This window comes from Pararhizobium sp. A13 (assembly GCF_040126305.1).
In the GTDB taxonomy this organism is placed as follows: domain Bacteria; phylum Pseudomonadota; class Alphaproteobacteria; order Rhizobiales; family Rhizobiaceae; genus Pararhizobium.
Map to the genome: position 1 here is coordinate 1,318,565 of NZ_CP149511.1, position 57,671 is coordinate 1,376,235.

General features: G+C 60.4%; 51 protein-coding genes and 2 pseudogenes (1 of these 53 cut by a window edge). 34 read left to right on the plus strand and 19 right to left on the minus strand.

Annotated features, from left to right (window positions below; all coding sequences use genetic code 11):
• Positions 1–25: 25 nt before the first annotated feature.
• From WI754_RS27895 to WI754_RS27910, 4 genes are all read left to right on the plus strand, one after another.
• A complete protein-coding gene (locus WI754_RS27895) occupies positions 26–316 on the plus strand; it encodes a hypothetical protein (RefSeq protein WP_341487210.1) in 291 nt (96 codons plus the stop codon).
• Between the two features lie 137 nt (positions 317–453).
• A complete protein-coding gene (locus WI754_RS27900) occupies positions 454–2,394 on the plus strand; it encodes a DUF3604 domain-containing protein (RefSeq protein ID WP_341487211.1) in 1,941 nt (646 codons plus the stop codon).
• A 59-nt stretch (positions 2,395–2,453) separates the two neighbouring features.
• Entirely contained in the window at positions 2,454–3,320 is an 867-nt protein-coding gene (locus WI754_RS27905) for a peptidylprolyl isomerase (protein WP_341487212.1), read from the plus strand.
• Entirely contained in the window at positions 3,317–4,312 is a 996-nt protein-coding gene (locus WI754_RS27910) for a HupE/UreJ family protein (protein WP_341487213.1), read from the plus strand. The genes WI754_RS27905 and WI754_RS27910 overlap by 4 nt, the downstream gene beginning before the upstream one ends.
• 407 nt (positions 4,313–4,719) lie before the next feature.
• Here the strand turns inward: WI754_RS27910 and WI754_RS27915 are convergent, their stop codons facing one another.
• On the minus strand, positions 4,720–4,911 hold the full coding sequence (locus tag WI754_RS27915) for a DUF6494 family protein (RefSeq protein WP_341487214.1): 192 nt from the start codon (positions 4,909–4,911) through the stop codon (positions 4,720–4,722).
• A 430-nt stretch (positions 4,912–5,341) separates the two neighbouring features.
• Here WI754_RS27915 and WI754_RS27920 point away from each other — a divergent pair, with 430 nt between their 5' ends.
• Complete coding sequence (locus tag WI754_RS27920) at positions 5,342–6,139, plus strand: creatininase family protein (protein ID WP_341487215.1); 798 nt, start codon at positions 5,342–5,344, stop codon at positions 6,137–6,139.
• 13 nt (positions 6,140–6,152) lie between these two features.
• On the opposite strand, the gene WI754_RS27925 is transcribed toward WI754_RS27920, so the two are convergent.
• Positions 6,153–7,091, minus strand: a complete 939-nt coding sequence (locus WI754_RS27925; protein WP_341487216.1) for a LysR family transcriptional regulator — start codon at positions 7,089–7,091, stop codon at positions 6,153–6,155.
• A gap of 183 nt (positions 7,092–7,274) precedes the next feature.
• Here WI754_RS27925 and WI754_RS27930 point away from each other — a divergent pair, with 183 nt between their 5' ends.
• The 7 genes from WI754_RS27930 (at position 7,275) to WI754_RS27960 (ending at position 13,738) form a co-directional block, all read left to right on the plus strand.
• Positions 7,275–8,291, plus strand: a complete 1,017-nt coding sequence (locus WI754_RS27930; protein WP_341487217.1) for an ABC transporter substrate-binding protein — start codon at positions 7,275–7,277, stop codon at positions 8,289–8,291.
• Between the two features lie 72 nt (positions 8,292–8,363).
• Positions 8,364–9,188 (plus strand): ABC transporter ATP-binding protein, encoded by an 825-nt coding sequence (locus WI754_RS27935; protein WP_341487218.1) that lies wholly within the window; start codon positions 8,364–8,366, stop codon positions 9,186–9,188.
• Complete coding sequence (locus tag WI754_RS27940) at positions 9,188–10,036, plus strand: ABC transporter permease (RefSeq protein WP_341487219.1); 849 nt, start codon at positions 9,188–9,190, stop codon at positions 10,034–10,036. The genes WI754_RS27935 and WI754_RS27940 overlap by 1 nt, the downstream gene beginning before the upstream one ends.
• A complete protein-coding gene (locus tag WI754_RS27945; protein WP_341487220.1) occupies positions 10,036–11,349 on the plus strand; it encodes a cytosine deaminase in 1,314 nt (437 codons plus the stop codon). The genes WI754_RS27940 and WI754_RS27945 overlap by 1 nt, the downstream gene beginning before the upstream one ends.
• A gap of 1 nt (position 11,350) precedes the next feature.
• Entirely contained in the window at positions 11,351–12,757 is a 1,407-nt protein-coding gene (locus WI754_RS27950; protein ID WP_341487221.1) for an FAD-binding oxidoreductase, read from the plus strand.
• Complete coding sequence (locus tag WI754_RS27955; RefSeq protein WP_341487222.1) at positions 12,757–13,338, plus strand: NAD(P)H-dependent oxidoreductase; 582 nt, start codon at positions 12,757–12,759, stop codon at positions 13,336–13,338. Before WI754_RS27950 ends, WI754_RS27955 begins: the two co-directional genes overlap by 1 nt.
• Before the next feature lie 4 nt (positions 13,339–13,342).
• Positions 13,343–13,738, plus strand: coding sequence for a Rid family hydrolase (locus tag WI754_RS27960; protein WP_341487223.1), 396 nt, complete (start codon positions 13,343–13,345; stop codon positions 13,736–13,738).
• A gap of 117 nt (positions 13,739–13,855) precedes the next feature.
• Here the strand turns inward: WI754_RS27960 and WI754_RS27965 are convergent, their stop codons facing one another.
• From WI754_RS27965 to WI754_RS27975, 3 genes are all read right to left on the minus strand, one after another.
• Positions 13,856–14,572, minus strand: coding sequence for a sulfite exporter TauE/SafE family protein (locus tag WI754_RS27965; RefSeq protein ID WP_341487224.1), 717 nt, complete (start codon positions 14,570–14,572; stop codon positions 13,856–13,858).
• A gap of 46 nt (positions 14,573–14,618) precedes the next feature.
• Positions 14,619–16,550, minus strand: coding sequence for a primary-amine oxidase (locus WI754_RS27970; protein ID WP_341487225.1), 1,932 nt, complete (start codon positions 16,548–16,550; stop codon positions 14,619–14,621).
• 110 nt (positions 16,551–16,660) lie between these two features.
• Positions 16,661–18,103 (minus strand): APC family permease, encoded by a 1,443-nt coding sequence (locus WI754_RS27975; RefSeq protein WP_341487226.1) that lies wholly within the window; start codon positions 18,101–18,103, stop codon positions 16,661–16,663.
• Between the two features lie 278 nt (positions 18,104–18,381).
• Between WI754_RS27975 and WI754_RS27980 the strand changes: the two genes are divergently transcribed.
• From WI754_RS27980 to WI754_RS28015, 8 genes and pseudogenes are all read left to right on the plus strand, one after another.
• Positions 18,382–19,431 (plus strand): AraC family transcriptional regulator, encoded by a 1,050-nt coding sequence (locus WI754_RS27980; RefSeq protein WP_341487227.1) that lies wholly within the window; start codon positions 18,382–18,384, stop codon positions 19,429–19,431.
• A 124-nt stretch (positions 19,432–19,555) separates the two neighbouring features.
• Positions 19,556–19,891: pseudogene (locus tag WI754_RS27985) on the plus strand (UTRA domain-containing protein); the annotation flags it as partial.
• Positions 19,892–20,014: 123 nt separating this feature from the next.
• On the plus strand, positions 20,015–21,001 hold the full coding sequence (locus WI754_RS27990) for a BMP family protein (RefSeq protein ID WP_341487228.1): 987 nt from the start codon (positions 20,015–20,017) through the stop codon (positions 20,999–21,001).
• Positions 21,002–21,009: 8 nt separating this feature from the next.
• The gene (locus tag WI754_RS27995; protein WP_341487229.1) at positions 21,010–22,422 is read left to right on the plus strand and encodes an amidase; all 1,413 of its coding nucleotides are present in this window, start codon (positions 21,010–21,012) and stop codon (positions 22,420–22,422) included.
• Positions 22,419–23,951, plus strand: coding sequence for an ABC transporter ATP-binding protein (locus WI754_RS28000; RefSeq protein ID WP_341487230.1), 1,533 nt, complete (start codon positions 22,419–22,421; stop codon positions 23,949–23,951). Before WI754_RS27995 ends, WI754_RS28000 begins: the two co-directional genes overlap by 4 nt.
• Positions 23,941–24,990 (plus strand): ABC transporter permease, encoded by a 1,050-nt coding sequence (locus tag WI754_RS28005; protein WP_341487231.1) that lies wholly within the window; start codon positions 23,941–23,943, stop codon positions 24,988–24,990. The genes WI754_RS28000 and WI754_RS28005 overlap by 11 nt, the downstream gene beginning before the upstream one ends.
• A complete protein-coding gene (locus WI754_RS28010; protein ID WP_341487232.1) occupies positions 24,987–25,928 on the plus strand; it encodes an ABC transporter permease in 942 nt (313 codons plus the stop codon). The genes WI754_RS28005 and WI754_RS28010 overlap by 4 nt, the downstream gene beginning before the upstream one ends.
• 24 nt (positions 25,929–25,952) lie before the next feature.
• Positions 25,953–27,242, plus strand: coding sequence for an amidohydrolase family protein (locus tag WI754_RS28015; RefSeq protein WP_341487233.1), 1,290 nt, complete (start codon positions 25,953–25,955; stop codon positions 27,240–27,242).
• An 18-nt stretch (positions 27,243–27,260) separates the two neighbouring features.
• On the opposite strand, the pseudogene WI754_RS28020 reads toward WI754_RS28015, so the two are convergent.
• Positions 27,261–27,514 (minus strand): annotated as a pseudogene (locus tag WI754_RS28020) (7-carboxy-7-deazaguanine synthase QueE); the annotation flags it as partial.
• A 367-nt stretch (positions 27,515–27,881) separates the two neighbouring features.
• Positions 27,882–28,337: a hypothetical protein gene (locus WI754_RS28025; protein ID WP_349438026.1), complete on the minus strand. Its 456-nt coding sequence runs from the start codon at positions 28,335–28,337 to the stop codon at positions 27,882–27,884.
• Between the two features lie 309 nt (positions 28,338–28,646).
• Between WI754_RS28025 and WI754_RS28030 the strand changes: the two genes are divergently transcribed.
• The 10 genes from WI754_RS28030 (at position 28,647) to WI754_RS28075 (ending at position 41,616) form a co-directional block, all read left to right on the plus strand.
• On the plus strand, positions 28,647–28,991 hold the full coding sequence (locus tag WI754_RS28030; RefSeq protein ID WP_341487235.1) for a hypothetical protein: 345 nt from the start codon (positions 28,647–28,649) through the stop codon (positions 28,989–28,991).
• 402 nt (positions 28,992–29,393) lie between these two features.
• Positions 29,394–30,254 carry a MipA/OmpV family protein gene (locus WI754_RS28035; RefSeq protein WP_341487236.1) on the plus strand — a complete coding sequence of 287 codons (861 nt, stop codon included), beginning with the start codon at positions 29,394–29,396 and terminating at the stop codon, positions 30,252–30,254.
• Positions 30,255–30,627: 373 nt separating this feature from the next.
• Positions 30,628–30,930 carry a hypothetical protein gene (locus WI754_RS28040; protein ID WP_341488065.1) on the plus strand — a complete coding sequence of 101 codons (303 nt, stop codon included), beginning with the start codon at positions 30,628–30,630 and terminating at the stop codon, positions 30,928–30,930.
• Complete coding sequence (locus tag WI754_RS28045) at positions 30,930–32,030, plus strand: efflux RND transporter periplasmic adaptor subunit (RefSeq protein WP_341487237.1); 1,101 nt, start codon at positions 30,930–30,932, stop codon at positions 32,028–32,030. Before WI754_RS28040 ends, WI754_RS28045 begins: the two co-directional genes overlap by 1 nt.
• On the plus strand, positions 32,027–35,104 hold the full coding sequence (locus tag WI754_RS28050; RefSeq protein ID WP_341487238.1) for an efflux RND transporter permease subunit: 3,078 nt from the start codon (positions 32,027–32,029) through the stop codon (positions 35,102–35,104). The genes WI754_RS28045 and WI754_RS28050 overlap by 4 nt, the downstream gene beginning before the upstream one ends.
• A gap of 158 nt (positions 35,105–35,262) precedes the next feature.
• Positions 35,263–36,018, plus strand: a complete 756-nt coding sequence (locus WI754_RS28055; RefSeq protein ID WP_341487239.1) for a response regulator — start codon at positions 35,263–35,265, stop codon at positions 36,016–36,018.
• Entirely contained in the window at positions 36,015–37,430 is a 1,416-nt protein-coding gene (locus WI754_RS28060; RefSeq protein ID WP_341487240.1) for a HAMP domain-containing sensor histidine kinase, read from the plus strand. Before WI754_RS28055 ends, WI754_RS28060 begins: the two co-directional genes overlap by 4 nt.
• A gap of 690 nt (positions 37,431–38,120) precedes the next feature.
• Positions 38,121–38,741 carry an isoprenylcysteine carboxylmethyltransferase family protein gene (locus WI754_RS28065; protein ID WP_349438027.1) on the plus strand — a complete coding sequence of 207 codons (621 nt, stop codon included), beginning with the start codon at positions 38,121–38,123 and terminating at the stop codon, positions 38,739–38,741.
• A gap of 795 nt (positions 38,742–39,536) precedes the next feature.
• Positions 39,537–40,706, plus strand: coding sequence for a patatin-like phospholipase family protein (locus tag WI754_RS28070; protein WP_341487241.1), 1,170 nt, complete (start codon positions 39,537–39,539; stop codon positions 40,704–40,706).
• 145 nt (positions 40,707–40,851) lie between these two features.
• Positions 40,852–41,616 carry a DUF3313 domain-containing protein gene (locus WI754_RS28075; protein ID WP_341487242.1) on the plus strand — a complete coding sequence of 255 codons (765 nt, stop codon included), beginning with the start codon at positions 40,852–40,854 and terminating at the stop codon, positions 41,614–41,616.
• Between the two features lie 174 nt (positions 41,617–41,790).
• Here WI754_RS28075 and WI754_RS28080 read toward each other — a convergent pair whose 3' ends face one another.
• The 12 genes from WI754_RS28080 to WI754_RS28135 form a co-directional block, all read right to left on the minus strand.
• Positions 41,791–43,362, minus strand: coding sequence for a BCCT family transporter (locus WI754_RS28080; RefSeq protein WP_341487243.1), 1,572 nt, complete (start codon positions 43,360–43,362; stop codon positions 41,791–41,793).
• A gap of 83 nt (positions 43,363–43,445) precedes the next feature.
• On the minus strand, positions 43,446–44,417 hold the full coding sequence (locus WI754_RS28085; protein WP_341487244.1) for a D-glycerate dehydrogenase: 972 nt from the start codon (positions 44,415–44,417) through the stop codon (positions 43,446–43,448).
• A complete protein-coding gene (gene sucD, locus WI754_RS28090) occupies positions 44,418–45,317 on the minus strand; it encodes a succinate--CoA ligase subunit alpha (protein WP_341487245.1) in 900 nt (299 codons plus the stop codon). It abuts the gene before it with no gap.
• A gap of 13 nt (positions 45,318–45,330) precedes the next feature.
• On the minus strand, positions 45,331–46,515 hold the full coding sequence (locus WI754_RS28095) for a malate--CoA ligase subunit beta (RefSeq protein WP_341487246.1): 1,185 nt from the start codon (positions 46,513–46,515) through the stop codon (positions 45,331–45,333).
• 12 nt (positions 46,516–46,527) lie between these two features.
• Positions 46,528–47,469 (minus strand): CoA ester lyase, encoded by a 942-nt coding sequence (locus tag WI754_RS28100; protein ID WP_341487247.1) that lies wholly within the window; start codon positions 47,467–47,469, stop codon positions 46,528–46,530.
• A gap of 23 nt (positions 47,470–47,492) precedes the next feature.
• Positions 47,493–48,683, minus strand: coding sequence for an aminotransferase class V-fold PLP-dependent enzyme (locus tag WI754_RS28105; protein ID WP_341487248.1), 1,191 nt, complete (start codon positions 48,681–48,683; stop codon positions 47,493–47,495).
• Positions 48,684–48,862: 179 nt separating this feature from the next.
• Positions 48,863–49,492 carry a response regulator transcription factor gene (locus WI754_RS28110; protein WP_341487249.1) on the minus strand — a complete coding sequence of 210 codons (630 nt, stop codon included), beginning with the start codon at positions 49,490–49,492 and terminating at the stop codon, positions 48,863–48,865.
• A gap of 167 nt (positions 49,493–49,659) precedes the next feature.
• The gene (locus tag WI754_RS28115) at positions 49,660–50,397 is read right to left on the minus strand and encodes an ABC transporter ATP-binding protein (RefSeq protein ID WP_341487250.1); all 738 of its coding nucleotides are present in this window, start codon (positions 50,395–50,397) and stop codon (positions 49,660–49,662) included.
• A complete protein-coding gene (locus WI754_RS28120) occupies positions 50,394–51,242 on the minus strand; it encodes an ABC transporter ATP-binding protein (RefSeq protein WP_341487251.1) in 849 nt (282 codons plus the stop codon). Before WI754_RS28120 ends, WI754_RS28115 begins: the two co-directional genes overlap by 4 nt.
• Positions 51,229–52,020 carry an ABC transporter permease gene (locus WI754_RS28125; RefSeq protein WP_341488031.1) on the minus strand — a complete coding sequence of 264 codons (792 nt, stop codon included), beginning with the start codon at positions 52,018–52,020 and terminating at the stop codon, positions 51,229–51,231. Before WI754_RS28125 ends, WI754_RS28120 begins: the two co-directional genes overlap by 14 nt.
• A gap of 107 nt (positions 52,021–52,127) precedes the next feature.
• The gene (locus tag WI754_RS28130; protein WP_341487252.1) at positions 52,128–53,156 is read right to left on the minus strand and encodes an ABC transporter permease; all 1,029 of its coding nucleotides are present in this window, start codon (positions 53,154–53,156) and stop codon (positions 52,128–52,130) included.
• Positions 53,157–53,171: 15 nt separating this feature from the next.
• Positions 53,172–54,773: an ABC transporter substrate-binding protein gene (locus WI754_RS28135; RefSeq protein ID WP_341487253.1), complete on the minus strand. Its 1,602-nt coding sequence runs from the start codon at positions 54,771–54,773 to the stop codon at positions 53,172–53,174.
• Positions 54,774–54,901: 128 nt separating this feature from the next.
• Between WI754_RS28135 and WI754_RS28140 the strand changes: the two genes are divergently transcribed.
• The 4 genes in view from WI754_RS28140 to WI754_RS28155 are tightly spaced (at most 60 nt apart) and all read left to right on the plus strand, a layout consistent with a single transcriptional unit that may run on beyond the window.
• The gene (locus WI754_RS28140) at positions 54,902–55,621 is read left to right on the plus strand and encodes a FadR/GntR family transcriptional regulator (protein ID WP_341487254.1); all 720 of its coding nucleotides are present in this window, start codon (positions 54,902–54,904) and stop codon (positions 55,619–55,621) included.
• 60 nt (positions 55,622–55,681) lie between these two features.
• Positions 55,682–56,656: a mannonate dehydratase gene (locus WI754_RS28145; protein WP_341487255.1), complete on the plus strand. Its 975-nt coding sequence runs from the start codon at positions 55,682–55,684 to the stop codon at positions 56,654–56,656.
• Positions 56,657–56,707: 51 nt separating this feature from the next.
• Positions 56,708–57,610 (plus strand): 5-dehydro-4-deoxyglucarate dehydratase, encoded by a 903-nt coding sequence (gene kdgD / locus WI754_RS28150; RefSeq protein ID WP_341487256.1) that lies wholly within the window; start codon positions 56,708–56,710, stop codon positions 57,608–57,610.
• A 51-nt stretch (positions 57,611–57,661) separates the two neighbouring features.
• Positions 57,662–57,671: the start of a GH1 family beta-glucosidase gene (locus WI754_RS28155; protein ID WP_349438028.1), read on the plus strand. The gene runs 1,292 nt beyond the window's last position; 10 of the gene's 1,302 nt are visible here — the first part of the coding sequence; it begins with the start codon at positions 57,662–57,664; its stop codon lies beyond the right edge, outside the window.

Sequence of the window (57,671 nt, forward strand, 5' to 3'; positions counted from 1 at the left end):
CCGCTGCGTCGGGAGGATCCGCATCATGGAACAAGCTGAGCGCGCGCATTGGGAATTTGACAGCAGCGATCAGTTGAGAATCCAAATGCTCGTCGAATGGGGTGTTACGTCCCTACCCTCGCCCGGCACGGTCGTCCTCCGTCTTGGCTATGCGCTGTCTCAGCAGGAGTGGGATGTCTATCAATCCACAGACAGCCCACCCCACCAAATTCAGGCTGCCATGTCTGCAGCCGATGCGCGGGAATTGGGCCGTCACCTGCTGCTGTGCGCGGACCTGTGGGACGTTCCTGCAGGCTCGCCCAACGGGTCCACATAACGGCGAACGCGGAGGACGATTGCAAGACGCTTAAAGAATGAGGAAGGACCGGAGACAGGGATTCCTGTCATTGATGCAAATCAACAAATAGCCCGCTCGGACTGTTTAAGTATAACTATTGCAAAGGGGGGAAAGCGATGAAAAGGACATCCGCGAAGTTGATTATTGCGGGGTTCGTAAGCCTGGGCTCTGCCTTGCCGGCTGCGGCTCAGGAGACCACCGATATCGGCACTCTGGACAGTGCGAAGGCCGGAAAGGCATTTTCCAGCAAACCTGTCTACTCGCCCTATGCGGGGCGCAATTTTCCGACCCGGCCGCTGTTTGGCGACACGCATCTCCACACCGGAGCCTCGTTCGACGCCGGCGCTTTCGGAGCACGGCTGACGCCTCGCGACGCCTACCGCTTCGCCCGCGGCGAGGAGATCACGGCGTCGAGCGGCCAGCCTGCCAAGCTGTCACGGCCGCTCGACTTCCTGGTGGTGACCGATCACTCCGACAACATGGGCATGTTCCCGGACCTCTTTGCCGGCAAACCGGACGTCATTGCCGACCCTCAGGCCAAGACCTGGTACGACATGATCAAGTCGGGTCAGGGCGCCACGGCAGCGCTCGAAATCATCTTTGGCTTCGGCAAGGGAACGCTGCCCAAGAGTATGATCTACGGGCCGGACACGCGTCCCTACAAAAACGCGTGGCAGGACACGATAAAGGCCGCCGAGGAATATAACGATCCGGGGCGGTTCACGGCCTTCATCGGCTACGAGTGGACCTCGAACACCGCAGGCAACAATCTGCATCGCAACGTCGTCTTCCGCGACAGTGCCCAAAAGGCCGACCAGGTCGTGCCCTATACGACGCTTAAGCCCTTGGGCAGCGACAACCCGCGCGACCTATGGAAGTGGATGCAGGCCTATGAGGACAAGACCGGCGGCAACGTGCTGGCAATTGCGCACAACGGCAACCTGTCCAACGGCCGCATGTTCCCGCTGATCGAATCCTTCACCGGCAAGCCGGTAGACAAGGAATATGTCGAGCAGCGCTCCCGGTGGGAGCGCCTCTACGAGACAACCCAGACGAAGGGCGACGGCGAGGCACACCCGGTCCTGTCGCCCAATGACGAGTTCGCGGATTTCGAGACCTGGGATTTCGGTAATCTCGATGCCAGCGTGCCGAAGACGCCTGACATGCTCGAGTTCGAGTATACACGGTCCGCGCTGAAGAACGGCCTCAAGCTCGAAGCTGAACTCGGCACGAACCCCTACAAGTTCGGGCTGGTCGGCAGCTCCGACGCCCATACTGGCCTTGCGGCCATGGAAGAGGAAAACTTCTTTGGAAAGACCACGCCGCAGGAGCCAAGCCCGGAACGCCTGACGGCAACTTTTGTCAAGGACGCCAAGACCGGCATCACCGTGATGGACTGGGAGGTCGGCGCGTCGGGCTACGCCGCCGTGTGGGCCACGGAGAACACCCGCGAGTCGATCTGGGACGCGATGCAGCGCAAGGAGACCTATGCAACCACCGGGCCGCGCATGGCCGTGCGCTTCTTCGGCGGCTGGGATTTCGAGCTGGCCGATGCCGAGACCCGCAATCCCGGCGCGATCGGCTACGGCAAGGGCGTTCCCATGGGCGGTGACCTGACGGCAGCGCCGGAAGGCAAGGCGCCGTCGTTCCTCGTCGCCGCGCTGCGAGACCCGATCGGGGCCAATCTCGACCGCTACCAGATCGTCAAGGGCTGGCTCGACGACAAGGGCGAGACGCATGAGCAGGTGTACGACGTCGCCTGGGGCGGGGACCGCAAACCGGGCGCCGACGGCAAGGTGCCATCGGTCGGCAGCACCGTCGACATCGAGAACGCGACCTGGACCAACACCATCGGTGCGCCGGAACTGATCGCGGTGTGGAAAGACCCCCTGTTCGATCCGAAGCAGAAGGCCTTCTACTACGGACGCGTCATCGAGATACCGACGCCGCGGTGGACCGCCTATGATGCCAAACGGTACGGAACAAAGCCGCTCGAGGGTACGCGGATGACCGTCACCGAACGCGCCTATACCTCGCCGATCTGGTACACGCCGTGATCGCGATGGCGGCGGTTGAACCGGCCGCCGGACCGTCCGGTCCGACATCCGGCGAACGAGTGAGCACGATCTTGTTGAAACGTGTGCTGAGGGAACCGCTGGTCCACTTCCTGCTGCTCGCGCTGCTGATCTTCGCGGGTTACGAGCTCTTGGGCGCCGATGCGGACGACAGGCCGGACACCATCGTCGTCACCGCGCCGAAGATCGAGCAGATGGCGACCGTGTTCGCAAAGACCTGGCAGCGTCCGCCGACTGCCGAGGAACTGAAGGGCCTGATCGACGACCATGTGAAGGAAGAAATACTCGTACGCCAGGCGCTGGAGCTCGGGCTCGACAGGGACGACACGGTCGTTCGTCGCCGCTTGCGCCAGAAAATGGAATTCATGAACGCGGCCGACGCCGAAGCTCTGACAGTGACCGATGCGGAGCTCGACGCCTATCTGAAATCCAATGCAGCCACGTTCGAGATCGATCCAATGCTGGCCTTCCAGCAGGTGTTCCTCAATCCTCAGCGGCGCGGCGACACGATCGGACAGGACGCGGCTTCCGTCCTCGAAGCGCTGCTGACCAACCCGGCCACGGATAGCGCCCTTTTTGGCGACCCCACGCTGCTTCCGCCCGACCTGCCGCTTTCGAGCAAGACATCGATCGGCCAAACCTTCGGCGCCGATTTCGCGGAAGAAGTCGACAAGGCTCCTTTGGGCCAATGGACCGGTCCCGTCGATTCCGGCTTCGGGCTGCACCTGATCCGCGTGACGGAGCGTGTGCCCGGCCGAGTGCCGATGCTCGACGAGGTGCGCGACGCTGTGGCGCGAGAGTGGACGAATGCCAAACGCGCCCAACTCGAGGACCAGCGCTTCGCCGAACTCCTCAAGCGCTATGTAGTCACAATCGAGAGCCTAGACAGCATGGGGGCCAACCGGTGACGCGGCTTGGCGCCTTGCTGGCCGTGCTCATAACGGTCTTCCTGGTCGCACCTTCGATGGCCCATGAGATCCGGCCGGCCTATCTCAACATGCGCGAAACGGAGAGCGGCGAGTTCGCCATCGTCTGGAAGGTGCCGGCGCAGGGCTCTATGCGTCTCGGGCTCTATGCGCATCTGCCGAAGGCGTGCGTTGAGAAAGCCGAACCGGCGAGGTCGATCGAGAGCGGGGCCCATCTGGAGCGATGGACCGTCGCCTGTGCGGGGGGATTGAAGGGCGGCGAGATCGGCATCAACGGCCTCAAGTCGACCATGACCGAAGCGCTCGTTCGCATCGAATACGAGAACGGGGACACTGAGGTCGCGCGCCTCATGCCGGACGCGCCCTCCTTTGTCGCTGCGGGCGCACAGACCAGCCTCGAAGTAGCGCAGACCTACTTTCCGCTGGGTGTCGACCACATACTCTCCGGCCTCGATCATCTACTCTTCGTTCTCGCGCTCATCCTGCTCATTCGACATCGCTGGATGCTGGTCAAGACGATCACGGCCTTTACGATCGCCCACAGCATCACGTTGGCTGGAGCGTCGCTCGGATATTTCAGTTTACCGCAGAAGCCGGTCGAAGCGACAATTGCTCTGAGCATTGCCTTCGTCGCGAGCGAACTGATTAGAATGAAGCCGGGCGAGAGGCGACTGTCCGAGCGCTACCCCTGGGTCGTGGCCTTCGCGTTCGGACTGCTGCATGGTTTCGGTTTTGCCGGCGCCCTGAAGGAAATCGGCCTGCCGCAATCCGACGTGCCGCTGAGCCTGCTGACATTCAATCTGGGCGTCGAGGCGGGACAGCTGATCTTCATCGCCGCGGCGCTGGTCGTGCTTAGGGCGGCAGGCGCACTGGGCACGATACAGCCCGCACCGGCGCGTCAGCTCGGCGCCTACATGATTGGGACCGCCGCGATGCTGTGGCTGGTTTCGCGGATCGCCGGGTTGGCGGCGTGAGCAGCGCGATGCACGGAAGGTCTCATTCTCGCTCAGTTCGCGACAAATGAGTTAGAAGTAGAAGGACCGCCTTGGGTCAACCTGCGCCATGAGCTCAAACAAGTCCAGATGGCAGCAAACGCGTCGATAATAGCGCTAGGCGGGCAGGCACCGAGGTCCGCTATCTAGTGGACCTGCGTCCATGGCGACTTGGCGAGGCGCACGACTGCAAACCACCGTTCGTTCCAATCTCGAAAAGCAGATGTAGTGCCGCGTGGTTTTCGGCAACCTTTTAACTTAGCAGATCAGCACGTACCGCGAATTGATGAGCGGCCGCTTCGGGGGGGAACGGAGACGTCTAACCATTTCGATGCTTTGGAGGGCCGCGCACATCCGTACGCCCTGTGTGCTTAATCGCTTGGCCGGGTTTATGGAAGTTCGATCTCGCCGTCCACTACGTGGTTGAGGCCGGTGCCTTCCGCCGTCAGCGTCATGCGGACCTTCAGCTTCTCGCCGTCGGTCTGGCCTTCGCGCACCGTCTCTTCGATCTTGCGCTGCGAAGTGACGCCGACTTCCTTCAGGAACTTGCGGATCGACATGTTGAAGGCGTCTTCACTCATGGCGGAACTCCTCTGTATCCGAAAGGGATTATAAGGGAAAGCGAGTGGTCAAGGAAGCAGCACGGTGACGCCCGGTGCTATACAAAAAGACCCCCACCAGCTCGGCTTCGCTGTCCAACTCTGCCTCATGCGTTATCCTGGGCGAACTTTGATGTCTGGGAGAGCATGCCGTTGGCAACACTGGGGTTCATTGCTTGGCAACTTGATATTGAACCACATGAGTTTCATCTTTATGCGCGCCGCGAACCGACACGGATGGAGCATGTCACTGGTCAGCAATATTCGGAAGAGACATTGGCATGTTCAACAAACATCCGTGCTGTACGGACGCCGCACGCAAAAAAGCATCGTCCCGGACGCAAATTGATGCTTTTCGTTGCCCGTCCTCTTCCCGTATTCCTCGCACTGAATGACGAACGGGGACGCGGCCATGGGCAGACCTTTTTTCTGGAACGAGCTGAACACCGGCGACTTTGCTCATCTTTCGGTCGACCGGACCATTGCGATCCTGCCGATTGCCTCCACCGAGCAGCACGGCCCGCACCTGCCGATCTCCACCGACGTTACCATCGCCAACGGCATGCTGACTGAGGTACGCAAGTTAATGTCGGAAGCACTGGATGTGCTCGTTCTCCCGACGCAGGAGATCGGCAAGGCCAACGAGCATATCTACGGCCCCGGTACCCTGTCGCTCGGGGCAGATATTCTCATCCCCGCCTGGACCGCGATCGGCGGCAAGGTCGCCGAAGCCGGGTTGCGCAAGCTGGTGATCGTCAACTCCCACGGCGGCAATCTCGAGGTCATGAACATCGTCGCACGCGAACTAAGGGTGCGGTTCTCCATGGCGGTCGTGGCCACCCAATGGTCGCGCTTCGGCTGCCCGGAAGGCTTGATCAGCGAGCACGAGCAGAAATTCGGCATCCATGGCGGTGACATGGAAACCTCAATGATGCTGCATTTCCGTCCGGATCTTGTGCGCATGGACAGGGCCGAGAATTTCGCCTCCAAGGCGGAATGGATGAAGGACAATACCCGCTATCTGCAGCCGTTGCCGCCGCATTCGTTGGCCTGGATCGCCCATGATCTCAACCCCAACGGCGTCGTTGGAGACGCGTCGCTCGGCACAGCGGAAAAAGGGGCTTTGATCGCCCGGCACCAGGCAAAGGGCTTCATCGAGCTGCTGGAAGATCTGACGATCTATCCTCTCGCCAATCTCTATTCGAAATAGGAACGGTCCGGCCTCATTTCTCCGGTGCCAGAATGTGGCCATTGGCCTGCAGTTCCTGCATCATCGCCAGCAATTCTGCCATCAGATACTCGACGAACAGGCTGGTGGCGGCATCGAGCGGCGCCCGCGCCCGCGCAAACAGCTTCATCGGCTGGCGGGAATGCGTCTCGGCGATCGGGCGGAACACCAGTTCGCCGCACCGGCATTCGACGATCACGTCCAGCGGATTGAGCAGGGTCAGGCCGGTGCCAGATTTGACCAGCTGTTTCAGCATCTCCGAGGCATTGGTTTCCACCACAGGCTCCACCGAAACGGGCAGTGGCGCCAAAGCCAGATTGATGACATCGCGCAGGCTGGTCCCGGTCTGAGCCAGCACCAGCCGCTCCTGCACGACATCGGCGAGACTGATCGGACCGGTGCCTGCCAGCCGGTGTCCGGGCGGCAGAACGACACCGATCGGCACATCGAAATTGGCAAGCGTGCGGATGCCGGGCGTCGCCGGAATATTGAAGCCGAGGCCGATATCGACCTCGCCGGTCAGAACTGGGTTGAGGGTGGTCGAACCGCCATCATTGCGCAGCTGGATGCGCACCCGCGGATGCTGCCCGATGAACTTGGCGATGATTTCCGGCAACGGCCCGGCCGCAAGCCCCACCGTGGTCACGATCGACACCTTGCCCGCCTGTGGCATCTTCAGGCCGCGAATGCGCGATTCCAGCCGCTCGTAATTCTTCAACACGTCACGGATATGCTCGATGCAGAGTTCACCCGCAGCCGTCAGCCGCAGGCCGCGCGGCAACCGCTCGAAGATCGGCACGCCGATTTCCGCTTCCAGCGCCAGGATCTGCCTGTTGATCGCCGAGGACGCGACATTCAACCGGGCCGCCGCCTTGCGAATGGAGCCGCAACGGGCGATCTCGTTGATATATTGCAACTTTCGGGAATGCAGCATCGGTCCATTCTTCCATCGTTCGCGGAGCGGGCCAACGCTTTGAACGCAGTCCACAGATAGATGCCTAAATGGCATCAATGCGGACGAATTTTGATGCTTTTCAAAGAGCAACGCAACCGCTCAAATGGGGAAAATGGGCGATCAATGACGACCGTCTGTTGCATCAACGGGGAACGACGCAGAATGCGCAATCTACTGAAATCGAATGCAATTCCTGTCATGGCCGGCCTCGGTGCCCTGGTCGCCGCCTCCACCCAGGTCGCCGCTGCCGACAAGGTGACCTATGGCACCAACTGGCTGGCACAGGCCGAGCACGGCGGATTTTACCAGGCCGTCGCCGATGGCACCTATGCAAAACACGGTCTTGACGTCACGATCGTGCAGGGCGGACCGAACGCCGCCAACGGCGCGCTTCTGATTTCGGGCAAGATTGATTTTTTCATGGGCAGCCCACAGGCCGAAATTTCTGCTGTCGAGCAGGGCATCCCGATCGTCGATGTCGCCGCCATCTTCCAGAAGGACCCGCAGGTTCTGATCGCCCATCCGGATCAGAGCATCGAGAAATTCGAGGATCTGGCCAAACTGCCGACGATCTTCATGGGCAAGGACGGCTACCTCACCTATTTCGAGTGGATGAAGGCGAACTTCCCCGGCTTCAAGGACGAGCAGTACAAGCCCTACAACTTCAGCCCGGCGCCATTTCTCGCCGACAAACAATCCGCCCAGCAGGGCTATCTGACGTCGGAACCCTATGAGATCGAAAAGCAGGCGGGCTGGACACCAAAGGTGTTTCTGCTGGCAGACAGCGGCTACTCGCCCTATTCCACGATGATCACCACGCAGGCGTCCCTCATCGAAACCAAGCCGGAGCTGGTGCAGCGTTTCGTCGATGCCTCGATTGAGGGCTGGTACAACTACCTCTACGGCGACAATGCCAAGGCCAATGCGCTGATCAAGACCGACAATCCGGAAATGACCGATGGCCAGATCGCCTACTCGATCGGAAAGATGAAGGAATATGGCATTCTGGAATCCGGCGCGGCGCTTGAAAAGGGCATCGGTTGCATCACCGAGGAACACTACAAGAAGTTCTTCGATGACAGCGTCGCCATCAAGCTCTTCAAGGCCGAAACCGACTACAAGAAGGCCTTTGCCGCGCAGTTCACCTGCAAGGGCGTCGGCATGGCGCTGAAGAAGTAACGGCATCGCCGATCATTTCCCGCCGCCGGCCCGGCGGCGGGTCACAGAAATTGCCCAGTAGCCGAGACAGCAATGAATTTAGCCGAGACGCGCGCGCCCAAGCGATCCATCGAAGGACGCAAACGGCCATTGGTTGCCATGAATTCGGTATCGAAACGGTTTTCGAGCGGCACTTTGGCGCTGTCCGACATGTCGCTCGTCGTAGAGAGCGGGGAATTCGTCAGCCTGCTGGGCCCGTCGGGTTGCGGCAAGTCGACGGCGCTGCGCGTCATCGCCGGGCTCGGCGACGCATCGTCCGGCAAGATCGACTGGCCGAGTTCGCGGATCAATTCCAAAGGCCTGCCGGAAGGCGACATCAGCTTCGTCTTTCAGGAACCGACGTTGATGCCCTGGCAGACCGTCTTCGGCAATGTCCATCTGCCGCTTAAACTGCGCGGCATCTCGAAATCCGCTGCCCGGCCGCGGATCACAGAGGCGCTTGCCACCGTCGGCCTGCAGGATTTCGCCAACGCCTACCCGCGCGAGCTCTCCGGCGGCATGAAGATGCGCGTCTCCATCGCCCGGGCCCTGGTGACGAAACCGAAACTGCTGTTGATGGACGAGCCTTTTGCCGCCCTCGACGAGATCACCCGCCAGAAGCTCAATGACGACGTGCTGCGCCTGTGGAAGGAAACAGGCATCACGGTGATTTTCGTCACTCATTCGGTGTTCGAATCCGCCTATCTCTCCAACCGCATCGTCGTGATGAAGGCCCGACCGGGCCGCGTCCATGCCGACTTTCCGCTGCGCACCAGCCTGGAGCGCGACGCCCACTACCGGACCTCGGAGGAATATCGCCAGGCCTGCGAAAAAGTCTCGACCATCCTCTTGGAAGCCATCGGCTCGGGAGAACACTGATGAGCTCGCAAGACACGGCGCCGGACACGTCCGCTGTTATCTCCTCCTCGTTCCGCAACAGAAACCGCGACCTGCTGCTGCGCCTTCTCGTGCCTTTTTTCGTGCTCGCGACCATGGTCCTGCTCTGGCACCTCGGCGTGGTCGTCTCCGGCGTTCCTCCCTACATCCTGCCGAGCCCGGTCGCGGTTGCCACGGCGTTGGTCACCGATTGGCACACCCTGTCACCGGCGCTCTGGGTCACCACCAAGATCACGCTGCTGTCACTTCTGCTTGCCCTCATCGGCGGCGTCGGGTTTGCGGTTTTCCTGGTGCAATCGCGCTGGATCGAGATTGCCTTCTATCCGATCGCCGTCATCCTGCAGGTCACCCCGATCGTTGCCATCTCGCCCCTGATCCTGATCTATGCCCCGTCGACGCAAGTGGCGCTGCTGATCTGCGCCTTTCTCGTCGCCTTCTTCCCGATCCTGTCGAACATGGTACAGGGATTGAAGAGCGTCGATCATAACCTGCTCAACCTGTTTGATCTCTACGGCGCCTCGCGCTTGCAGACGCTGCTCTATCTCAAGCTTCCCGCATCCCTGCCCTATTTCATGACCGGGCTTCGCATCGGTGGCGGGCTGGCGCTGATCGCCGCCGTCGTCGCCGAATTCGCCGCAGGCTCGGCCGGCGCCGGTTCCGGCCTTGCATTCCGCCTGCTCGAAGCCCAATACCGGATGAACATCCCGCGGCTCTTCGCGGCCCTGATCCTGCTGTCGCTGCTCGGCGTGGCGATCTTCGCGCTAACCTCCTTCATCTCATGGCTGAGCCTGCATCGCTGGCACGAGAGCAGCCTGAAAAGGGAAAACTGATGCCGACGCCATTCCTTTCCCTGCCGGATGCTCAACATTTCATGCTCAGCAATGCCACCGTTCCGGCAATCGCGGTGACGGCGCAAACGGGTCCCAGCGTCGAAGGGTTGGCGTCTGTCGATATCGTGATTTCCAACGGAAAGATCAACGCCATCCTGCCCCCAGGCACCGCTCCGGTGGAACTCCCGAAAGCTGATCTGCGCCAGGGCATGGTCTGGCCGTGTTTCGCCGACATGCACACCCATCTCGACAAGGGCCACATCTGGCCGCGCCGCCCGAACCCGGACGGCACCTTCATGGGCGCGCTCGACAATGTCCGCATCGACAGAGAGGCCAACTGGTCGGCAATCGACGTCAAGACACGGATGGAATTTTCGCTGCGCTCAGCTTACGCACACGGCACGCATCTGATCCGCACCCACCTCGATTCCCTTGCGCCCCAGCACCGCGTTTCCTTCGAGGTCTTCTCCGAAGTTCGCGAGGCCTGGAAGGACCGGATCGCGCTGCAGGCGGTCGCCCTCTTTCCACTCGACCAGATTTTCGACACGCCGTTTTTTGACGATCTTGTCTCTGTCATCAAGGAGCATAAGGGCCTACTCGGCGGCGTCACCTACATCATGCCGGATCTGGATGAGCGCCTCGATTTCCTGTTTCGCGCTGCCGCGGACAATGGGTTCGACATCGACCTGCATGTCGATGAGACCGAGGAAAAACAGGTCCTGACGCTGAAAACCATCGCCGAGGCCAAACTGCGCCATGGCTTCGAAGGCACCGTCACCGTCGGCCATTGCTGCTCGCTCGCCCGCCAGGACGAGGAGGTGGCGAAAACCACGATCGACCTCGTTGCCCGTGCCGGCATCTCCGTGGTGTCGCTGCCGATGTGCAACATGTATCTGCAGGACCGCCATCCAGGCCGCACGCCGCGCTGGCGCGGAGTGACGCTGTTTCACGAGCTGGCGGCAGCGGGCGTCGCCACCGCCGTTTCGTCCGACAATACCCGCGATCCCTTCTATGCCTATGGCGACATGGACCCGGTCGAACTGTTCCGCGAGGCGGTGCGCATCCTGCATCTGGATCATCCGCTGACGGATGCCGCCCGCGTTATCACCACCTCGCCCGCCGATATTCTCGGCCGCCCGGACCTTGGTCGCATTGCCGTCGGCGGGCCGGCCGATCTCGTCCTTTTCAGCGCCCGCCGCTGGAGCGAATTCCTCTCCCGTCCGCAGGCCGACCGCATCGTGATGCGGAATGGCATGGGCATCGACCGTAGCCTGCCGGACTACCGCGAACTCGACCCAATTCTTGGAGCATGACATGCCCGACTATGCCGCCATCAAAAAGGAACTCGAAGGCATCGCCATCGAGGACAATCCGGCGCTGGTGCGCCAGAAGAGCCGCGACTTTTTCTGGTATTCGCCAATCCTGAGGGCCCAGCTCGAGAACGTCACGGGCGACCTCGTCGTTTCGCCGAAGACCGAGGAAGAGGTTATCCGCACCCTGAAGGTCGCCTATTCCCATGGAGCACCGGTGACCCCGCGCGGCGCCGGCACCGGGAATTACGGCCAGGCCATGCCGCTGTCGGGCGGCATCATCCTCAATCTGGCCGGCATGAACGTGGTCAAATCCATTCATCCCGGCCGGGTTGTCTGCGAGCCCGGCGTCGTTATGGCAGATCTGGACAAGCAGACGAAGGCCCATTCCGGCCAGGAGTTGCGCTTCCATCCCTCAACCGCCCGAACCGCCACTATCGGCGGTTTTATCGCCGGCGGTTCCGGAGGCGTCGGCTCGATCACCTGGGGCGGTCTCCGAGACCTCGGCAATATTCTGCGCCTTCGCGTCGTCACGATGGAGGCCGAACCGCAGGTGCTGGACCTGACCGGGTGGGACCTGCAGAAGGTCAGCCACGCTTATGGCACCAACGGCATTATCACCGAAGTCGAGATGCCTCTCGCCCCTGCCTATGACTGGGTGGACGTTCTGGTCGGCTACGACGACTTCATGGAAGCCGTCCGTTTTTCCGATGCGCTCAGCCATATGAACGGGTTGCTGCTGAAGGAAGTGGCGCCGATCGCAGCCCCCATCCCCTACGACTATTTCAGCCGCCACAAGTCCTTTCTGCGTGACCGCAACCAGTCAGTGGTGGTGATCATGATCGCGCCACATGCGATGGATCCGTTCACCGCTTTCGTCGCGCAGCAGAACGGCGAGATCCTGTTCCGCTCTGACAAGGTCGAGAGCATGAAGGGCATCCCGCATGCCTATGAACTTGCCTGGAACCATACGACGCTGCGGGCCATGAAGGTCGATCCAAACTTCACCTATCTGCAGGTGCAGTACCCAGGTCCCGATCACGTCGCCAAGGTCGGAAAACTGGTGGAGATCTTCGGCGACGAAGTGCCGGGGCATCTCGAGTTCATCAAGTTCGATGCGGCCATCCAGTGTTCCGGCCTGCCGCTGGTGCGCTATACGACCGACGCGCGGCTGGAAGAAATCATCCGCATCCACGAAGACAATGGCTGCCCGATCTTCAATCCGCATCGTTATACGCTGGAAGAAGGCGGCATGAAGCAGACGGACAGGACCCAGCTTGCCTTCAAGAAACAGACCGACCCCAAGGGCCTGCTTAATCCCGGCAAGATGATCGCCTGGGACAATCCGGATTTCGACTTTGGCTCCGGCAAGAACTACCTCTTCCCCGGTCTTGCAGCGATGGGGGTTTGATGCGCGTCCTGCTGTTGCACTCCCACCCGGTCGAAGAGAGCTTCGGCGGCGCCCTCCACAGGCTCACCCGCGAGAGCCTGCAGGCGGCGGGTCACGAGGTTGATGACTGCAATCTCTATGCGGAAGGGTTCGATCCGGTCCTGTCGCGCCACGACCGTCTGGTCTATCACGACCATCCGGAAAACACGGCGCTGGTGAAGGACTATTGCAACCGGCTGCTGGCGGCGCAGGGGCTGGTCATCGTCACGCCAGTGTGGAATTTCGGCTTTCCGGCGATCCTCAAAGGCTATTTCGATCGCGTCTGGCTGCCAGGAATTTCCTTCGAGCTGGTGGATGGCAAGGTCCAATCGCGGCTGCGCCACATCCGCAAGCTCGGCGCCGTCATGACCTATGGCGCGACGCAGTTTCGCGCGTTTGTCGCCGGCAACCCGCCGAAGAAGATCGTCAAGCGCGTGCTGCGCGCCCAGATCGATCCGTGGTCGCCGGTCACCTTCCTCGCCCATTACGACATGAACAATTGCACGGAAGAGACCCGGTCACGCTTCATGGCAAAGGTGAAGGCGAAGATGGAAAGGTTTTGAGCCGATGTCGGAAAAAACCGCCTTCAATCCACCGTCCGTCCGCCGCCCCTTCGGCAACTACAATCACGGCCTGATGGTGCCGCCGGGCGCCAGCCTGCTGGTGACCTCCGGCCAACTGGGGATCGGCCTCGACGACACCGTTCCGCCCGACGTGACGGCACAGGCCCAACTCTGCTTCGAGGCTATCGGCGCCATCCTGTCGGATGCCGGCATGAGCTTCGCCGACGTCATCCGCATCAGCGGCTTCGTCACCAGACGCGAGGACTTCCCCGCCTATATGGCGGTCCGCGACCGCTATACGCGCGCGCCGAAGCCGGTCTCGACTCTGATCATTGTCAGCGGCTTCACCCGGCCGGAATTTCTGGTCGAGGTGGAAGTGACTGCCGCCAAGATTTTCTGAGTTCGACTGTCGATCAGAACGACCGCCCCTCGCAGGCCCGACAGGGCGACGCCACCCTCGAAAGGGAACTCAGGAAACTAGGTCCTCTTTATGTGCAACGACTCAACAAAGTCGTTGTCAGTTCATGCAAAGCGCGCCCAGCGATACGGCGGGCATAGCCATGCTTGCCAGCCCGAGAAAGGCGATCGCGAGCCCGATGGCCTTGCGGCGTGCGGAGCAGTGCGCGGCGAAGCCCATGATGGCAATCTGCGACATGCCCAGGGCGGCGAGTGCCACGGCTGGAATCGTCGCCAGGCCGAAACCCATCATGAACAAGGCACCCGTTGCCGGCGCACCGGTCAGCATGGCGGTCATCAGCGCATTGTAGACCATAGCGCAGGGAGCCGCCCCCCAGGCCATGCCCAGGAGCAGCGCCGAAGATCCCCGAATCGCGGATGGAGGATTGCGCCCAAACATCCTGCCTGAGACGGCCATGGCACGGCGGTCGAAGATCTGGGGACCGGGGACGACGCCGATCAGCGCCAGCCCCACCCAGACCAGCATAACCCCGCCGAGGATGCGCAGCAGGGGCTGGATACCAGCGAGATCGAGAAGATCACCCAATGCACCACCGGCAACGCCGACGAGGCCACCTGCAATCGTATAGGTGACCGTGCGACCGAGTTGGGTAGCCAGCAGCGCCTTCGCCGTTTCCGGTCCGGAACTGCCCCGGCCCGTGGCAATCAGCAGCGACGATGCGATACCGCCGCACTGGCCTGCACAGTGAAGGCTGCCGCCAAGGCCCATCAGTAGGCCAGCCGAGAGGATGGCCGTGAGGGTCAAAGGATCCGACATCATGTGCCTTCCAGTTTGCGTGTATCACCGTTCGTCGCACCTCGGATCAAGCCGGGTAGCTGGCGGCGTTGACGACCGGCGGCAGGTTGATCGCCGGATTGTGGTTGAAAAAGCCGCTCGGCATCAGCTTGAAGCCGGTGAAGACGCAGGGCTGCACCGGAAAATCCTCGACGCGCACGGGATGATGCAAGCCGAAGACGTGCCAGAGCACGATATCGGTGTTCTCGATCGGCCGGTCCTTGGCGATGAACTCCACAAGCCCGCCCGTTCCGTCGGAATGGTTCATGAAGTCGCCGGCGGGAAAACGCTCATCCGGATCGAAGGCCGTAATCCAAACGTGATTCTGCACGAAGGCGGCGCGTTTTCCGGAGGGCGAGTCCGGATGCACGAAGGGGGTGACGCAATGGTTTGCCTCGAGCTTGTAGCCAACAGCTGCGCCCGTGTAGTTCGTCTTGTTCGGGTTGATGATTTTCCAGTAGCGGTGCGACGCGGGATCGGCGCGCCTTGCTGCCTCGCTTTCCCGCGTGAGCACGGTCTGCTCCTCATAGAAGGCGTTGCCATAGGGGTTGGAAGGCCCAAACGGTTCCGCATAGGTGTTGCACTCCACCACGCTGTTGGCGTCACCATCGACTGCCATGTCGAGGCGGGCGCATAGGATGTGCTGGTGGATGTGACCAACGACGCCAGGCGCAACTTCTCGCCCGTATTTCGGCGGCTGGCCGGGAATGCAGGCGGCCGTGTTGATGATCCCGGTTGCCTTCACCTCGTGCTCGATCGTGCCGTCGAGATAGAGATACCAGTACAGTCCGTATTCGTAGTTGCCGACGGTGCAGATCGTGGAGATGACCAGTTTGGCGCCGCGGCGGATTTCTGCACGCTCCGTGCGGAAGTCGATGTGCTTCCAGAGAAGCCCGGAATCTTCCTCATGCACGCAGATGGCTTTTTCGATCGTCCACGGGTCGCCATCCATGGTGTTGAGATGCACATCCAGATACTTGATCATGCCGAGGCAGTCGCAGCCGAGTTTCAAGGAGTTGGCGAGCTTGCCGATGCCGTATTCGCCAATGTCGAAGACGTTCTTGCGGAAATGGCCGTTGTCCGGGCTGCCATACGGTACCGTCATCTCAACGATGGAGGCCCGGTTGACGATCGGCCGGTCGTCGAAGCGGATGTCATGGAGAGTCAGAGCTTCGCGTGCGTTGAAGCCGACCACAAGGGACCAGTTGCGCCAGGTGATCCGGTGGCCGTCGAAGGCGAAGTTCACGCCCTCCGGCTGAACCACGTTGATCGGCTTGGCCTGAGGCTGAAATGTTTCGATGAACTGGCTTTCGTAGTTCACCTCCTGCATGGGAATAGGAACGACGCCATAGTCGTCGACGCGGATCACCTCGTTGACGTTGAGGTCGATCACCGCGTTCAGCCCCTCGATCGGATGAGCATAGAAGTTCTCGTTCTCGCGCAGCCGCACCCAGCAGAACACGTGGCAAAGATGGCGGCCTTCTTCGCCCGGCACATCGAAATTTCCAGCCGACCAGGGGTCGATGCAAACCGTGTCCATGTCGGTTATCCCGCGGCGTTCGCAGGCGGCGATGAAGGCCGGATCGGCACGGACGATGCCCTCGATGCCAAGAAACTGCTCGAGCTGGATCATCGGCCGTCTGCCGGGAAAGTCCTTGCGGCTGAGGATCGTTTCCGTAACGAGGCAGACGACGAGGCTCGTGACGCTGACGATGGCCGCGTTGAACACGTTGACCCTTGCCTTGCGGGCTATCGCCACACCGGACGAAAACGCGCGCACCGTTGCCTTGTCCGGCTCCATCAGCTCGATCGTCTCGAAACGCGTGTCATCCCCATAGGGAGGATGTTTGCGCACGATCGCCGCCGCCAGACGGATCTCCTCCGGCGTCAAGGGCTGCAAGGGATGGCTGACGACCAGTGGCATCTGGTGGGGCGGGTTGGAAACGCAGCAGGTATCCATGGTGTTCGTCCTTTGTCTGTTCGAATATGTCTTTTGACTCAAGGCAACGGCGAAGGTTGAATGCGCTCCCTCGTATTCTGTCGTCATCTGTCGGAAACCGGCCGCCCCTGTCAGGCGAAGGCACGGCCGAGATTGGCGTAAACGTCCGGCTTGCGGGTTTTCAGCCAGACCGCAAGGGTTGCGCCCGCAATGCCGATCAGCGCTAGAATGGCGGGGAAGCTTGCGACGATCGGGGATTCCGAACCGCTGACGAGCGGCAGGTTGATGACCATCAGAACGAGGCAGACCAGCAGCCCGGCCATGCTGACCGCCGGTGCGACGATGCGATGCCAGACGCCAACACCCCGCGCGTCATTGCGGAAAAAGCCGATCACCGCCAGGCAGACCATTGTCTGCAGAAGGAGGATGCCGACGCTGGCAAAGGCGCCCATCCAGGCAAACACAACCGAATAAGGATCCTGCCCGGCCAGCGCAAAGGCGAGGACCAGTGCTATCATCATCACTGTCTGGATCGCGCCTGCTATGTGCGGCGACTGATGGCTCCCGTGAGTGCGGGCGAAGCCGGACCATGCCAGTCCCTCGCGGCCGAGCGAATAGAAGTAGCGGTTGATCGTGTTATGGAAGGAAAGCGCGCAGGCAAAGAGGCTGGTGATCAAAAGGGCATTCAGGGCGATCCCGGCGGGGCCGCCCAGCATCGCCTGTACGGCAGTCAGGTAGAGCGTCGCGGTGTTGGCCGTCGCCTCAGCAGCGATGTTGGATGGGCCGTAATGTAGCGCCACCGCCCAGGTGACGAAGGCGTAGAAAACAGCGATGATAATAACGGCGAGATAGGTTGCACGCGCAATCGTGCGCTTGGGGTCGCGGGCTTCTTCGCCGAAAATGGCGGTTGCCTCGAAGCCGATGAAGGACGCGACAACGAAGACCAGAGAGACGCCCATTCCCGGCGCAAAAATGGTCGAAGGCCCGAAGGGCGCGACCGTTATGCCGTCCGGTCCACCGCCTGAGAGCAGCACGCGCAGTGAAAAGAGCGCCAGAATTGCAATTTCCGCGATCATGCAGTAGCCGAGAACCCGGCCGGAGAACTCGATGTTCCGGCGGCCGCAGACATAGATCAGGGCTGCAAGCAGGCACGCATACACCCACCAAGGGATATCAGCGCCTCCGGACGTCTTGGCGATGTCATTCACGAAGAAACCGAAGAGGCCAAACACTGCCAGTTCGATGGCGATATACGTGGCAAGTGCGACAAACGCGCCCGCCACGCCCGCAGGACGGCTGAGGCCCGCGGCGATATAGGGGTAAAATCCGCCAGCCGAACCGATAAACCGGCTCATTGCCGTGAAGCCGACGCTGAAGAGGAGATAGAGCGCGCCCACGAGAAGATAGGTTGCCGGCACACCCGGTCCGTTGCCGAATGCAAAGGCGGCGGGCGAAGCGCCGACCACCGCTGTCAGCGGCGCTGCAGCAGCCACGACGAAAAAGACGATATGGCTGACACCAATCGCATTTTGCCGGAGATCGGTTCCGGCTTTCCTAAGTTCGATCTCGGACATAAGAAGTTCCCTTTCTTGCGGCGGTTAGTGTCAGTTGGCTGGCTGCCGTCGGTTTACAATCAAAGGTATTAATGGCGCCGATATAGGTTTATTCTGCAGGCATCTGACAGAATACTTCACATTTTTACTTTCCATTTCAGGCATCTACATTCTGATATTGATCCTAGCCAAAACTCACCCTCCCTGTATTTGACAGTTTACGCCAAAATTGCCCAGCAGCGACCGAAGGCGTCTGGCATGGTTTTTGCGTCGTGTTCCCACGACGTGGAGCGCAAACTATGGAAACCACTGGTGTTATCGCCTCTTCTGCCATGGACGGAATGCTAGCTTCCATCAGTCTGGGCGGGCTTGATATGAACGCGGTTTCGGCCCGGGTCGGTCTTGGAAGCAATGCGTTGTTTGCCGATAGCGACTTCATGCCGCTGGCAGCCTTCACCTGCGCACTCGAGGTTGCGTCGAAGGAAAAGAGCGATCCCTTGCTGGGCCTGAAACTTGGCAAAGAATTTGAATTCCAGGCGCTTGGCTCGTTAGCGGCGCTCTTTCTGACGGCGCCGACATTGAAAGATGGATTGGCCCAGTTCAGCCGCTATTTCCCAGCGCTGCAAAGTAATACCCGCTCCGCGCTGGTGGTGGAGAACGATGTGGCGCGCTTCTCCTATTCGATCCGCGACAACACAGTACGGCACAAAATCCAGGACGCGGAGTTCACGGAGAGCCTGCTGAACACCATGCTCGCCACGACGATCGGAGAGGACTGGAAACCGTCCTGCATAGAGTTTGAGCACATGCCCGGTGACAATCTGGCGCTTTATCGCTCACATTTTGCCTGTCCCTTGGCATTCGGACGCCGGGAAAACGCAATCGTTTTTCCTAAAAGGTTTCTCGATCGTCCGATCGGCACCGGCGGCGACGCGCAACACCATCTGCGTATCGCCTGCGAACTGTCAGATCTTGTTTACCGCCGCGAGAAACGCCTCGATCTTGTTACGGCGCTCAAGGCATGGATCGCTGCAGCGCTTTGCCAGCATGCGAGCATCGACATAGAGGACGCGGCGACAGATTTCGGCATGAGCCTGCGAAGCTTTCAGCGCAAGCTTGCCGATTGCGGCGTCAATTATGCCGAACTGCGCAACATGGTGCGGATGGAGATTGCGAAGAGCTTGCTTGCCAACACGCACCTGTCGATCTCCATCATCACCGATCAGCTCGGCTATAGCGAATTGAGTGCTTTTGCGCGCAGCTTCCGCCATCTCACCGGATTCACTCCGGCTCGTTTCCGTGAAGCAACCAGAAATCAGGAACGTCCACAGCGACCGCTCACCGTTTAGGGGCGGGGCAACTGCTGTTTCGAGTTCGTAGCCTCCGGCCTCGATAGTCTCTTGACCATGCCAAGACCCAGCCGGACGGCGAAACTTCCGTCATCGGCAGGCTTCATCGTGAAGTCCCTGCACCCTGCACGTCGTCGACGGCAAGCCGAATGCGATCGAGCGGCGGGTGATCATGCTCGATGCGGTTCCAAGTGCTCGTGATGAAGCCTTCGCTTCCAGGCCACCGGGCGTGTGGCTGCTGGAGCAGGTCCCTTGGACCGAAGCCAAGCACATCATCCGCGCCATTCCGGCCGATGCAGCGACAGCGCAGCTGCTGGAAGTGCAAAGAGGAGAGCCCTGTCTGAGCCTGACGCGGCAAACGTGGCAGAACGGCCGCACAGTGACTCATGTCGAAGTCACGCATCCGGGCGATCGCTATCAATTTGCCTGCGTTTTCCACCCCTCGGCGCAGGATGCATGACGGGCGAGTCTAGGTGTTGCACGGGGTCTAGAGGCCTGTTTTTTAAGCTTATTTGGTGCTTGACACTTTTTTAGGCGTTCCCTATGATTTTTGAACCAAATGGTAAAAAAGGGGAGCAAATCAATGACCAAAGACATCTTGATTTCACGCCGTGCAGTGATCGCATCGGGCATCGCCCTTGGCGTCAGCGGGTTCGCGCCGCTGGCAAGAGCCGCTACGCCGATGAAGGTTGCCGGCATTCATGCCTCGCCGGTGGAAAATGCCTGGAATTCCTGTCTGCACAAAGCCCTGCAGGATGCAGCCAAGGAAGGCGTCATTGAATATGTTTTCTCCGAAGGAGTTTCCGGCACCGATTATCCGCGCGCCATGCGCGAATATGCCGAACAGGGCAACAAGCTGATCATCGGCGAAGCCTACGCTGTCGAAAAGGAGGCTCGGCAGGTCGCCGCCGATTATCCGGACACGGCTTTCGTGCTGGGGTCGAGCGGCACTGAGGCCGGTGACAATTTTGGCGTCTTTGGCACCTGGAACCATGACGGCGCCTATCTTGCCGGCATGCTGGCGGGCAAGATGACCAAATCGAATATAGTCGGTTCGGTCGGCGCCATTCCGATCCCCGAAGTCAACATGCTGATCAACGCCTTTGCGGAAGGCGTCAAGGCGGTCAATCCGGATGCGAAGCATCTGGTCTCCTTCATTGGCACCTTCTTCGATCCGCCGAAGGCCCGCGAAGCCGGTCTTGCCCAGATCGACGCCGGCGCCGATATTCTGTTCGGCGAGCGTATCGGTACCGCTGACGCTGCAAAGGAACGTGGCATCAAGTCAGTGGGATCGCTGATCGACTACACGCCGCGCTACCCGGACACAGTGTTCGCCAACGCCATGTGGTATTTCCGCCCGATCCTCGATGCGGCAATCGCCGATGCCGCCGCTGGCAAGCCGGTCGGCAAGACCTACACGCCTTACGGCCTGATGAAGGAAGGCGGCAGTGACATCGTCTTCGTGAAGGGCGTGGCGCCCGCCGAGGCGGAGGCCGCGATGGAAGCCAAGCGGGCGGAGATCAAGGCCGGCACCTTCGAAGTTCCGAAGATGATGGACGAACCAAAGTAGTCCAACCCATGCGCGGTGACGCGACGGATCTGGCCGAGGCGATCAAGAGCGGCAGCCTGACCGCATCGGAGGCTATGCGGGCTTCGCTTGCCTTGGCGGAGAACCATAAAGCTCTCGGCACTATCGCCCATCTCGACGCAACGATGGGCGTGGCGTCGGCGAAAGCCATGGATAGAGAACGGCGCTTGGAGCCGGGCCGCTTTGCTGCCCGGCCGTTTGCCGGCGTGCCGACGCTGGCGAAGGACCTCGGCGGACCTTTCGCTGGGTTGCCGGTCACGGCCGGTTCCCGTCTCTTCGAAAGAGAGGGCAGCGAACCGGACTCGGATCTCGCCACCCGTTTCCGCCATGCCGGTTTCTGCCTGTTCGGGGTGACGACAAGCCCGGAATTCGGCCTTTCGCTGGCGAGCGAACCGGCTGCCGGGCCGGCTTGCCGCAATCCGCTCGATCCGGCGCGCACACCCGGCGGCTCTTCCGGCGGAGCGGCGGCGGCCGTTGCAGCCGGCATCGTCGCGATCGCGCATGCAACGGACGCAGGTGGCTCCATCCGCGTGCCTGCCGCTTGCTGCGGCCTTGTCGGCCTCAAGCCCAGCCGCGGCGCCATGCCCGCCGGCCCTTCCTTCGGCAATCATTTGGGTGGCATTGCCAGCGAACTTGCCGTCTGTCGCTCAGTGCCGGATGCAGCGCTGATTTTCGACACGCTACGCGGCAAGGCAAGGGGCCCGTTCCCCGATCCGGCGACGGTGGCGGATAGAGGTGACCGATTGCGGATCGGTCTACTGGCAGGGACCGGCTCAAAATACCCGACGGATAGCAAACGGCTCGAAGCGATAGAGGCTGCAGCGCACTCGCTGGAGGCGTTTGGGCATCAGATCGTCCCGCTCGGCTGGGCCGAATTCGAGCAAAGCGTCGATGCCAGCGGCCGCGCGCTCGGCGACATCATCGCAGTCAATCTCGCGTCCTTCATCGATACCCTCAGCGTCGATATCTCGCTCGCCGAACCTTTGACCCAGGCATTCATTGAACGCGGGCATGCGCTGACGGGACCGACACTCTGGGCTTCGCTGAATGGCGCCGTGCAAACCAGCCGCGCACTGTGGAATCTCTTCGACAGGGTTGATTGCATTTTGATGCCGATGCTTGCCAAGGCGCCCCTTGCGATCGGTTCGTTTCCGTTCGATCATGGCAATACCGAGCTGCAGCTTGAGCGGATGGCTGCATTTGCACCGCTTGCCTCTCTCGCCAACATTTCGGGATTTCCGGCCTTGACCCTGCCCTTTGGATCCGATGCGGACGGCTTACCCCTGCCCGTCCAGATCATGGCGCCGATGGGCCACGAGCCGCTTTTATTGTCGCTCGCCGCACGATTGGAGGCCGAGGGGCGCTGGCAGCATCGTTTTCCGGTCGCAGGGCTTACGGCATGACAATTCCGGTCCTCGAAATCGAAGGCGTCAGCAAGCGCTTCGGCGCCAATCTGGCCAATGACGACATCTCGCTGACGCTTGCCAAGGGCGAGATTGTCGCCCTGCTTGGCGAAAACGGCGCGGGCAAGACTACGCTGATGAGCATCCTCTTTGGCCATTACATGCCGGATACCGGCCGAATTCTGATCGACGGTGCCGAGCTGCCGCAGGGCAAGCCGCGAGCGGCAATCCGCGCCGGTGTCGGCATGGTACATCAGCATTTTTCCCTGGCGCCCAATCTGACCGTTCTCGAAAATGTCATGACCGGCACGGAAAAGCTCTGGTCCTGGCGCTCGGGCACATCGGCAGCACGCAAGAAGCTATTGGCAATTGCTGAGCGCTTCGGCCTCAAGGTCGATGCGGACGCGCGTCTTGGAGACCTGTCGGTCGGCGAACAGCAGCGCGTCGAGATTCTGAAGGCGCTCTATAACGACGCCCGCATCCTGATCCTTGACGAGCCAACGGCGGTGCTGACCAATATCGAGGCTGAAAAGCTATTCAAGACACTGAAGGAAATGGCCCGGCAGGGCCTGTCGCTAATCTTCATCTCCCACAAGCTCGATGAGGTCATGGCTGCGGCCGACCGTATCGTCGTCTTGCGCAGCGGCAAGACGGCTGCCGAACGCAGGACATCCGAAACCAGCAAGGCTGAACTCGCCGAATTGATGGTCGGCCGCCGCGTGACCCGGCCGGTGCGCGAGGCATCGACGCCCGGCGCGCTTGCGCTGGAGGCTGCGGAGGTCACGGTGAAGATCGATGGCGTCGAACGGTTGAAATCCATCAGCTTCCGGCTGCGCGAAGGAGAAATCCTCGGCATTATCGGCGTCTCGGGCAATGGCCAGGCGGCGCTGGCGCATCTACTCTCCGGCACGCTTTCGCGCATATCCGGCGATCTCCTCCTTTTCGGAAAGCCGATCGGCAATCTCGGCGTCGCCGATGTCGTCGGCGCCGGCATTGGCCGCATTCCAGAGGACCGCAACGAGGAAGGCGTGATCGGCGAAATGGCAATCTGGGAAAACGCTGTGCTCGAGCGCATTTCCGCGCCTGCATTTTCGCGCCATGGACTTGTGAATCGCAAGGCAGGCATAGCCTTTGCCAAGGAGATCATCGACCAATTCGACGTCCGCGGCGGCAGCCCTGCAAGCCGCGCGCGGTTGCTTTCCGGTGGCAACATGCAAAAGCTTATCCTCGGCCGCAATTTGCACCGGCGGCCGCGCATCCTGATCGCCGCGCAGCCAGCACGCGGCCTTGATGAAGGCGCCGTGGCAGCCGTGCATGCGCGTCTTCTGGAGGCCCGCCGGCAGGGCACAGCCGTACTTTTGATCTCGGAAGACCTGGACGAAGTGATCGCGCTTGCCGACCGCATTCAGGCAATCGTCGGCGGCAGGTTGTCGCCAACAGTCGAGGCAGGCGATGCCGATGCGCGCAGGCTGGGCCTGATGATGGCCGGGGAATGGAATGAAACGCGCGAGGCCGATCATGCGATTTGAGCGTCGCGAGCAACGTCCGCTCTATCTCCTCTTGCTGACACCGCTGCTTGCCGTGGTTGCGGCACTGGCACTCTCCGGCATCCTGATCGCCGTCGCTGGCGCACCGGTGCTCGACGCCTATTGGCGCATCCTGGCCGGCGCTTTCGGCTCGCGGCTTTCGGCGACCGAAACGCTGACGCGCGCGACGCCGCTGATGCTGACGGGGCTTGCCGCCGCCGTTGCCTTTCGGGCAAGGCTCTGGAACATCGGCGCCGAGGGTCAGTTCTATCTCGGCGCCATCGCCGTTGCTGCAGCAAGCTCCAAAGTGTTGGGCGATCTGCCAGCCCCGGTTCTTATTCCGTTTCTACTGCTGGTCGGTGCCGTCGCCGGCATGGCCCTGATTCTCATTCCGCTCTGGCTGCGCCTGCGCTTCTCGGTCGATGAGGTCGTTACCAGCCTCTTGTTGAACTTCATAGCGCTGCTCTTCGTTTCGATGCTGATCGACGGGGTGCTGAAGGACCCGCTCGCTTTCGGCTGGCCGCAGTCGCAATCGGTCAGCGATCACGCCATGCTGCCAAAGCTGATTGCCCGCTCCCGCCTGCATATCGGCCTTGCGATGGCGATTGCGCTGGCGATCATCGTCCATCTCATCCAGTCACGCACCGTGTTCGGCATGCAATCGCGCGCCGCCGGACTCAATCCGTCCGGCGCCGTTTTCGCCGGCGTTCCGCTTGGAAGGACGCTGGTGAAAGTCGCCTGCCTCTCGGGCGGCCTTGCGGGCCTTGCGGGTGCGATCGAGGTCATGGGCGTGAAAGGCTATGTCACCACCGACCTGTCTCCGGGCTTCGGCTATGCCGGTATCGTCGTCGCCATGCTCGCCAATCTCAATCCGCTCGGCGTGGTCCTCGCAGCCATTTTCACGGCCACCATGTTCGTCGGCGCCGACGGCATGAGCCGTGGCCTCGGCATTCCCACCTATATCGCCGACGTCACGGTGGCGCTATCCTTGCTGACGATGCTGATCGCGCTGTTCTTCACCCAGTACAGGATCCGCCGATGACCGTGCTGTTCGATATCATCGCATCTGTCGGCCTCTGGGGCGCCGTCCTGCGTATCGCGACACCCTTGATCTTCGGAACGCTCGGCGCACTGCTGTGCGAGCGGGCGGGCGTGCTCAATCTCGGCATCGAGGGGATCATGACCTTCGGCGCGATGATCGGCTGGCTGTCGGTCTATCACGGCGCCGATCTGTGGACCGGCCTTTTGATCGCGGCGATCGCCGGCGGGGTCTTCGGCCTCTTACACTCCGTCCTGACGGTGACTCTGGGCCTCTCCCAGCACGTCGCAGGGCTCGGCGTCACGCTGTTTGCCTCAAGTTTCAGCTACTATGTCTTCCGCCTGATCGTGCCCACGGCAGGTACGCCGCCGACCATCGTGCCGTTCCAGCCGATCGCCATCCCCGGTCTGTCGACGCTGCCCTTCATCGGCCCGGCATTCTTTACCCAGACGGCACCGACCTATGTGGCGATCCTGATTGCGCTTGTGATGGCCTACATCATCTTTCGCACGCCTTTGGGTCTGGCGATCCGCATGGCTGGCGAAAATCCGCATGCGGCCGAAGCACAAGGTGTCAACCCGATGAAGGTGCGTTACGGCGCCGTTATCGCCGGAAGCGCGCTGATGGGAATGGGGGGCGCATTCCTGACATTGTCGGCGTTCAACAGCTTTTTCCCGACCATGGTGCAGGGCCGCGGCTGGATCTGCATCGCGCTCGTCGTGTTCGCTTCCTGGCGGCCGGGCCGTGCGTTGTTCGGCGCGTTGCTCTTTGCCTTCTTCGATGCCTTCCAGCTGCGGCTGCAGACGGCCGTGGACGGTGTGCCTTATCAGATATTCCTGATGACGCCCTATGTCCTGTCGATCGTGGCCCTTGCCGTCATGGCACGCCGTGCCCGCGTTCCGCAGGCGCTCATGCAGCCCTATCGCCGTGGCGAGCGATAACCGCTTTCACTCAACGAGGTTTCCATGTTCGACCTAATCATTCGCAACGCAAACCTTCCAGACGGCCAGAAGGGCATCGATATAGGCGTCACGGGCGGCAAGATCGTCGCCATCGAGAGGACGATCCAGGCACAGGCTGGAGAGGAAATCGACGCCACCGGGCGGCTCGTGAGCCCTCCCTTCGTCGATCCGCATTTTCACATGGACGCGACCCTGTCGCTTGGCCTGCCACGTATGAATGTGTCCGGCACCCTGCTTGAAGGCATTGCGCTCTGGGGCGAATTGCGTCCGATCGTCACAAGAGAGGAACTGGTCGACCGCGCGCTGCGCTATTGCGATCTGGCGGTGACGCAAGGTCTGCTCTTCATCCGAAGCCATGTCGATACCAGCGACCCAAAACTGGTGACCGTCGAGGCAATGATCGAGGTTCGCGAGAAGGTCGCGCCCTATATCGACCTGCAACTGGTCGCCTTCCCGCAGGATGGCTACTATCGTGCAGCCGATGGCATCAGTTCACTCAACCGGGCGCTCGACATGGGCGTCGATATCGTCGGTGGCATTCCCCATTTCGAGCGAACCATGGGCGAAGGCACGGCATCAGTCGAGGCGCTCTGCCGCATCGCCGCCGACCGCGACCTGCCAGTGGACATGCATTGCGATGAGACCGATGACCCGCTTTCGCGCCATATCGAGACGCTTGCTGCGCAAACCATCCGCTTCGGCCTCGAGGGACGCGTAGCCGGTTCGCATCTGACCTCGATGCACTCGATGGACAATTACTATGTCTCCAAGCTCATTCCCCTGATGGCGGAAGCGCAGATCAATGTCATCCCCAATCCCCTGATCAACATCATGCTGCAGGGCCGGCACGACACCTATCCGAAGCGCCGCGGCATGACCCGCGTGCGCGAACTGATGGATGCCGGGCTCAACGTCTCCTTCGGGCATGATTGCGTCATGGATCCTTGGTATTCGATGGGATCAGGCGACATGCTGGAGGTCGGCCATATGGCCATCCATGTCGCGCAGATGGCCGGCATCGAGGACAAGAAGAAGATCTTCGATGCGCTGACGGTCAACTCGGCAAAGACCATGGGCCTGGAAGGCTATGGCCTGGAAACGGGCTGCAACGCAGATCTCGTCATCCTCCAGGCGCAGGATCCACTGGAAGCGCTACGGCTGAAACCGAACCGGCTGGCGGTGATCCGGCGCGGCAAGGTCATCGCCCGCTCGGCACCGCGCATCGGCGAGCTTTTCCTCGACGGGCGCCCGGCACGGATTGACGGCGGTCAGGACTACGCACCGCGTTGTTGAAATGCGGGTCGGCACAATTCAGACGCCGCGCTTGTTGCTCCAGAGCAGGACGTGCAGTTGCGGCAGAACACGGGCCTCGTGCCACCGGTCCTCCGTCACCTTGTCGACTAGCCAGAGCATTCGGTCCATAATACCGTCGATATCGAACCTGGCATCGTCGTCATCGGGCGGCGGCGGGGTGTGATTGCCAACTGGAGATAGACCGGAAGATCAGGATAGCGGGTCGCCGAAGCGCGAGCACAAGCGTAGTTGCGGTCGTCAAAGACACGAACCCCCGATATCCTGCCGATGATGACGGGAATATGGGATCTCAACGCCAGAAGCGCGGGTGTCAACGAGAGATTCGTGTGCTTCCCCGGCATCCTGCAGCATCTTTTCCTTGTCGGCCGCACTGAATAGGTCTTCCGACCCCGTCACCTCCGAAAGTTCGAGCTGCGACAGCATATCCGGAGCGGTCGCGAGATTGTTCAGGCTGCCGAGGTAATCCTGGAGCCCCTCAAACGCCACGAGGAATCGTTTGGTTTCCCTCCTTCTTTCAGCGCCATATGCGTCGTCGCGGACCCGGTGGCTTGTCGAAGACGCGTCAGCCGCCTCTACCGCATCCCAGCGAACTCACGTTCTAGTCTAGGCCAAATAGCTCTAAAGATCACGCCGGAAACCCAACATAACTTTTGCCGCAGTCCACCATTGGGGCGCTCTGCCTTCTCGCATCCCTTCATTCTTTGCCTGCCCGACGCCGGCAGGTTCAGCCCTTGTCGTTGTAGGCTGAACCAGGAATTCGATCCGTTTCATGAATGCCCCGCCGTCGAACCGTTTTGACGTTATCAATGGACCATTGCCGGAAGGCTCTGCGTGGAAGAAAATCTCAAGATTGACCACTGGTATGGAGCGGATATTGCGCAGCAGATCGATCTCCGGTCGCGTCGTTATGGCGAAGGAATAATTATCCGAACGGAGTGCATCAAAAGCCTCCGGAACCGTCGACACTGCGACGGACTCATGCCCGCGCTCCGCCAGTTTCGTGACAATCACATCGGCCGCCGCATGGGGCAGAAACACAAGAATTTTCTTCGGGCGAATGTTTTTTGAAGACATAGAGAGTTCCTCATACGGAGATGAAGAAAATCTATCCTTCGCCGGTGCAAATGTGTGTTTGGTTTTATTTGGTTTTGTTGCAGCCGCCTCTTCACTCGTTACAATTTGACCGGGTCTAGAGATTAGGGGGACCCAATGTCCCATATATTTATCGCTCATAAGCCCGACCCGTGTGGAAAGATATCTGACTTGCCAATGCGACTAATCGGCCCTCCCGTCGAAGGCGTCGTAGGAAACCGAAACAAAACAAAATCGAACGCCACTCTCAATTTCCCGAACTTATAATTGCGGAAATGAAGGAGCCTCTCGATGTTCAATCTTGTTGCCTTGTCGTCGCTTCGGCGAATTTGTATCTACCTGCCGGATACGCAGGCCATCAAATTGCTCGAAGCCGCTTTGATCGCAGAGGGTCTTGCTGCCGTAAGCGTTACAAGTATCGCGGAGTTCGAGGTGACGATACGGCGCGGTCACTACGCTGCAATCATCACAATATCCCCCTGTATTGACGGAATTCGGGAGTTTTCGGACATACCGATTATCGACATTCAGTCGCTCCTGCACGATTGGCGGCAGACCGGCGCAACTCGCAGACCATCTGCGTTGGAAACGCTGTCGTTCCTCCAGGGTACCTGCTTCGTTGGCGTACGGCGCTAGGCCGCACCTGCCGGAAGATCACGCGCACAAGGGCATGGGTCCCACATCGTCTCCTGCACAATCGGGCAACAGACTGGCCTGCCGACCATCGGTTCCCTTCGTATATGTGTCATCGGATGTCTGGCAGTTGCTCTGCGCACTCAGCGGTAAACTGCGCGAACTGCTGCCAATGAGTACTCTTCCTCACGCATAATCTTTGTTTCGTTCTGTTAGGGGCGGACGCAAAATTTGGCCGTCTAGGCCGCGGGTCAGCGGCATCGACCTGGGCAACATTTCTTAACATCACAAAACCCAAGTTAACGACGTCGTCTGGGACAGTGCGGCCGCGAGAGACCGGCGCGTCGGGCTTTCACACTTTGCACGCGTTGAAAACTCTCTATCGGACCCCAGGAGCCAATTCGAATGTCATTGACCAAGTCCCATTTTAGCCGTCCGCGGCGTGTCGCCATAGCTGCGGGGCTCGCGGTAGTTGCTTGCCCCCTAACCCAGGCACGGGCCGCCGACCCTTACGAGGGTGAAGAGGCCGCTATCCCCGCGACAGCGAACTTCGACAAAGGACGGTTCGGTGGCATACGCCAGAAGCTTTCCGACTGGGATGTTATGGTCGGCGCCGGAGCCATATATGCGCCCAAATTCGAAGGATCGGACGAGTTCGAACTCGTCCCCATTCCTATGATCTCCGCAACCTTCGGTGATCGCGTCACCATTGATCCGGGCGGACTGACAGTCGATGTGCTGAAGTCCAACGGTTTTAAGTTCTTGGTCAAGGGCGGTTACGGCGGTGGGCGCGATGAAGATGATTCCGATCACCTGAGAGGTCTAGGTGACATCGACGCTGGAGCTGTCGTCGGAGCGCAGCTCTCGTATGAATTAGGGCCGGTGGAATTCTATGCTTCTGTCGACAAGACGATTGGCGGCAGCGACGGTCTGGTCGGTGAGCTCGGAGCAAATGTCTCGCATCACTATGACCGCTTTATCCTTTCTGCAGGCGCCTCCGCCACAATTGCCGACGACAATCATATGGAGAGCTACTTTGGGGTAACCGCTGCCCAGTCTGCACGATCGGGGTTGCGGCAATATGAGGCAAGCGCCGGGCTCAAGCGCTTCGATGTCGAGGCCTCCGTAACCTACATGGCGACGGAAAACTGGGTTGTCCGCGGCCAGGCAGGTGTCGGCTTTCTGACTGGCGACGCGAAGGACAGCCCGATCGTTCAGAACGACGTGCAGCCATCTGCGATGCTGATCGTCGGTTACAAATTCTAGGAGCCCGGTAAGGCGCAGCAAAGCCCTGACATCCTTTCTCGTTGGCGGTGGTTTCTTGTACTCGGTCTCTGCATCGGGATAGGCGGGTTTGCTGTGCCGGGCACAACACGATCCCGATCCTCATATTGATCGGACCGGACTTCAAACCTGCATTGTGGTCTTTCTCCCCCGGCGAACAGGCAATCCGGTTGCGTGGGTGTGGAGCGGCCGGCCCAACTGTCCCGGACAGGAACCACGACTAATGACTGTGGCCGGGGAAGTGCTATGCGCCCTACCTGACATCAAACTTAATCTATCTTAACCGATCTTTGACCCCACCTCACATTCGATCCGCTACATCCCGTGCTCGAAGTGCGGGATTGTGAGTACAGCGATGAAAGCGGCTTATCGTAGAATCGTCGGCATCGGCAGCGTTGCGGCCTGCCGAATCGTCTCGGGCTGCACTGCCGTCGGCGACGCCACGGTCGCGGCGCGCAACACCGTGCCTATTTCAACGCCCAACTGGAAGGCGGGTGGCGCGAGCCTCCTCGACCGCGACGCCCGGCGTTCGGCGTACTCGGCCAAGGTCTCGCGCATCGAGATCCTCTGCGACTCGGTGCGCTACTGGATCGCCCTCTACAAGGCACGCGGTGGTGATGCCCCTGGAATAAAACAATCACAAGGAAACCAGCTCTGATGCGAGCGAGACCCCTTCTTACTGCCATTTTCCTGGGCGTGAATCTTGTTTCCGCGTCAGAGCCTGTGCTCGCGCGACAGAACGAGGCAGCAGCGCTTACCGTCGCCGTGGCAAGGCCTGCGGAACGCCGATGGCCCGAAACGGTACCGGCCAGCGGCTGGCTGAAGCCCTGGCACGAAGCGGTCATCGCCGCGGAAATCGATGGCCTGCGTGTGACCGATGTCCTTGTCGATGTCGGATCGGTCGTCTCGAAGGGTCAGGCCCTCGTTCGGCTTGCCGACCAGGCGGTACGCGCCGAGCTGCGTAAGGAAGAGGCCGCGCTGGCAAGCGCCAGGGCCGACCTCGCCAAGGCCAGGGCAAATGCCGACCGGGCACGCAAGGTGCAGGGAAGCGGCGCGCTTTCGGACGAGAAGATCAACGAATATCTGATCGCCGAACGGACGGCGATCGCGGGTGTCGAATCTGCTGAAGCCTTGCTGGAAAGCCAGAAGATCAAACTGGCCCAGACGACTATCCTGGCCGCCGACGACGGGCTGATCACATCCCGCTCGGCCCAGCTCGGCGCCGTCGTCTCCTCCGGCACGGAACTGTTCCGCCTCGTTCGCCAGCAGCGCGTCGAATGGCAGGCGGAAATGCCTGCACGCTATTTGCCTCGCATCAGGGAAGGTCTGACCGCCACGATCGTAGGTCCTGGTGACCGACGCGTCAAAGGAACCGTTCGGCTTGTCGGACCGACGGTCAGCACCGATACCGGACGGGCGCTCGCCTATGTGGCACTGCCGGCGGAGGCGCACCCGCCCATCGGCCTTTACGTTACCGGCCAGATCGAGCTTGAGATCACGGCGGCTCTCACCGTGCCCGAGACGGCGCTCGTCCTGCGTGACGGCATCGCTTACGTCTTCACCGTGGATGCAGACAAGCGTGCGTCACGCGTTCGTGTGGAAACCGGCCGCCGCAATGGCAGCGAAGTGGAAATCCTCTCAGGCCTCGACCGCTCGACCGAGGTCGTGATGACTGGCGGCGCTTTCCTTTCGGACAAGGCCTTCGTCCGTGTGACGGGAGACGCGCTCGTCCAGCTCGAAGAGGGAGAATCGCGATGAACTTTTCCGCCTGGTCAATCCGCAATCCGGTTCCCGCCATCCTGCTGTTTATCCTGCTGACCGTCGGCGGCCTCATCACCTTCGACCGGCTCGCGGTGCAGAATTTTCCCGACATGGACCTGCCGACGATCCAGGTGAGCGCTTCGCTTGAAGGTGCCGCACCGGCCCAACTCGAAACGGAAGTCGCGCGCAAGATCGAGGACAGGCTCGCCTCGCTGAACCTCCTCGACCACATCACGACGACGGTCACGGACGGATCGGTCTCCATCAATGTCTCGTTCCAGTTGGGAAAGGACAGTGAGGAAGCGCTGAACGAGGTGCGCAATGCCGTCGAAAGCGCGAGCGGCGATCTGCCCTCCGAGATGCAGGCGCCGGGCGTGACCAAGGTGACAGTGCAGGGTTCCACTCTCCTCACCTATGCAGTGCGCTCCGCCCGCCTCAACGAGACGGAGCTCTCCTGGTTCGTCGACAACAACATGACGAAGGCCCTGCTCTCCGTATCCGGCGTCGGCGAGGTCAGCCGGACCGGTGGCATCGAGCGTGAAGTGCATATCGACCTCAACCCCGAGCTCATGAGCGCGCTCGGCCTTAGCGCTGCAACCGTTTCCTCGCAGCTAAAATCGGTGCAGTCGGACACGTCGGGCGGCCGGGCGGAGATCGGTGGAGCCAAGCAGGGGATCCGCACGCTCGGCGCGGTTTCCTCGATCAGGCAATTGAAGTCACTCGCAATACCCCTTCCCAGTGGTGAGCTGGTGCGGCTGGACGAAATCGGCAAGGTAACGGACAGTTTTGCGGATCGCTCGTCAATCGCCTATCTCGATGGCGAACCCGTGATCGCTGTCGAGGTCAAACGATCGAACGGCTTTTCGGATACGGGCGTCGCGGCCGCCATCGAAGCGGCCATGCAGGACTTTGCCGCCGCCAATCCAGATGTTGAGATCGTCGAGGCTTACAGCACGGTCGGGCCAATCATTGAAAACTACGACGGCTCCATGCACATGCTCTACGAGGGCGCAATCCTCGCGATCGTGGTCGTCTGGCTCTTCCTGCGCGACTGGCGGGCGACCTTTCTTTCGGCGGTGGCGCTGCCGCTCTCGGTCATCCCCACCTTCCTTGTGATGTATCTGGCGGATTTCAGTCTCAACACGGTGACGCTGCTCGCGCTCTCGCTCGTGGTCGGCATCCTCATCGACGATGCAATCGTCGAGATCGAGAACATCGCGCGTCACCTGCAAATGGGCAAACCGCCGAAGCAGGCTGCGCTCGAAGCTGCCGACGAGATCGGCCTTGCCGTCATCGCCACGACCTTGACGCTCGTCGCGGTCTTTCTGCCGACCGCTTTCATGAGCGGTATTCCCGGCCTGATCTTCCGCCAGTTCGGCGTGACGGCAGCCGTGGCGGTTCTTGCCTCACTGGTCGTCGCGCGCCTGCTGACGCCGATGATGGCCGCCCACATGATGAAGGCGCATCCCATCGAGTTGAGGGACGGCCGTATCATGCGCGCCTATATGGCCCTCGTCAAAAACTGCCTGTGCTATCGCAAGCTGACCATCCTCGGCGTCTGCATATTCCTCGGGCTCTCGCTCTCGACGATTACCATGCTCAGCGCCGGTTTCCTGCCGCCTTCGGACGATTCACAGACGCAGGTCACTCTGACGCTGCAGCCCGGCAGCTCGATCGAACAAACGGACGCGATCACGCGGCGGGCGGCAGATATCGTTTCCGGCCTGCCGGACATCACGCGCGTGTTCTCCGCCGTCGGAAGCGCCTCGTCGGATGACCTGATCGATTCCTCCATGACCATCGATACGGCGACCGCCTCGCTCGTCGTCGATCTGAAGAAGATCGGCGAACGCAACCGCAAGCAGGCCGAGATCGAAAACGACATCCGGCAGGCGCTCGCCGTTCTCCCGGGCGTCAGGATCGAGGTGGACACCGGCGGCAACGGTACGACGCTGGAAATCACGCTCGCCAGTGACGATTCCAATGCACTTGACCAGGCGGCGGGCGCACTCGAAGAGCAACTGCGCACCCTCCAGGGCATCGGCGCGGTGACCTCCAGTGCCTCCCTGCAGGCCCCGGAAGTCCAGATCATCCCGGACCTCGACCGCGCCGCCGCCCTCGGTGTCACGTCAGAAGCGATTTCCGAGGCGGTTCGCGTCGACACGAGCGGAGACTATTCTTCATCGCTCGCCAAGCTCAACCTGCCACAGCGCCAGCTTCCCATCCGCGTCCGGTTCGATCCCGGCAACCGGACGACACTCGGCGACATCGCCAATCTCCGCGTTGCCGGTGCCAGGGGGAGCGTCGATCTCGGCTCGGTGGCTGAGATCCGTATCGGCGGCAGCCCGTCGGAGATCAGCCGCATCGACCGTTCGCGAAACGTCACGCTGTCGGTCGAGCTCAACGGCCGCATCCTTGGCGACGTCTATCGCGAAGTGCAGGCGCTGCCTGCCCTCCAGAACCTTCCGGACGACGTCAAGCTCGTCGAGCAGGGCGAACTGGAGCGCAGCTCCGAGCTTTTCGACAACTTCGCCATCGCAATGGCGGTCGGCGTCTTCTGCATCTATGCCGTGCTGGTCCTGCTCTTCCATGATTTCTTCCAGCCGCTAACGATCCTCATGGCGCTCCCGCTGTCGCTGGGCGGCGCCCTGCTGCCGCTGGTGCTGACCGGCACGAGCTTCTCCATGCCGGTGGTAATCGGCCTCCTCATGCTGATGGGTGTGGTGACGAAGAATTCGATTCTGCTGGTCGAGTACGCGATCATGTCGCGACGCGCCGGTCTCTCACGCTTCGACGCTCTGGTCGACGCATGCCACAAGCGCGCTCGCCCGATCGTCATGACGACGATCGCCATGGGCGGCGGCATGCTTCCCGTAGCCCTGAGCCTCAGCGGCGGAGATGCGAGCTTCCGTCAACCGATGGCGATCGTCGTCATCGGCGGTCTGATCACTTCCACTATACTCAGCCTCGTCGTTATCCCCGTCATATTTACCTTCGTCGACGACTTCCTGCTGCTTTTGAAGCGGATGTTCCGTCGTGAAACGGTTGTCCTCTCGCAAAGGAACACGTGATGTCCTCAGCAGATGTGGACGGGTAAACGCCGGTTTCAACGCAGCGGGTGTTTGTTCGAAGGAGTCTGTGGTGGAACCGCAGCAACAAAATTAAACACAATTGTTGCTGACAACCATGCTGCGAAACGGGCTAACTAATAATCGGGATTCCGACACAAATGGCCAAGCCTATGAATAACATCGTGTGCAACGTTCCTACTCAAGCTTCATCTCGAATCCTCGTCGTCGAGGACGATCGGGATATCGCGAGCATGCTGATCGATCTGATGACGGAGGCAGGTTACGCCGCCGAGGCAGTCGGATCGGCGATTGAAATGGACCGCGTTCTAAAAAAGAAGGACTTCCACCTTATCGTCCTGGATGGAATGCTGCCAGGTGAGGACGGTTTCAGCATATGCAGGAGAATCAGGTCGTTTGATACAATACCCATCCTCATGCTTACCGCGCGAACCAAAGAGATAGACAGGGTCGTTGGATTGGAATTGGGTGCCGACGACTACGTCACAAAACCGTTTAAATCCAGGGAGCTTTTGGCGAGAATAAAGGCACTCCTGCGCCGATCGTCGTATTCAGTGCAAGTCAAGCCAAAGCAGGAACCGATGACGTTTGCTGGCTGGCGGATTGACCCGGTCACCCGAGAATTGACTGACCGTGACGGTTTTCATGTGTCGCTCACGACGGCGGAGTTTGATGTGCTGTTGGTGTTTTGCCAGAACCCCCGACAGGTAATGAACCGCCAGGAAATACTTGCCCTCACCCACGCAGGCTCTGCAGGGCCTGTTGAACGCAGCATTGACGTACATGTCAGTCGTGTCCGGCAGAAAATCGAACCGAATTACAAGGAGCCGACATTCATCAAAACTGTGCGCCTGGGCGGGTATGTCTTCACTCCGGAGGTTGCGATAGCATCATGATTGATCGCTTCCGCAAGGCGTCCATACGAACACAATTCATGGTGTTCGCATCTATTCCTGTTCCGTTGATTGTTATCTGCATCATTGCGGTTCTACCTGAGCCGTTCATTTTCCAAAATGAAAAAATGCTTATGGTCAAAGGCGCTCAAATCGAGTTGCTTGTGAACCAAGTCAGAAGTGCCAGAAATGACGTCGAAGTCGACAATCTGGTGAGGGCCAGCACCTCCGGCGGTCTCGAATTGAAGCTCCTGCCCTGGAGCGATGTCAGTAGCGAAGGGGCGCGTCAAACGGATGACCATCTCATCTCGGATGAACTTCAGGGCGGCGTCTTGCCTGCCGGTTTTGAAGCGGTAGTTCTTGAAAACACTTCGGATGGCGAGGGACACAGTACAATTGCCGTGCGCCTTGACGCGCTGCGTGCTCTCGTCATCGGGTTCGCCGGTGCCGATGTTTCCCCCTCATCTTTCAGCGCAGTCGTCGAGTTCATCGCCAAAGCCAACATCCTGATGCTGCCGATGCTCCTCCTGGTGCTCTATATAAGTCGCATGATCACGTCGCCTCTCGTTCGCTTTGCCGACGCGGCAAAGAGACTGCGCCTCGACGGCAGCGAAGAAGAACAGTTCACCGCCGAAGGCGCCAAGGAACTCCGCACGCTTGCGATGGCGCTCAACAATATGCGTCACCGTATTCGTAAAATGGTCGATGATCGCACACGGATGCTGACGGCCGTGAGCCACGATCTAAGGACGCCTCTGACACGACTGCGAATGCGTGTGGAGCGCTCGAAAGACCCCGCGTCAAGGGAAGCGATGCTGGCGGATATCGACAACCTTACCACTATGATCGAGGAAAGCCTTCAGTATTTAAGTAGCACTGCTACAGTCGAACCGCTTCGAAAGGTTGATATTTCAAGTCTCCTGCGGACTATCGCGTCGGAATTTTGTGATCTCGGGCACGAAGTGATTTACTGCGGACCTGAGCGGTTTGGATATTTGTGTCAACAAAAAGCTCTCATACGCGCTATCACCAATATCGCGGAGAACGCGGTAAGGTTCGGCACGAAGGTAGCTGTCGAATTGCGCAATAGTTCGCAAGGTGGAGCGGTAATCATTGTGAGCGACAATGGCCCCGGCCTTGAAGAAGGGCTCCAGGACAAAGTCCTGGAGCCCTTCTTCAAGGCCGACGAGGCCCGGTCACTAGATTCCAACAGTGGTTTTGGACTGGGGCTTTCGATTGCGGACGAAGTCGTAAAGGGCCACGGTGGCTCGCTGTTACTTGAGAACATATTGCCGCATGGTCTGCGAGTGACAATACAATTGCCGCCGGCTCAGGTTGTTCAACACCAAACCAGCATGGCGCCCGCTGCCAAAGGAGAAGCTCTCGGTCGAAAGGCTCTCGCCAAGGAGAGGTAGTCGACCGTATGACCGGTTCGGTGGCAAGGTAACTCAATCTCACGGGAACCGTTCGGCCGACAAACGAGGTGGCAGCCGTTGCTCTCGTCACATCGGCGAGCATGCAGAAAACCATTCCTACGAAGGATGGCCCCCTTCACGGACGTACCCCAACTTGTTGTCTGCCGACCGTTTCCCATGGCCACCATCAACAACCGGAATTTATGTTATTCACCCCCCTGATTGCCACAGCATAACTTAACAAGTCTTAAAACACAGAAATACGTCTTCCGCCTATCTGGGTAAGCGAAACTTCAGCCCTCAGGAGCGCGCCATGTCCACCGCAATCTCATCCGCTTGCCAGAAGGCGAGGCGACCAAGGCTTGCCTGCCCCGGCCAACCGATTGACAAGCTGCTGGAATCGATTGACCTCAGTAGCGTCTTCCTCGCCTCGCTTGTCGGCAAGTCTCTTCCTGTCCTGCCGTCCTATGTTCTGCTCCCAGCAATCGGAATGGGAGCGTCAGGCGTCAGTGACCTTGTTTTGCGACGTGTTTTCACCACCGCCAGCGCTGTTGTAGGTGCTCTTGGTTCATACTCTGTCGGTCCCTGGATCGGGATCCGGTGGTGGTTTAGCCAATTGGACGACCGCTACGCCTCGGCACCAGAAGCCACGGGCACTGCTAGAGAGCGGCTAGCTTTTGAGGCAGACCAGTGAGCAATGTTTCGCTTTCCACTGTCCAACTCACTCGCATCAACATCCTTCGCAGTCTCGCATTCTTATATTTCGGCGGTGTTTGTATCAGTCAGTCGTCTTGGCCGACCGATGGCGTCGCTCACACGATTTTGGCTTCGGCAGGTCTCATCGCAACATTTGTAGCAATCTTCGGGCGCATGTGGTCGACACTGTACGTGGGCGGAAGGAAAAGTGTCACCTTGGTCATGGACGGACCATATTCTGTAACGCGCAATCCACTCTACTTCTTCAGTCTGGTGGGGATTGCCGGTATCGGGGCGCAAACGGGCAGCATTTTGGCGATGCTAATTTTCGTCGCGACAGCCCACGTCGTCTTTACGGCAACCATCGCCCAGGAAGAAAAGTTCCTGCAGGAACGTTTTGGGACAGTCTTTCAAGACTATCTGGCTTCGACACCACGGTTGCTTCCGCAGCCATCTCTCTGGCGCGACACGAACGAACTGGAAATAAAACCCCGAAACTTTCTCAGGACGCTACGGGATGGTTCTATTTTCCTTATTCCGTGGCCGGTCTTTGAGCTCATCGAAGCCGGACAAAGCAATGGAGTCCTGCCGGTTCTTGTTCGTCTTCCCTTTTGAAAAGGCGTTGGCGAACCCGAAGGTTTGACAACTGAGTTTAATTGACAGGGATCGATCTAAGTACCGGGGCATTCCAACTGACTTAGGGTTCGATAGCGACCGGATGTCGCGAACCTATTAGGGCATTCAAGGTCTTCGCAAGGCATGCTCCCTGCCGTCGTCTATCTCGGGCGGATGGGCCCCAATTTGTCCGAGGTAAACTGGCCGGGCTCAGCCCAAGTCCGGCCAGTTCAACCATTAATCTTCAAGAAGACTTTTATGTAGTCCGCGCGAGATCGGGAAGTTTGGCCAAGAAATCCGATCTTTGCCATCCGCCCATGCAAAGCCGCCGTCAAACGGCACGAGATCGATGCGGCGATGGTTGAAGCCGCCATCCGACCATCGATGCGGTTCATGGGCAGAAAACGTGCGGCGGCGTATGAGGCCTGCCCCGCAATCTTCCGGAATGTACTGCCGGCACATTTAGCGGAGTACGGGGTCATTGCGCCACAGGCATAGCGAACTGACCGCGGCAACACGTGAGGTGGCTGGTCTTCTGCAATGGGATGTCGGCCGCGGACGAGCAACAACTCTTAACAAAAAAAAATCCAAGGCAAAGACGAACCTGAATTAATGCCGCCAGATACGATTTCGAAGGAAGATTGCAGTGAATTTCAAAGGCTATCTGGTGGGTTCGCAGCGCCGGACGATCGGACCATTATGGAGTCCGCAAGCAGCATGCGCGGATGTCTGCTGTACGGTCGGTGGAGACTTTAGCGTTTCCTCCAGACAGTCGCCCGGCACAAGGCGATAGCCGTGCATCGAGTGATAGCCATCTTCATACTGGCTTTTCTTGCTGGCTGCATGGCGCCGGACCGCATTGCCTATGGGCCGAAGGCCGCCGCGACCGCCAGTATCGAGGGGTTTGGCGATATCCGTACCTATGCGGATATGAGCCGGAATCTGCCCGAGGCGCGTGCGTGGCTGCCAATCCCGAGACACAAGGAAATCAACTACCTCGTGTTGTCGGGCGGCGGCGCCGGAGGCGCGTTTAGCGTCGGGGCGCTAAAGGCCTGGTCGGATAGGGGACAGCGGCCCGAATTTGACATCGTCAGCGGCGTCAGCACGGGTGCGCTGATTGCGCCTTACGCCTTTCTTGGCTCGGCCTATGACCACATCCTCGTCGACCTGTACACAAGCGGCGTTGCCAAGGAGTTGGTTGATGCAGATTTCCTGCCTCAGGGTCTGCTGGGCGCAAGCCTCCTGAAGCAAAAGCCGCTTCGAACAATGGTCGAACGGTACCTGACGCATGACGTAGTGTCGAAAATCGCTGCGGAGCATCGCAAGGGACGGCGCCTGCTTGTTTTGACCTCGAACCTCGATTCCCAAAGAGCGGTGATCTGGAACATGGGCGCCATCGCCGACAGCGGCCGGCCCGACGCGCTACAACTCTTCCAGGACATTATCATCGCCTCGGCAAGCATCCCCGGCCTTTATCCAGCGGTGCTCATCAAAGCAAAATCAGGCGATCAGTCGTTTGAGGAAATGCACTCCGACGGGGGGTCGGCCTCCCAAATCCTGACGATTCCGGAGGGATGGATGGCCAATTCGGACAAGGTCGAGTGGCCCAAGGGCGTGAAGCTAAACATGTACATTATCATCAACAACGCGCTCATGTCTGAATTTTCAACCACGACAAACAACACGTTTACAGTCATGGCCAGGGCGAATTCCTCCCTCATCAAGGCACAGACACGTAGCGCGCTGGTGGCCACTTACGTCTATGCCCAAAAGAACGGCATTCGGTTCCGTGTGGCTTCGATCGATACGCAGGTCGCCTACAACATGACCGATCCATTCAACACCAACTACATGCGTGCAGTCTACAATCTCGGATATGCGAAAATGGCGAGCGACAGCCTGTGGAAAGACAGGCCTTCGTTCACCGACACGCTCGCAGCCACACAGACAGCGCAGTGGCGATAGCCGCACCGGCCTTCCCTCCACCCAACAGGAGAACGAAATGTCACATTCCCGCCTTGGCTTGGCAGGCGTCCAACCGTGTTATCGACCGATTGCATCCGCTCTTCTTTCTTTGTCGCTTTTGTCGATCGTTGGAGGTTGCGCCGCCGTGCCGCTTGAACAGGCAAATTCGCTGACATCCTATGACGGTTTGACATCAAACAACGGGCGATTGACCAAGGCAAAGTATAAAGTCGCCTCAAGCGATCTCGGTGCAACCAGAACGATCTACATCGAGCCAACGAAGGTTTCAGGCGCCGCCGCGCAATCCATCAAGAAATCTTCCGATCAAGCCTTAGTGGCGAATGTGATCAGCCGCGCCCTCTGCGTTGGCGTCAGCGATCGTTTCGAGGTCGTGGAGAGGAAAGAGGATGCGGATCTCGTTGTTCACGCAACCATCACCCAGATCGTGCCGACCAATGCCACGGTGGCCGGTCTGTCGACTGCGACGTCGCTCGGAGCCAACTTCGTCGTTCCTGTACCCGTTCCGAGGCTGCCCATGGGGCTTGGTGGACTGTCCGTCGAGGCGGAAGCCACCACGAGGGACGGCAAGCAAGTAGGCGCGATGGTATGGGCCAAGGGAGCGAACTTCGTGACCACCAGTGCGCGCGTTTCGCAAATTGGAGACGCCTATTCGCTTGCGGCGAGCTTCGGCAGTGATTTTTCCAAGATGCTCGTCACCGGCAAAACGCCCTTCAAGGGGCTCCCGAAAATCCCGTCTACGCAGAGAATCAAGTCCGGTCTTGGTGGAAAGCCAAAATACCCTGCTTGCGAGAAATTTGGCCGCTCGCCCGGTCTGATGGACTTCGCAGCCTCTCAGGTCGGGATGCCGCCGTCCTGGACCGACAAACAGCGTCCGGCACAGAGCCAATAGAGCGCCTCTCACTGCTCGCTGTTGCGGAAGATCTCGCGTATCCGCCGTCCTCGCGTTGGTCAGGATGAAAAGCGGGATCGGGTGGATCTTACGGGCGCACGCTCCCCGCACAAACCGCACCTGAAGGTCATTTTCAGGTGCGGTTTGTTGGGCGTTGGATGGAACCGCGGCGACCTACTCAGCCGCAACCGCTGCGGCCAATGACGGGCCTTCGGGCAGCGGAGGCGCCGGCTCGCTGCGCCCTTCGAGGTCGTCCAACAGCGCCATCCATAGGGAGATGCACAGTCCGACCATAACCACGAGGAAGGGCGCTGCCGCGATGATCGACGCGGTCTGCAGGCCCTCCAGGCCTCCCATCACCAGCAACACGCAGGCCGACGCTCCAGCAAGGACGCCCCAGAGGACGACGACGCCGCGCGCGGGCTCAAGCGTGCCGCGAGACGACAGCATGCCCATCACTATTGAGGCGGCATCCGCTCCCGAGATGAAGAAGATGGCGACAAGAAAGATCGCGACGAACGAGGTGAGCGCAGTTGCTGGATATTGTTCGAGCAGGGCAAACAGCGAGATGGCGGCACCCTGATTGTTGACCGCCTCGACAAGGCCGCCGACCCCCATCAGTTCGGAGTGCAGAGCGGTGCCGCCCATGATGGTGAACCAGAGGAAGGTTACGCCGCTCGGAATGAGCAGAACGCCGATAACGAATTCGCGGATGGTCCGCCCCTTGGAGATGCGCGCAATGAAGACGCCGACGAAAGGCGCCCAGGAAACCCACCAGGCCCAGTAGAAGATCGTCCAGCTGCCCAACCATTTGCCGTCGCTGAAGGCAGCGGTGCGGAATGACATGGTGACGAGATCGGCCAGGTAGTCGCCAAGCGCTTCGGTGAAGGTGTTGAGGATGAAGATGGTCGGTCCGACGATGGCCAGGAACAGCAGCAACGCGGCGGCGACCACCATGTTCATGTTGCTCAGGAACTGAACGCCTTTGCCGACACCGGACACCGCCGAAAGGATGAACAGAACCGACAGCACCGCGATGATCGTAAGGGCAATGCCTGTCCCCTCGCCGGTTCCCCAGAGAAAGTTCAGACCGCTGTTGATCTGCTGTGCGCCAAGGCCGAGCGATGTCGCCGTGCCGAACAGCGTGGCGATAACGGCGAGAATATCGATCGTCTTACCGATCGGTCCGTTGACCGCCCTGCCGAGCAAGGGGGTGAATGCGCTTGAGATCAGGATGGGCAAGCCCTTGCGGTAGGTGAAGTAGGCGATCGCCAGCCCGACAATTGCATAGATCGCCCAGGGGTGCAGCGCCCAATGAAAATAGGAATATTTCATCGCGACCAGCGCAGCTTCCTTGGTTTGCGCAACCGCCAGCCCGTGCGGCGGTGCGCCAAAATGGAAAACTGGCTCGGCAACGCCCCAGAACATCAAGCCGATGCCCATGCCGACGCTGAACATCATGCATACCCACGAAACCGTCCGGAATTCCGGAAGTTCGTCATCGGCCCCAAGCCTGATCTTGCCGAAACGGCTGATCGCCAGGAACCCGGCAAAGACCAGGAACAACGCGGTCGAGACAACAAAACCCCATCCGAAACCGTTGATGATCGCCGAAAGAATAGCTTGGGTGACCGAGGCGAGGCTCTGCGGGGCCACCGCTCCCCATGAGGTGAACCCGGCCGTTATCGCTATGGCCGGCCAGAATACCGCCGGATCTATGCTTCGCAATCTGTCTGTAGCCGACATGCTGTATCCCTCCAGATTTATGTGGTGACGCTTCCCTTTGGATGTTCAATAGATACGCGCGCTCCCGCGGGCGGCCTGCCCACTCATGCGATCCTGTCCGGCGGATCGAGGCCGTCGAAGAAGGCGGTGATGTTCTCCACCACCTTCATGCCCATAGCTGTCCGCGTCTCTGATGTCGCGCTGCCGAGATGCGGAAGGAGAACTACATTTTCGATGTCGGCCAGCCCAGCGGGAATGGCGGGCTCGCCCTCATAGACATCGAGCCCGGCGCCCGCGATCGACCGTGACGTCAGCGCCTCGACGAGGGCTGGAGTATCGACGACATCGCCGCGCGCCGTGTTGATGACGTATGCACCCGGTTTCATCAACGCGAGCCGCCGCGCATCCACGAGATGCCGGTTCCCGGCGCCGCCGGGGCAGTGCAGCGAGACGAAATCGCTCGCGGCCATCACCTTGTCGATCGACTTCATCTGCTGCGCCTTCATTGCCCGCGTCTCGTCGTCATCGACATCAGAGCGATTGAAGAAGACAATCTTCATGCCGAAGCCGAAATGGGCGCGGCGGGCGGTGGCCTTACCGATCCGTCCCATACCGATGATGCCGAGCACCTTGCCGCTCAGCTGGCTGCCCAGCATATGTGTCGGGCACCAGCCCTTCCATTCACCGGATCTCAATTGCCGCTCACCTTCCCCGGCCCGGCGGGCGGCCATCAGCATCAACGTCAGCGCGAGGTCGGCGGTGCAGTCGGTCAGCACGCCCGGCGTGTTGGTGACCACGATGCCGGCCGACTTCGCAGCGGCGACGTCGATGTGATTGAAGCCGACGCCGAAATTGCCGAGGACCTTCGTGCGAAGACCCGGTTGATCGAAAAGTCCGGACGGAAGACGGTCGCTCACCGTCGGCAGCACTGCGTCATAGCCCTTCATCACCGAGACGAATTCCGCCTCGGTGAGAGGACGATCATTTTCGTTCAATGTGGTGTCGAAACGCGCGGCAAGCACACGTTCCACGTCTTCCGGCCAACGCCGGGTCACGAGCACGCGAGGCATTGCCATTCAGGCAGCCTTGCTCATCACCGACAGCACGTTCGCCACCGTTTCGCCGAAGGAGGACGGCGTCGGCACGATGGTCACTCCCGCGCTCTTCAGGATCTCGACCTTCTCCTGGGCCGATTCCCCGAAGGCGGAGATGATTGCGCCGGCATGGCCCATGCGGCGGCCCTTCGGGGCCGAAAGGCCGGCAATGTAAGCGATCAGCGGCTTCTTCATGTTGTCACGCGCCCAGAGCGCGGCTTCCGCCTCCTGCGGGCCTCCGATCTCGCCGATCATCAGCACCGCATCCGTGCCGGGATCCTTTTCGAACAGCTCCAGCATGTCCTTGAAGGACGAGCCGTTGACCGGGTCGCCGCCGATGCCAACCGAGGTCGACACGCCGATGCCGAGCGCCTTCATCTGGCTCGCGGCCTCATAGCCGAGCGTGCCCGAGCGGCCGACGATGCCGATGCGGCCGGGCAGATAAATTGAGCCCGGCATGATGCCCATCATCGCCTCGCCGGGCGTGATCATGCCTGCGCAGTTCGGCCCGAGCAGGGTCATGCGATCCTCGAAGCGGTAGCGCCGCATATATCGCTTGACCCTGATCATGTCCTGGGAGGGAATGCCGTCGGTGATGCAGACGCAGAGCCTTATGCCGGCATCCGCCGCTTCCATGATGGAATCGGCCGCGAAGGGCGGCGGTACGAACACGATCGAGGCGTCCGCCGCGGTTTCCTGCACGGCGCCCTTCACCGTGTTGAAAACGGGCATGCCGAGATGGCTCTGGCCGCCCTTGCCGGGAGTGACGCCGCCGACGACGTTGGTGCCGTAGCGCTTCATGTCCTCGGCGTGGAAGCTGCCGATCTTGCCGGTAAAGCCCTGCACGATGACGCGGGTATTCTTGTCGAGTAGAATGGACATGTCTCGATCTCCCTCAAGCAGCCTTGTTTGCGGCGAAGGCGCGCCACGCGCCAACGGCCTTGTCGGCAGCCTCCGCAAGCGTTTCCGCAACGATGATATCTTCGCCTGACTCGGCGAGGATTCGCCGGCCCTCCTCCATGTTGGTCCCCGACAACCGGACGACGAGCGGGACCGGGACGCCGACTTCCTTCAACGCCTTGATCACACCCTCGGCGACCCAGTCGCAGCGGTTGATGCCGGCAAAGATGTTGACGAGGATCGTCTCGACGTTTCTGTCGCGCAACACGGCGCGGAAGGATTTCGCCACGCGTTCGGGCGAGGCGCCGCCGCCGATATCGAGGAAGTTCGCGGGCTCGCCGCCGGCGATCTTGATCATGTCCATGGTCGCCATGGCGAGCCCCGCACCATTGATGATACAGCCGATATTGCCGTCGAGACCGACATAGGAGAGGCCGCGGTCGGACGCGAAGGTCTCGCGCTGGTCTTCCTGGCTCTTGTCGCGCATCTCGGCAATATGCGGCCGTCGGAAGAGCGCGTTCTCGTCGAAGCTCATCTTGGCGTCGAGCGCCACGAGGTCGCCGCGGCGGGTCACGACCAGCGGATTGATCTCCAGCATTGCGGCGTCATAGTCGACGAAGGCGCGGTAGCAGCCGAGCAGCGTCTGCGTGGCGCGGCCGATCAGGGCATTGTCGATGCCCAGCCCGAATGCGATCTCGCGGGCCTGGAAGTCCTGCATGCCGACGCCGGGATCGACGGTGGCGCGAATGATGGAGTCGGGCTCGGCCTCCGCGATCTCCTCAATCTCCATTCCGCCCGAGGACGAGGCGACGATCATGATACGCTCGGATTTGCGGTCGAGCACAAAGCCGAGATAGATCTCGCGTTCGATGTCCATCGCCTCCTCGATGTAGAGGCGGCTGACCAGCTTGCCCTGCGGTCCAGTCTGGTGCGTCACCAGCTTGGCGCCCAGCATGGCGTCGGCAGCCTCGACGATCTCATGGTCGGAGGAGCAGAGCTTGATGCCGCCCGCCTTGCCGCGCGCGCCGGAATGGATCTGCGCCTTCACAACCCAGCGGTTGCCACCGATCTCGCTCGCGCGATAGGCCGCCTGTTCGGGGCTGTATGCCAGCCCGCCGCGCGGAATGTGGATTTGGTAGCGGGAGAGAAGTTCCTTGGCCTGGTATTCGTGGATATCCATGTCTTCCTCCTCTCAGCGGCCGGCAGTAATGGCTTCATGTGTGGCGAGCACGTTGCGCGCCATACGCTCGGAAGCGGCGTCGATCATCTTGCCGTCGAGCGAGGCGGCGCCCTTGCCCTGGCTTTCGGCAACCTTCAGCGCATGGATGATGCGGCGGGCGCGATCGACCTCTTTCTCGGGTGGCGAGAAGATGTCGTTGGCGAGAGCGATCTGGCTCGGATGGATGGCCCACTTGCCCTCGATGCCGAGGGCCGCGGCACGGCGGGCGGCCGCCTTGTAGCCTTCGGGATCGGAGAAATCGCCGAAGGGGCCGTCAATGGCGCGCAGGCCATAGGCACGGCAGGCGACCGTCATGCGCGACAGGCCGAAATGCCACTGGTCGCCCGGATAATCAGGGTTGAGGCCGCCGATATTAACCGTGCGGGCCTTGAGGCTCGCGGCGTAGTCGGCGACGCCGAAATGCATGGCCTCGAGCCTGCCGCCGAAAGCAGCGATCGCCTCGACATTGGCCATGCCGAGCGCGGTCTCGATCAGGGCCTCAAGGCCGACGCGAGTCTTGTAGCCTTTGCCGATCTCGATCTGGTTGACCATGGCCTCGACCATGTAGAGATCGGCGGGCACGCCGACCTTCGGCACCAGCAGCGTATCGATCCGGTCGCCGGCCTTTTCCATGAGGTCGACGACGTCGCGGTACATGTAGTGCGTGTCCAGCCCGTTGATGCGGACGGAGATGGTTTTGCCGCGACCGCGCCAGTCGATCTGGTTCAGTGCTGCGACGATATTGGCGCGGGCACGCTCCTTGTCCGGTGGCGCCACGGCGTCCTCGATGTCGAGGAAGATGTAGTCGGCATCCGAATTGGCCGCCTTCTCGATCATATCCGGGTTCGAGCCCGGCACGGCGAGTTCGCTGCGCTGCAGCCGCAACCGGCGCAGATGGTTTATCGTATGGCTCATGAATTCCCTCCCCTACTTGTTCTTCAGGCTGCCTTGGCGGTTGTCGTCGGGGCGGCGGAGCGGAACTGGTTGATCGCCGCACCCACGCCCGAGCCGGGCTCGATCTTCACGCCGCAATCGAGCAGCGTGAGTTCGGCGGCGGAAAGCGCGCCGAGCACCATGACCTCGTTGAGCGAGCCGAGATGGCCGATGCGGAACACCTTGCCCGCCACCTTGCTAAGCCCGCTGCCGAGCGAAGTGTTGTAGGTCCGGTAGGCCTGGCGGATGACCTCGACGCCATCGACGCCTTCGGGCAGACGGATCGCCGAGACGGTGTCGGAGTGCCACTTCGGCTCGGTCGCGCAGAGCTTAAGGCCCCAGGCTGAGACCGCGGCGCGGACGCCGTTGGCGAGGTGATGGTGTCGGGCGAAGATATTCTCGAGGCCTTCTTCGAAGATCAGGTCCAGCGAGGCACGCAGGCCGCGCAGGAGCTGTGTCGGCGGCGTATAAGGGAAATAGCCCGTGTCGTTGGTCTTTATCATGTCCTCGAAGGAGAAGTAGCAGCGCATGTGACGGGAGGTCCTCGCCGCCTCCAGCGCCTTCTGGCTGACCGAGAGGAAACCAAGGCCGGCGGGCAGCATGAAGCCTTTCTGCGAACCGGAGACGGCGCAGTCGACACCCCACTCGTCCTGGCGGAAATCGATCGAGCCGATCGAGGAAACGCCATCGACGAAGAGCAGCGCCGGATGGCCGCAGGCGTCGAGTGCCGTACGGACGGCCGCGACGTCAGAGGTCACGCCGGTCGCGGTTTCGTTATGCGTCACGAAGACGGCCTTGATCTCGTGCGCCTTGTCGGCGGCGAGACGCTCTGCATAGAGCTCGATCGGTACGCCCGTGCCCCATTCCATGTCGAGGCAATCGGCCTCGAGGCCCAGACGTTCGGCCATGTCGACCCAGAGATGAGAGAACTGGCCGAAGCGGCTCATCAGCACGCGGTCGCCGGGTGAAAGCACGTTGGTCATTGCCGCTTCCCAGGCGCCGGTGCCGGACGAGGGATAAATGAAGACGCGGCCGTTCTGGTTCTTGAAGACCTTCTTGACGTCGGCGAAGAGCGGCAATGTCAGCTCCGGATAGCGGGGGGAGCGCATGTCTTCCATCGGCAGGTTCATCGCCTGGCGAACCTGTTCGGGAATGTTGGTGGGGCCGGGAATGAAGAGATGATTGTAACCTGGCATGGTTCCTCCGATGCGGTGTCCGCGGGCAGACTGTTCCTCGGCGCCAAAACTGCCTTTCCGGCCATGTCCGCACAACACTCGCTCAGGCAGAAAAGAATGCCTGACGGGCAGCGCGAGCGCGGCCCAGATGGGTGGTTGCTGGGAAGGATGGGTAGGGCTTGGCCTACCCGCAGGTAGTCTCAAGCCGAGTTGCGCCGGCGCTCCTTGGCGTAAAGCGCAACCGCCATGGCGCGATTGCGCACTTCGAGCTTGTCGTAGAGATTCTTGAGGTGGTATTTCACCGTATTCTCGGAAATGCCGGTGCGGCTGGCGATCTGGGTATTCGACCAGCCGTTGGCGAGCATACCGAGCAGTTCCGTCTCGCGCGCGGTGAGTTGTTGGAAGGGCGTGTTGGAGATTTTCGAGAGCACCGTGTAGGGAATGCAGATCCGACCCTTCATCACGGCGGTGAGGGTTGCGAAGAGAATTTCCGGGTCTTCGAACTGGTAGCAAAGCCCGTTCACGCCGAGCCGGATCGTCTCATTGACCATGGAAGGGTTATTGGTATCGGCAAAGAGCACGATTTTCGGATCGAAACCCAGACGGCCGATATCCGCCAGCACATCCGGAGCCTCGGCATCTTCGAGCTGCCAGGAGAGCAGCACGCAATCGGTTTCGATGATGGCCAGCTTCTCACAGAGTTCGGCGGATGTCCGCGCCGTATCGGTGATGGAAAACCTGGCATTTTCCGAGAAAAGTCCACGAAGAGCGGCAATCACCAATGGATTGCGCTCCGCGATCAGAACCCGGCCTCCTCCATCCTGCGACATGTGCCTCCCTGCGCCGTATGCCGTCGATGCGGATCTATCCAACGCGGGCTGAACACTAACATCAGAAATCACTCACGTTTCATCGTCGAGCGACGAAACTTGTCCTAAAACGCCTCCGCTGTTCACTTGAGTGCCATTGCAGCATTCCACACAAGGCCCTCGGTTCGTCACAGAAAGCTCGACTGAAACAAAACCGACGAGTAGTACGCATGCGTGCGTCCCGCTTCCAAATCCGCCTTGTCCAGTTCGTCGACAAAGGTACCGTCCTTCATCACCAGAACACGGTCGCACATATGGGCGATAACCGAGAGGTCATGGCTGACCAGAACATAGGTCAGTTCCTGTTGTTCGCGCAGATCGCTCAGGAGATTCAGCACCTCGGCTTGCACGGAAACGTCAAGCGCGGAAGTGGGCTCGTCGAGCAAGAGGATTTTCGGCTCCAGCATGAGGGCGCGCGCAATGGCGACACGCTGGCGCTGGCCACCGGACAATTCGTGCGGAAAGCGCTCGGCGAAGCTGACCGGTAGACCAACCCGCTCGAGGGCGTAAGGCACGCGGTCCCAGCCGGAGCCCTTTTTCATCGCCCGCAGCGGTTCGGCCAACACCCGCTCGATGCGGTGGCGAGGATGGATCGAACCATAGGGATCCTGGAACACCATCTGTGCCAGCAGCAACTGTTCGGTGGTCCGGTTCTTGTCGACTGTCTGGCCAGCCAGGCTGATGCGCCCTGTCCAATGACGATCCAAACCAGCCAGCGAGCGCAACACAGTGGATTTGCCGCAGCCGGATTCACCGACGATCCCGAGGCTTTCACCCTTTGCGACGGCAAAGGACACCGACTTGACGACCTGCTTGAGATTGGCGCTCTTGCCGAAAGCGACCTGCAATTTTTCGACTTCGATCACGGCCCTACCTCCGCAGCGTCGATGGACTTTCGGTCCAGTACCTGAAGTCTTCTGACTGGATGGCGGGGGTTGGGCATCGCGGCGATAAGGCCCCTGGTATAGGGGTGCTTCGCCTCCTCCAGTTTGATGAGGCTCTCGACAATGCGGCCCCTGTACATCACGAGGATGCGCTGGCAGAAGGCCGCAACCATCCTGATATCATGGCTGATCAGGATCAGGCCGGAGTTGTTTTCAGTCACGAGTTCATCCAGCAGTTTGAGGACATCGCCGCGCACGCTGACATCGAGAGCCGAGGTCGGCTCGTCGGCGATGACAAGGCGGGGCTTGGCAAGCAGCATCATGGCGATCATGACGCGCTGCCCCATCCCGCCGGAGATCTGGTGTGGATAGAGGCGCATCGTCCGCTCCACATCGGCGATGCGCACACGCTCCAGCATTCTGGCTGCAACCTTGTAGGCTTCGCCTCTGCTCAGGCCGAGATGGAGCTTGGCGGCTTCGGCGACTTGGCGGCCGATCGACAGCACCGGGTTCAGCGAGTAGCGGGGATCCTGCATGATCAGCGCCATCTCGTTGCCGCGCAGTCCCCGCATCTGTTTTTCGGACGCCTTGCCGAGTGATGTGCCTGCGAATTCCAAGGCCTCCGCGTCGATTTTTGCCGAACTGGGCAAGAGTTTCATGATGGCGCGGCCCAAAGTGGATTTACCCGAACCGGACTCCCCGACGATGCCGAGCCGCTCTGCGCCCAGTGTAAAGGTCACGCCGTCCACGGCTTTGAGCGTGCTTCGCGCAAAGTTCACGTTCAGATTCCGGACGGTCAAAATGCTGGTGCTATCAGGAACGGGCATGGCGCGGATCCAGAAGGTCGCGGAGGGCGTCGCCCACCAGGTTGAAAGCAAGACTGGTCAGGAGGATCGCGATCCCCGGCATCACGGCAACCCACCAGTTGTCGATCATGAACTTCCGTCCGCTTGAGATCATGGCTCCCCATTCCGGCGCCGGAGGCTGGGCGCCGAGGCCAAGGAAGCCGAGCGCGGCGGCAGTGAGAATGATCCCGGCCATGTTCATCGTCAGCCGGACAACGACCGAAGGAATGCACATGGGCGCAATATACAGAAGCAGCAGACGCATTGGCGACGCCCCGTAGAGACGGGCTGCGGCGACATAGTCGGTATTGCGGACAATCAGCGCTTCCGCGCGCGCCAGCCGGGCGATCGGGGGCCAGCCCGTCAGTGAGATCGCGATGATCGCCGTTCCCAACCCTGCCCCGAGGGCGGCGGCGAAAGCCAACGCGAGAATAAGCGAGGGAAAGGACAGGACAATGTCGGTGGCTCTCATCAGGATGGCGTCCGTCCTGCCGCCGACAAAGCCGGCGACCACCCCGACAATCAGGCCGACAGGCCCCACGATGACGGTGACGGCCAGCACGGTTTGAATGGTGATCCTTGCACCGTGAATAAGGCGCGAGAGAATATCGCGGCCAAATTCATCCGTGCCCGCCAGATGGGCCCAGCTTGGCGGCTGAAGCGCCTGCGGCAGATTCTGAGTGATGGGACTATAGGGCGCAATCAAGGGCGCAAATATCGCCACGAGGACCAGGATCGCAAGCACGGCAAACCCGAGCATACCCAAAGGTTCACGTGTCAGCTTGTCGATGCTTTTGTGAAGCGACCCGTAGGCACGGCCAGCGCTCTGATGCAGCGCATTCGGTCGGTCAATCGTCTTCGCTTCGGTCATGAGGTGGCCTCGCGGGTACGGGGATCAAGAAACAGGTAGGCCAGGTCGGCCAGAAAGTTGAGCACCATGAAAATCAGGCCGATGATCAGTGTCCCGGCAACCACGGCATTCATGTCGCCGATCATAAGGGCATTGGTCATGTATTGGCCGATGCCCGGCCAGGAAAAGACGATCTCCGTGACCACGGCACCTTCAAGCAAGCTGCCGTAGGAAATGGCAAGGACGGTGATCAGCTGGACGGCGATATTGGGAAGAATGTGCCCGATGACGATACGGCCGCTGGACGCACCTTTCGCGCGGGCGGCGATGACATAGTCCTGGTTTAGCTGCTCGAGCGTGAAGCTGCGCGTCATGCGCGTGATGTAAGCCATCGCCGAATAGGCCAGGATGCAGGCGGGCAGGATGATGTGATTGACCGCGCTCCAGAACACTTCCGTGTCTCCGGCCAGCAGGCTGTCTATCAGCAGCAATCCGGTTTTCGGTTCGACGAGGCCTTCAAGATAGGTCTCGACCCGACCCGGCCCACCGACCCAGGAGAGACCGGCATAGAAGATGACGAGGCCGACGATGCCGAACCAGAAAACCGGAATGGAATGTCCGACAAGCGAGACAACACGGGCGATTTGGTCGATCAGGGTGTCGCGAAAGATGGCCGCTGCCATGCCCAGGGGGACACCGACGACAGTCGAGATGATGACCGCGAGCGTGGCGAGTTCCAGCGTGGCCGGAAAGGCCGACGCCAAATCCCGTGCCACGGGATTTCCGGTTAGAACCGCCGTCCCCAGGTCCCCGTGCAGCAGCGCGTTCACATACAGGAAGAACTGTTGATAGAGCGGCAGGTCGAGGCCAAGCCTTTGACGCATGGCCTCGAACGCGGCGGGGTCGGCGAGTTCGCCGACGATTGCGCCGACAGGATCCGCCGGCAGAACGCGGCCGATCACGAAGGTGACTGTCAGGAGCACGAACAGACTGACGAGCAGTTGGACCGCTCGTTTGCCGAGCTCTTTCAGGTTAAACTCTTGCATGATCGGCCACTCGACCTACTGTGCGTCTGATTTGGTGACTTTGTTCAGCCGCGACATGCCCATGGGGTGGCCGCTATAGCCGTTGACGCGCGCGCTGAGCGCAATCGGCTCGAAACGTTCGAACATCGGCAGGACAGCAGGACTTGCCGTGACGAACTTCTCCTGGATTTCCGTGATCAGCTCCTGCCGCTGCGCATCGTCCCGCTCAGCATTGGCCTTATCGCGCAATGCACTGATCTCAGGAATATCCCATGCGGAACGCCAGACGAAATTGCCGGCGTTTTTCGCTTCTGCCGAGTTGTCCGGGTTGTAGGCGAAATTATCCAGCGCGCCGAGGGCGGTCGGCATGTAGGCGGATGTTTGCGGGATAAGAAGATCGAAATCCCGTGCCCGATGCGCAGCGACGATATCCGCACCATTGCCCTGCTGGATCGTCACCCGGATGCCAACTTCGGCCAGATTGGCCTGAATGGCCGTTGCCATATCAACCCTGGGGGCCTGCGAAACGACCTTGAGCGTCAGATCGAACCCATTGGGATAGCCTGCCTCGGCAAGCATCTTTTTCGCCTCTTCAGGATGGAAACCCCAGTCCGGATTTTTAATGGCGCCTACCCAATCGGCCGGGACAGGTACGTTGCGAACCTGGCCATAGGCACCGACGATCGTTTTCTCGATGCCGGCGTAATCTATGCTGTTGGCGATCGCCTTGCGGACCAAGGGCTTGGCAAGCTCTTCACGGCCGGCGTTCATGGACAACACGTAAAATCCGCCCGTCTGAACGCGATCGAGGGCGAACCCGTCCTTGTTCTGGAAGTAACCGACGTCGGACGCGCTGAGCGCATTGGCTATATCGATATCCCCGCGCTCCAGCATGAGCCGGGCAGCCTGGCTTTCGGGAACATGACGCATGATCACACGACGGAGAGTCGGCACGCCTTCCCAATGGTCCTTATTGGCCTCCAGCATCACGAGATCGTTGGGCGTCCAACGCCGCAGCGTGAACGGCCCGGATCCCGCGGTGTTGGTCCGCAGCCATTCATTTCCATAGTCGCCATTGTTGACGTGCTTCAGCACTTCGACGCTATCGACGACGCTGGCGACGCCCATCGACATCCGGTAGAGCAATGCTTCAGGGACGACCGTTTTCGGAACCTGGATGCGGAATGTCCGCTCATCGACCGCCGAGACCATGCTTTCGATATTGTCCGCACTGAACCCCGCGGTCTTGAAGTTGGCGGCGGAGGCCTGGTCAAGCTTGAGAAGGCGCACGAGCGAAAAGACGACGTCATTCGCGGTCACCTGGTTTCCCGAGGCGAATTTGGCTTCGCGCAGATGAAAGGTGATCGAGTCGTCGGCGATATCCCAGTTTTCCGCAAGCTGTGGTGCGATGGCATTGCCATTTTGATTGTCGGTATAGACCAGACGATCATAGGTGTTCGTCAGAATCTCGACTGTCTTTGCATCGACACCCTGTTGCGGGTCCAGCGACAGGACCTGCACGAGCGACGTGCCGATAACCAGCTGGTCGTCCGGTGTGGCCGCGAGCGCCATCGGCACATGCGTTGCAAACAGCGAAACGGCCAGCGCCAGGCTGATGGGCTTCCAAAAAGATTTCATAATTCCTCCACTTCTGATACTTCTAACGTTAACGCATCATTCGTATCTCATCATATGACTTACGTTAAGTGACGGACGCTTGCAAGCCCGTTAAGCTCACAGTGAAACCAAATGCCGGGGAAGAAAGAATGAACAATGATGGCAAAGTGGAGACCCACCGCAGGCAGCGACTGGCGCAGGTTGTGATTGATACCCTGCGCGATCGCATCCTGACGGGCGACCTGACGGAAGGGGACCAGTTGCCAACAGAGGGCCAGCTCGAAGCCGAGTTTGGCGTGAGCAGAACAGTGGTGCGCGAGGCGATCGCCGAACTCAGGGCGGGTGGACTGGTGACGCCACTCCAGGGCAAAGGCGTCTTCGTGGCAAAACAGCAGCCTGTCCGCCAACAGGCAAGCCTTACCCCAAGGGAGATCAAAAGCATCCCGGAAACCCTTGAATTGCTGGAGTTTCGGATTGCAGTGGAAGTGGAAGCCGCGGCGATTTCGGCCTATCGGCGCTCGCCGCATCAGGAGGAAGCCATTCGTGCAGCCAATCAACAAATGATCGCCGAAATCAAGGCGGGCAACCCCACCGTGGAAGCTGATTTCGCGTTTCATCTCGCCATCGCCCAGTCCACGGACAACCGCTACTACATCGAATCGATCTCCCGTTTCGGGGCGCGCTCGATCCCGCGCAGCCAGTTTCCGACACTCCCCGACACCAGCAATGTCGATTATCTGATGAGCATTGCAGCAGAACATGACCGGATCATCGAGGCAATCGCAGATCAGGATCCGGATGCTGCACGCATCGCCATGCGCGACCATCTTGTGAACAGCCAGAAGCGATATCGTCGTCTCGCACGATAATATCTCGACAGCCGCCAAAATTCATATTATGTCATACCTTATCAAGAACAGAGGTATGACATGTATGTAGGTACACAGCTCGCCGCGCGCGACGACGATGATTATCGGGTCTGGGCTCAGCTCGGCATAAAGCACATCTGCGCCGACCCCGATGGCAAGCCCGGGACGTGGACGCTCGACGATCTTCATCGCCTCCGAGACAAGGTAGAGAGTTTCGGCCTGACACTCGACATGATTCAGCTGCCGCTTCCCTCGAGCCCGATCGAAACGGCCACTTACCCCGATATTCTGCTTGCAGGACCGGAACGGGACCGTCAGCTCGATAATCTATGCAGCCTGATCGAGAACCTGGCCACGGCCGGCATCCCGGCAGCCAAGTACAATCTCAATCTGATCGGCATTCCGCGCACGCCGGACGAGCCGGGCCGCGGCGGCTCGCTCAACGCCTCGTTCCGCTGGGACAAGATCGACCAGTCCGCGGCCCCCGGCCTGGCCGGGGCGCTGCCGGAAGACGAGAACTGGGAGCGCATCGACTACTTCCTCTCGCGTGTGGTGCCGGTCGCGGAAGCGAGCAAGGTCCGGCTCGCCTGCCATCCACATGACCCCTATACGCCGCCCGGCTATAAGGGCGTGACCCGCGTGCTCGGCACGGTCGAAGGCCTTAAAAAGTTCGTCACGATGCACGAGGGCCCCTACCACGGCCTCAACTTCTGCCAGGGCACCGTCGGCGAGATGCTCGACAATCCGCGCGAGGAAATCGACGACGTTATCCGCTGGTTCGGTAGCCGGAAAAAGATCTTCAATCTCCATTTTCGCAACATTCGCGGCAAGAAGCTCTCCTTCATGGAAACCTTCCCGGACGAGGGCGACATGGACATGGCCTGTTCGCTCAAGGTCTACCGGGACGTGGGCTACGAATACATGGTCATGCCGGACCATGTGCCGACGATCAGCGGTCGCGATCCGCAGGGCGTCGCCTTTGCCTTTTGCTACGGCTACACGACCGCCCTCCTGCAAGCGCTTGACGCCTACTGAGCCAATACTCGCTCAACGTCCCCTACCCTTTCCAAAAAAGGCCCCTTTTTCATGACCCCAAATCAACTCAAGATAGCGCTCGGCAGCGGCCTGCTCTCTTTCCCGGTCACCACGTTCAAGCCGGATCTCAGCATCGACGAAGACGCCTATCGGACCCATATCGATTGGCTCGATGGATTTGGTGCGGCCGTGCTGTTTGCACCCGGCGGTACCGGCGAGCTTTTCTCGCTGACGCCCGCAGAAGTGGCTTCTGTCACGAGGATGGCCAAGGCCACGGCCGGCAGGACGCCGATCCTCGGAGGCGCCGCCTATGGCACGGCCATGGCTGTCGAAATGGCAAAGGCGGCCGAGGCTGCGGGTGCCGACGGCGTCCTGCTGCTGCCTCCCTATCTCATGTTCTGCGAACAGGAAGGGTTGGTCGCCCATGTAAAAGCGGTGTGCGACGCTGTCGGTATCGGTGTCGTCGTCTACAACCGCGACAATATCGTTCTGACCGCCGACAGCCTGCAGATGCTCTGCGACCTGTGCCCCAATCTCATCGGCTTCAAAGATGGCTATGGCGAAGTGGACCGGGTGATCGAAATCACCACCAAGCTGGGAGACCGCATGGTCTATATCGGCGGCATGCCGACCCACGAACTCTATGCGACCGCCTATTTCGCAGCGGGTGTCACAACCTATTCCTCCGCCGTCTTCAACTTCGTGCCCGAGCTGGCCCAGCGCTTCTACACGGCGCTTCGTGCCGGCGACACCAAGACGACCGATACCATCCTCAAGGACTTCTTCTTTCCGCTGACTGCTCTACGCAATCGCCGCAAGGGCTACGCCGTGTCGATCATCAAGGCGGGCTTGCAGGCCAGAAATCGCCAAGCCGGTCCCGTGCGCCCTCCTCTGGTGGATTTATCGGATGGAGAAATGACCCAGCTCAAGGTTCTGATCGACGCCAATATCTAGTCCGCGGGCAGTCACGCCCCCATAACAGAGCAGTTCAGAACGGGGAAAATGATGTTTTCAC

What these genes read in the sequence shown, in the direction of transcription:
- WI754_RS27895 (WP_341487210.1), top strand. Translation starts at nt 26, where the DNA reads ATGGAACAAGCTGAGCGCGCGCATTGGGAATTTGACAGCAGCGATCAG.
- WI754_RS27900 (WP_341487211.1), top strand. Translation starts at nt 454, where the DNA reads ATGAAAAGGACATCCGCGAAGTTGATTATTGCGGGGTTCGTAAGCCTG.
- WI754_RS27915 (WP_341487214.1), bottom strand. Translation starts at nt 4,911, where the DNA reads ATGAGTGAAGACGCCTTCAACATGTCGATCCGCAAGTTCCTGAAGGAA.
- WI754_RS27920 (WP_341487215.1), top strand. Translation starts at nt 5,342, where the DNA reads ATGGGCAGACCTTTTTTCTGGAACGAGCTGAACACCGGCGACTTTGCT.
- WI754_RS27925 (WP_341487216.1), bottom strand. Translation starts at nt 7,091, where the DNA reads ATGCTGCATTCCCGAAAGTTGCAATATATCAACGAGATCGCCCGTTGC.
- WI754_RS27930 (WP_341487217.1), top strand. Translation starts at nt 7,275, where the DNA reads ATGCGCAATCTACTGAAATCGAATGCAATTCCTGTCATGGCCGGCCTC.
- WI754_RS27935 (WP_341487218.1), top strand. Translation starts at nt 8,364, where the DNA reads ATGAATTTAGCCGAGACGCGCGCGCCCAAGCGATCCATCGAAGGACGC.
- WI754_RS27940 (WP_341487219.1), top strand. Translation starts at nt 9,188, where the DNA reads ATGAGCTCGCAAGACACGGCGCCGGACACGTCCGCTGTTATCTCCTCC.
- WI754_RS27945 (WP_341487220.1), top strand. Translation starts at nt 10,036, where the DNA reads ATGCCGACGCCATTCCTTTCCCTGCCGGATGCTCAACATTTCATGCTC.
- WI754_RS27950 (WP_341487221.1), top strand. Translation starts at nt 11,351, where the DNA reads ATGCCCGACTATGCCGCCATCAAAAAGGAACTCGAAGGCATCGCCATC.
- WI754_RS27955 (WP_341487222.1), top strand. Translation starts at nt 12,757, where the DNA reads ATGCGCGTCCTGCTGTTGCACTCCCACCCGGTCGAAGAGAGCTTCGGC.
- WI754_RS27960 (WP_341487223.1), top strand. Translation starts at nt 13,343, where the DNA reads ATGTCGGAAAAAACCGCCTTCAATCCACCGTCCGTCCGCCGCCCCTTC.
- WI754_RS27965 (WP_341487224.1), bottom strand. Translation starts at nt 14,572, where the DNA reads ATGTCGGATCCTTTGACCCTCACGGCCATCCTCTCGGCTGGCCTACTG.
- WI754_RS27970 (WP_341487225.1), bottom strand. Translation starts at nt 16,550, where the DNA reads ATGGATACCTGCTGCGTTTCCAACCCGCCCCACCAGATGCCACTGGTC.
- WI754_RS27975 (WP_341487226.1), bottom strand. Translation starts at nt 18,103, where the DNA reads ATGTCCGAGATCGAACTTAGGAAAGCCGGAACCGATCTCCGGCAAAAT.
- WI754_RS27980 (WP_341487227.1), top strand. Translation starts at nt 18,382, where the DNA reads ATGGAAACCACTGGTGTTATCGCCTCTTCTGCCATGGACGGAATGCTA.
- WI754_RS27990 (WP_341487228.1), top strand. Translation starts at nt 20,015, where the DNA reads ATGACCAAAGACATCTTGATTTCACGCCGTGCAGTGATCGCATCGGGC.
- WI754_RS27995 (WP_341487229.1), top strand. Translation starts at nt 21,010, where the DNA reads ATGCGCGGTGACGCGACGGATCTGGCCGAGGCGATCAAGAGCGGCAGC.
- WI754_RS28000 (WP_341487230.1), top strand. Translation starts at nt 22,419, where the DNA reads ATGACAATTCCGGTCCTCGAAATCGAAGGCGTCAGCAAGCGCTTCGGC.
- WI754_RS28005 (WP_341487231.1), top strand. Translation starts at nt 23,941, where the DNA reads ATGCGATTTGAGCGTCGCGAGCAACGTCCGCTCTATCTCCTCTTGCTG.
- WI754_RS28010 (WP_341487232.1), top strand. Translation starts at nt 24,987, where the DNA reads ATGACCGTGCTGTTCGATATCATCGCATCTGTCGGCCTCTGGGGCGCC.
- WI754_RS28015 (WP_341487233.1), top strand. Translation starts at nt 25,953, where the DNA reads ATGTTCGACCTAATCATTCGCAACGCAAACCTTCCAGACGGCCAGAAG.
- WI754_RS28025 (WP_349438026.1), bottom strand. Translation starts at nt 28,337, where the DNA reads ATGTCTTCAAAAAACATTCGCCCGAAGAAAATTCTTGTGTTTCTGCCC.
- WI754_RS28030 (WP_341487235.1), top strand. Translation starts at nt 28,647, where the DNA reads ATGTTCAATCTTGTTGCCTTGTCGTCGCTTCGGCGAATTTGTATCTAC.
- WI754_RS28035 (WP_341487236.1), top strand. Translation starts at nt 29,394, where the DNA reads ATGTCATTGACCAAGTCCCATTTTAGCCGTCCGCGGCGTGTCGCCATA.
- WI754_RS28040 (WP_341488065.1), top strand. Translation starts at nt 30,628, where the DNA reads ATGAAAGCGGCTTATCGTAGAATCGTCGGCATCGGCAGCGTTGCGGCC.
- WI754_RS28045 (WP_341487237.1), top strand. Translation starts at nt 30,930, where the DNA reads ATGCGAGCGAGACCCCTTCTTACTGCCATTTTCCTGGGCGTGAATCTT.
- WI754_RS28050 (WP_341487238.1), top strand. Translation starts at nt 32,027, where the DNA reads ATGAACTTTTCCGCCTGGTCAATCCGCAATCCGGTTCCCGCCATCCTG.
- WI754_RS28055 (WP_341487239.1), top strand. Translation starts at nt 35,263, where the DNA reads ATGGCCAAGCCTATGAATAACATCGTGTGCAACGTTCCTACTCAAGCT.
- WI754_RS28060 (WP_341487240.1), top strand. Translation starts at nt 36,015, where the DNA reads ATGATTGATCGCTTCCGCAAGGCGTCCATACGAACACAATTCATGGTG.
- WI754_RS28080 (WP_341487243.1), bottom strand. Translation starts at nt 43,362, where the DNA reads ATGTCGGCTACAGACAGATTGCGAAGCATAGATCCGGCGGTATTCTGG.
- WI754_RS28085 (WP_341487244.1), bottom strand. Translation starts at nt 44,417, where the DNA reads ATGGCAATGCCTCGCGTGCTCGTGACCCGGCGTTGGCCGGAAGACGTG.
- sucD (WP_341487245.1), bottom strand. Translation starts at nt 45,317, where the DNA reads ATGTCCATTCTACTCGACAAGAATACCCGCGTCATCGTGCAGGGCTTT.
- WI754_RS28095 (WP_341487246.1), bottom strand. Translation starts at nt 46,515, where the DNA reads ATGGATATCCACGAATACCAGGCCAAGGAACTTCTCTCCCGCTACCAA.
- WI754_RS28100 (WP_341487247.1), bottom strand. Translation starts at nt 47,469, where the DNA reads ATGAGCCATACGATAAACCATCTGCGCCGGTTGCGGCTGCAGCGCAGC.
- WI754_RS28105 (WP_341487248.1), bottom strand. Translation starts at nt 48,683, where the DNA reads ATGCCAGGTTACAATCATCTCTTCATTCCCGGCCCCACCAACATTCCC.
- WI754_RS28110 (WP_341487249.1), bottom strand. Translation starts at nt 49,492, where the DNA reads ATGTCGCAGGATGGAGGAGGCCGGGTTCTGATCGCGGAGCGCAATCCA.
- WI754_RS28120 (WP_341487251.1), bottom strand. Translation starts at nt 51,242, where the DNA reads ATGCCCGTTCCTGATAGCACCAGCATTTTGACCGTCCGGAATCTGAAC.
- WI754_RS28125 (WP_341488031.1), bottom strand. Translation starts at nt 52,020, where the DNA reads ATGCTCGGGTTTGCCGTGCTTGCGATCCTGGTCCTCGTGGCGATATTT.
- WI754_RS28130 (WP_341487252.1), bottom strand. Translation starts at nt 53,156, where the DNA reads ATGCAAGAGTTTAACCTGAAAGAGCTCGGCAAACGAGCGGTCCAACTG.
- WI754_RS28135 (WP_341487253.1), bottom strand. Translation starts at nt 54,773, where the DNA reads ATGAAATCTTTTTGGAAGCCCATCAGCCTGGCGCTGGCCGTTTCGCTG.
- WI754_RS28140 (WP_341487254.1), top strand. Translation starts at nt 54,902, where the DNA reads ATGAACAATGATGGCAAAGTGGAGACCCACCGCAGGCAGCGACTGGCG.
- WI754_RS28145 (WP_341487255.1), top strand. Translation starts at nt 55,682, where the DNA reads ATGTATGTAGGTACACAGCTCGCCGCGCGCGACGACGATGATTATCGG.
- kdgD (WP_341487256.1), top strand. Translation starts at nt 56,708, where the DNA reads ATGACCCCAAATCAACTCAAGATAGCGCTCGGCAGCGGCCTGCTCTCT.